The 56,285-nt window shown below is 65.8% G+C and carries 53 protein-coding genes (1 of these 53 running past the window's edge); 32 read left to right on the forward strand and 21 right to left on the reverse strand.

Translation table 11 applies throughout. The annotated features are described in order from the left end of the window. Together FFS27_RS00005 and psdR are read right to left on the reverse strand one after the other, a co-directional pair. On the reverse strand, positions 1 to 1,530 hold a 1,530-nt coding region (locus tag FFS27_RS00005; RefSeq protein WP_137951904.1), incomplete at its 3' end, for an ABC transporter substrate-binding protein. Between the two features lie 265 nt (positions 1,531 to 1,795). Beyond that, positions 1,796 to 2,359, reverse strand: a complete 564-nt coding sequence (psdR, locus tag FFS27_RS00010) for a transcriptional regulator PsdR (protein ID WP_003094433.1) — start codon at positions 2,357 to 2,359, stop codon at positions 1,796 to 1,798. A 168-nt stretch (positions 2,360 to 2,527) separates the two neighbouring features. On the opposite strand from psdR, the gene mdpA reads away from it, so the two are divergent. Beyond that, on the forward strand, positions 2,528 to 3,745 hold the full coding sequence (gene mdpA / locus FFS27_RS00015) for a metallopeptidase MdpA (RefSeq protein WP_003094429.1): 1,218 nt from the start codon (positions 2,528 to 2,530) through the stop codon (positions 3,743 to 3,745). Positions 3,746 to 3,812: 67 nt separating this feature from the next. Here mdpA and FFS27_RS00020 read toward each other — a convergent pair whose 3' ends face one another. The 3 genes from FFS27_RS00020 to FFS27_RS00030 form a co-directional block, all read right to left on the reverse strand. Continuing rightward, complete coding sequence (locus FFS27_RS00020; RefSeq protein ID WP_021264154.1) at positions 3,813 to 5,411, reverse strand: ABC transporter substrate-binding protein; 1,599 nt, start codon at positions 5,409 to 5,411, stop codon at positions 3,813 to 3,815. 93 nt (positions 5,412 to 5,504) lie between these two features. Further along, the gene (locus tag FFS27_RS00025) at positions 5,505 to 7,118 is read right to left on the reverse strand and encodes an ABC transporter substrate-binding protein (protein ID WP_003134835.1); all 1,614 of its coding nucleotides are present in this window, start codon (positions 7,116 to 7,118) and stop codon (positions 5,505 to 5,507) included. Positions 7,119 to 7,370: 252 nt separating this feature from the next. Continuing rightward, complete coding sequence (locus FFS27_RS00030) at positions 7,371 to 8,081, reverse strand: SIMPL domain-containing protein (protein WP_003094423.1); 711 nt, start codon at positions 8,079 to 8,081, stop codon at positions 7,371 to 7,373. A 276-nt stretch (positions 8,082 to 8,357) separates the two neighbouring features. On the opposite strand from FFS27_RS00030, the gene FFS27_RS00035 reads away from it, so the two are divergent. From FFS27_RS00035 to FFS27_RS00070, 8 genes are all read left to right on the forward strand, one after another. Then, positions 8,358 to 9,626, forward strand: a complete 1,269-nt coding sequence (locus tag FFS27_RS00035; RefSeq protein WP_003094421.1) for an ATP-binding protein — start codon at positions 8,358 to 8,360, stop codon at positions 9,624 to 9,626. Between the two features lie 25 nt (positions 9,627 to 9,651). Continuing rightward, positions 9,652 to 10,212: a response regulator transcription factor gene (locus FFS27_RS00040; RefSeq protein WP_003094419.1), complete on the forward strand. Its 561-nt coding sequence runs from the start codon at positions 9,652 to 9,654 to the stop codon at positions 10,210 to 10,212. 162 nt (positions 10,213 to 10,374) lie between these two features. After that, a complete protein-coding gene (locus tag FFS27_RS00045; protein WP_003094417.1) occupies positions 10,375 to 11,184 on the forward strand; it encodes a YfaP family protein in 810 nt (269 codons plus the stop codon). Between the two features lie 38 nt (positions 11,185 to 11,222). Then, on the forward strand, positions 11,223 to 12,992 hold the full coding sequence (locus FFS27_RS00050) for a DUF2138 domain-containing protein (protein WP_023101559.1): 1,770 nt from the start codon (positions 11,223 to 11,225) through the stop codon (positions 12,990 to 12,992). Beyond that, positions 12,989 to 13,627, forward strand: coding sequence for a DUF1175 domain-containing protein (locus FFS27_RS00055; RefSeq protein WP_021264155.1), 639 nt, complete (start codon positions 12,989 to 12,991; stop codon positions 13,625 to 13,627). Before FFS27_RS00050 ends, FFS27_RS00055 begins: the two co-directional genes overlap by 4 nt. A gap of 26 nt (positions 13,628 to 13,653) precedes the next feature. Next, positions 13,654 to 18,204, forward strand: coding sequence for an alpha-2-macroglobulin MagD (gene magD, locus FFS27_RS00060; protein WP_034014017.1), 4,551 nt, complete (start codon positions 13,654 to 13,656; stop codon positions 18,202 to 18,204). Then, the gene (locus FFS27_RS00065) at positions 18,201 to 19,850 is read left to right on the forward strand and encodes a YfaQ family protein (RefSeq protein ID WP_023101556.1); all 1,650 of its coding nucleotides are present in this window, start codon (positions 18,201 to 18,203) and stop codon (positions 19,848 to 19,850) included. Before magD ends, FFS27_RS00065 begins: the two co-directional genes overlap by 4 nt. 4 nt (positions 19,851 to 19,854) lie before the next feature. Beyond that, positions 19,855 to 20,646, forward strand: coding sequence for a YfaP family protein (locus tag FFS27_RS00070; protein WP_021264157.1), 792 nt, complete (start codon positions 19,855 to 19,857; stop codon positions 20,644 to 20,646). A 124-nt stretch (positions 20,647 to 20,770) separates the two neighbouring features. Here the strand turns inward: FFS27_RS00070 and FFS27_RS00075 are convergent, their stop codons facing one another. From FFS27_RS00075 to gatC, 5 genes are all read right to left on the reverse strand, one after another. Further along, positions 20,771 to 21,157: a carboxymuconolactone decarboxylase family protein gene (locus FFS27_RS00075; RefSeq protein ID WP_021264158.1), complete on the reverse strand. Its 387-nt coding sequence runs from the start codon at positions 21,155 to 21,157 to the stop codon at positions 20,771 to 20,773. 31 nt (positions 21,158 to 21,188) lie between these two features. Continuing rightward, a complete protein-coding gene (locus FFS27_RS00080) occupies positions 21,189 to 21,566 on the reverse strand; it encodes a septal ring lytic transglycosylase RlpA family protein (RefSeq protein ID WP_021264159.1) in 378 nt (125 codons plus the stop codon). Positions 21,567 to 21,625: 59 nt separating this feature from the next. Further along, positions 21,626 to 23,086 carry an Asp-tRNA(Asn)/Glu-tRNA(Gln) amidotransferase subunit GatB gene (gatB, locus tag FFS27_RS00085; protein ID WP_223699689.1) on the reverse strand — a complete coding sequence of 487 codons (1,461 nt, stop codon included), beginning with the start codon at positions 23,084 to 23,086 and terminating at the stop codon, positions 21,626 to 21,628. 91 nt (positions 23,087 to 23,177) lie between these two features. Next, positions 23,178 to 24,632, reverse strand: coding sequence for an Asp-tRNA(Asn)/Glu-tRNA(Gln) amidotransferase subunit GatA (gatA, locus tag FFS27_RS00090; RefSeq protein WP_009315920.1), 1,455 nt, complete (start codon positions 24,630 to 24,632; stop codon positions 23,178 to 23,180). Positions 24,633 to 24,647: 15 nt separating this feature from the next. Continuing rightward, on the reverse strand, positions 24,648 to 24,935 hold the full coding sequence (gene gatC / locus FFS27_RS00095) for an Asp-tRNA(Asn)/Glu-tRNA(Gln) amidotransferase subunit GatC (protein WP_003094397.1): 288 nt from the start codon (positions 24,933 to 24,935) through the stop codon (positions 24,648 to 24,650). Between the two features lie 239 nt (positions 24,936 to 25,174). Here gatC and mreB point away from each other — a divergent pair, with 239 nt between their 5' ends. From mreB to tldD, 8 genes are all read left to right on the forward strand, one after another. Continuing rightward, positions 25,175 to 26,212 (forward strand): rod shape-determining protein MreB, encoded by a 1,038-nt coding sequence (mreB, locus tag FFS27_RS00100; RefSeq protein WP_003094393.1) that lies wholly within the window; start codon positions 25,175 to 25,177, stop codon positions 26,210 to 26,212. A 31-nt stretch (positions 26,213 to 26,243) separates the two neighbouring features. Then, the gene (mreC, locus tag FFS27_RS00105; RefSeq protein WP_071533941.1) at positions 26,244 to 27,284 is read left to right on the forward strand and encodes a rod shape-determining protein MreC; all 1,041 of its coding nucleotides are present in this window, start codon (positions 26,244 to 26,246) and stop codon (positions 27,282 to 27,284) included. Next, entirely contained in the window at positions 27,284 to 27,778 is a 495-nt protein-coding gene (gene mreD, locus FFS27_RS00110; RefSeq protein ID WP_003094389.1) for a rod shape-determining protein MreD, read from the forward strand. The genes mreC and mreD overlap by 1 nt, the downstream gene beginning before the upstream one ends. An 89-nt stretch (positions 27,779 to 27,867) precedes the next feature. Further along, complete coding sequence (locus tag FFS27_RS00115; RefSeq protein ID WP_003110021.1) at positions 27,868 to 28,473, forward strand: Maf family protein; 606 nt, start codon at positions 27,868 to 27,870, stop codon at positions 28,471 to 28,473. Between the two features lie 33 nt (positions 28,474 to 28,506). Then, positions 28,507 to 29,964 (forward strand): ribonuclease G, encoded by a 1,458-nt coding sequence (gene rng, locus FFS27_RS00120; RefSeq protein WP_003094386.1) that lies wholly within the window; start codon positions 28,507 to 28,509, stop codon positions 29,962 to 29,964. Positions 29,965 to 29,978: 14 nt separating this feature from the next. Further along, the gene (locus FFS27_RS00125) at positions 29,979 to 33,809 is read left to right on the forward strand and encodes a YhdP family protein (RefSeq protein ID WP_023101554.1); all 3,831 of its coding nucleotides are present in this window, start codon (positions 29,979 to 29,981) and stop codon (positions 33,807 to 33,809) included. 48 nt (positions 33,810 to 33,857) lie between these two features. Further along, positions 33,858 to 34,706, forward strand: coding sequence for a carbon-nitrogen hydrolase family protein (locus FFS27_RS00130; protein ID WP_009315924.1), 849 nt, complete (start codon positions 33,858 to 33,860; stop codon positions 34,704 to 34,706). A gap of 2 nt (positions 34,707 to 34,708) precedes the next feature. Next, on the forward strand, positions 34,709 to 36,151 hold the full coding sequence (gene tldD / locus FFS27_RS00135) for a metalloprotease TldD (RefSeq protein ID WP_021264162.1): 1,443 nt from the start codon (positions 34,709 to 34,711) through the stop codon (positions 36,149 to 36,151). Between the two features lie 30 nt (positions 36,152 to 36,181). On the opposite strand, the gene yjgA is transcribed toward tldD, so the two are convergent. Then, positions 36,182 to 36,706 carry a ribosome biogenesis factor YjgA gene (gene yjgA / locus FFS27_RS00140; RefSeq protein WP_003094378.1) on the reverse strand — a complete coding sequence of 175 codons (525 nt, stop codon included), beginning with the start codon at positions 36,704 to 36,706 and terminating at the stop codon, positions 36,182 to 36,184. 98 nt (positions 36,707 to 36,804) lie between these two features. On the opposite strand from yjgA, the gene pmbA reads away from it, so the two are divergent. The 6 genes from pmbA to FFS27_RS00170 all read left to right on the forward strand — a co-directional run bounded on the left by pmbA (position 36,805) and on the right by FFS27_RS00170 (position 42,118). Next, on the forward strand, positions 36,805 to 38,154 hold the full coding sequence (gene pmbA / locus FFS27_RS00145) for a metalloprotease PmbA (protein WP_003110024.1): 1,350 nt from the start codon (positions 36,805 to 36,807) through the stop codon (positions 38,152 to 38,154). A gap of 147 nt (positions 38,155 to 38,301) precedes the next feature. Beyond that, complete coding sequence (locus FFS27_RS00150) at positions 38,302 to 38,697, forward strand: hypothetical protein (protein ID WP_003094374.1); 396 nt, start codon at positions 38,302 to 38,304, stop codon at positions 38,695 to 38,697. Next, entirely contained in the window at positions 38,690 to 40,066 is a 1,377-nt protein-coding gene (gene fumC, locus FFS27_RS00155) for a class II fumarate hydratase FumC (RefSeq protein ID WP_023101553.1), read from the forward strand. The genes FFS27_RS00150 and fumC overlap by 8 nt, the downstream gene beginning before the upstream one ends. Positions 40,067 to 40,093: 27 nt before the next feature. Beyond that, on the forward strand, positions 40,094 to 40,543 hold the full coding sequence (locus FFS27_RS00160) for a hypothetical protein (protein ID WP_003094369.1): 450 nt from the start codon (positions 40,094 to 40,096) through the stop codon (positions 40,541 to 40,543). A gap of 12 nt (positions 40,544 to 40,555) precedes the next feature. Further along, entirely contained in the window at positions 40,556 to 41,167 is a 612-nt protein-coding gene (locus FFS27_RS00165; RefSeq protein WP_003098862.1) for a superoxide dismutase, read from the forward strand. Positions 41,168 to 41,185: 18 nt separating this feature from the next. Further along, the gene (locus tag FFS27_RS00170; protein WP_003120918.1) at positions 41,186 to 42,118 is read left to right on the forward strand and encodes a ZIP family metal transporter; all 933 of its coding nucleotides are present in this window, start codon (positions 41,186 to 41,188) and stop codon (positions 42,116 to 42,118) included. A 96-nt stretch (positions 42,119 to 42,214) separates the two neighbouring features. On the opposite strand, the gene FFS27_RS00175 is transcribed toward FFS27_RS00170, so the two are convergent. The 10 genes from FFS27_RS00175 to kdsD form a co-directional block, all read right to left on the reverse strand. Further along, positions 42,215 to 42,487, reverse strand: coding sequence for an HPr family phosphocarrier protein (locus FFS27_RS00175; RefSeq protein WP_003094362.1), 273 nt, complete (start codon positions 42,485 to 42,487; stop codon positions 42,215 to 42,217). Between the two features lie 29 nt (positions 42,488 to 42,516). After that, positions 42,517 to 43,377: an RNase adapter RapZ gene (gene rapZ / locus FFS27_RS00180; RefSeq protein WP_003094361.1), complete on the reverse strand. Its 861-nt coding sequence runs from the start codon at positions 43,375 to 43,377 to the stop codon at positions 42,517 to 42,519. Between the two features lies 1 nt (position 43,378). Then, the gene (gene ptsN, locus FFS27_RS00185) at positions 43,379 to 43,843 is read right to left on the reverse strand and encodes a PTS IIA-like nitrogen regulatory protein PtsN (protein WP_003098853.1); all 465 of its coding nucleotides are present in this window, start codon (positions 43,841 to 43,843) and stop codon (positions 43,379 to 43,381) included. A 13-nt stretch (positions 43,844 to 43,856) separates the two neighbouring features. Next, the gene (hpf, locus tag FFS27_RS00190; protein WP_003094359.1) at positions 43,857 to 44,165 is read right to left on the reverse strand and encodes a ribosome hibernation-promoting factor, HPF/YfiA family; all 309 of its coding nucleotides are present in this window, start codon (positions 44,163 to 44,165) and stop codon (positions 43,857 to 43,859) included. A gap of 77 nt (positions 44,166 to 44,242) precedes the next feature. After that, complete coding sequence (locus FFS27_RS00195; protein WP_003094357.1) at positions 44,243 to 45,736, reverse strand: RNA polymerase factor sigma-54; 1,494 nt, start codon at positions 45,734 to 45,736, stop codon at positions 44,243 to 44,245. Between the two features lie 225 nt (positions 45,737 to 45,961). Beyond that, the gene (gene lptB / locus FFS27_RS00200) at positions 45,962 to 46,687 is read right to left on the reverse strand and encodes an LPS export ABC transporter ATP-binding protein (protein ID WP_003094355.1); all 726 of its coding nucleotides are present in this window, start codon (positions 46,685 to 46,687) and stop codon (positions 45,962 to 45,964) included. Further along, positions 46,687 to 47,214, reverse strand: a complete 528-nt coding sequence (gene lptA / locus FFS27_RS00205) for a lipopolysaccharide transport periplasmic protein LptA (protein ID WP_003120916.1) — start codon at positions 47,212 to 47,214, stop codon at positions 46,687 to 46,689. Before lptA ends, lptB begins: the two co-directional genes overlap by 1 nt. Further along, positions 47,201 to 47,773 carry an LPS export ABC transporter periplasmic protein LptC gene (lptC, locus tag FFS27_RS00210; protein WP_003094353.1) on the reverse strand — a complete coding sequence of 191 codons (573 nt, stop codon included), beginning with the start codon at positions 47,771 to 47,773 and terminating at the stop codon, positions 47,201 to 47,203. Before lptC ends, lptA begins: the two co-directional genes overlap by 14 nt. Positions 47,774 to 47,781: 8 nt before the next feature. Continuing rightward, complete coding sequence (locus FFS27_RS00215) at positions 47,782 to 48,321, reverse strand: KdsC family phosphatase (RefSeq protein ID WP_003094350.1); 540 nt, start codon at positions 48,319 to 48,321, stop codon at positions 47,782 to 47,784. Next, positions 48,321 to 49,301 (reverse strand): arabinose-5-phosphate isomerase KdsD, encoded by a 981-nt coding sequence (gene kdsD / locus FFS27_RS00220; protein ID WP_003094347.1) that lies wholly within the window; start codon positions 49,299 to 49,301, stop codon positions 48,321 to 48,323. Before kdsD ends, FFS27_RS00215 begins: the two co-directional genes overlap by 1 nt. Before the next feature lie 413 nt (positions 49,302 to 49,714). Here kdsD and FFS27_RS00225 point away from each other — a divergent pair, with 413 nt between their 5' ends. From FFS27_RS00225 to hisD, 9 genes are all read left to right on the forward strand, one after another. Continuing rightward, complete coding sequence (locus FFS27_RS00225) at positions 49,715 to 50,524, forward strand: ATP-binding cassette domain-containing protein (protein WP_003094343.1); 810 nt, start codon at positions 49,715 to 49,717, stop codon at positions 50,522 to 50,524. Beyond that, entirely contained in the window at positions 50,524 to 51,321 is a 798-nt protein-coding gene (gene mlaE / locus FFS27_RS00230) for a lipid asymmetry maintenance ABC transporter permease subunit MlaE (protein ID WP_003094341.1), read from the forward strand. Before FFS27_RS00225 ends, mlaE begins: the two co-directional genes overlap by 1 nt. Beyond that, a complete protein-coding gene (gene mlaD, locus FFS27_RS00235; protein ID WP_003094339.1) occupies positions 51,322 to 51,795 on the forward strand; it encodes an outer membrane lipid asymmetry maintenance protein MlaD in 474 nt (157 codons plus the stop codon). It abuts the gene before it with no gap. A gap of 11 nt (positions 51,796 to 51,806) precedes the next feature. After that, positions 51,807 to 52,454, forward strand: a complete 648-nt coding sequence (locus tag FFS27_RS00240; protein WP_003094337.1) for an MlaC/ttg2D family ABC transporter substrate-binding protein — start codon at positions 51,807 to 51,809, stop codon at positions 52,452 to 52,454. Continuing rightward, positions 52,451 to 52,759, forward strand: a complete 309-nt coding sequence (locus FFS27_RS00245) for an STAS domain-containing protein (protein ID WP_003094335.1) — start codon at positions 52,451 to 52,453, stop codon at positions 52,757 to 52,759. Before FFS27_RS00240 ends, FFS27_RS00245 begins: the two co-directional genes overlap by 4 nt. 116 nt (positions 52,760 to 52,875) lie before the next feature. Further along, complete coding sequence (locus tag FFS27_RS00250; protein WP_003094334.1) at positions 52,876 to 53,115, forward strand: BolA family protein; 240 nt, start codon at positions 52,876 to 52,878, stop codon at positions 53,113 to 53,115. A gap of 20 nt (positions 53,116 to 53,135) precedes the next feature. Beyond that, entirely contained in the window at positions 53,136 to 54,401 is a 1,266-nt protein-coding gene (gene murA, locus FFS27_RS00255; RefSeq protein WP_003094332.1) for a UDP-N-acetylglucosamine 1-carboxyvinyltransferase, read from the forward strand. Between the two features lie 17 nt (positions 54,402 to 54,418). Continuing rightward, complete coding sequence (gene hisG, locus FFS27_RS00260) at positions 54,419 to 55,054, forward strand: ATP phosphoribosyltransferase (RefSeq protein ID WP_003094331.1); 636 nt, start codon at positions 54,419 to 54,421, stop codon at positions 55,052 to 55,054. 125 nt (positions 55,055 to 55,179) lie between these two features. Next, positions 55,180 to 56,285, forward strand: partial view of a histidinol dehydrogenase gene (hisD, locus tag FFS27_RS00265; RefSeq protein WP_003110025.1) — the 5' portion only. The gene runs 217 nt beyond the window's last position; the window shows 1,106 of its 1,323 coding nt (coding positions 1-1,106); it begins with the start codon at positions 55,180 to 55,182; its stop codon lies off the right edge, out of view.

Consider the following 56,285-nt stretch of genomic DNA (forward strand, 5'->3'; position numbering starts at 1 on the left):
GTTCATCGGCTGGTACACGGTGGAGTGGGCGATCGGGGTGATCGGCACCTGCTCCTTGAGGATGTGCTGGGCCTGCTTGTACAGCTCGCTGCGCTTGTCCTGGTCGGAGACCCGCTTGGCAGCCTTGACCAGCTTGTCGTAGGCCGCGTCGCACCATTTCGATACGTTGTTGCCGTTGATCGAGTCGCAGCCGTAGAGGGTCGCCAGCCAGTTGTCCGGATCGCCGTTGTCGCCGGTCCAGCCGAACAGCATGGCGTCATGCTCGCCGGCATGGGCGCGCTTGATGTATTCGCCCCACTCGTAGCTGACGATCCTGGCCTTGATGCCGATCTTCGCCCAGTCGGCCTGGATCATCTCCGCCATCAGCTTGGCGTTGGGGTTGTAGGGACGCTGCACCGGCATCGCCCACAGGGTGATCTCGGTGCCCTCGGCGACGCCGGCCTTCTTCAGCAGCTCCCGGGCCTTGGCCGGATCGAACGGGGCGTCCTTGATGGTTTCGTCATAGGACCACTGGGTCGGCGGCATGCCGTTCACCGCCAGTTGCCCGGCACCCTGGTAGACGGCGTCGATGATGGCCTGCTTGTTCACCGCCATGTCCAGCGCCTGGCGTACTTCGAGCTGGTCGAACGGCTTGTGGGTGACGTTGTAGGCGATGTAGCCGAGGTTGAAGCCTGGCTGCGAGGGCACCTTCAGGTTCGCCGCTTCCTGCAGGGCCTTGAGATCGGCGGGGCGTGGGTTGAGGGTGATCTGGCACTCGCCGGCCTTGAGCTTCTGCGCGCGCACCGCGGCGTCGGTGTTGATCGAGAAGATCAGGTTGTCGATCTTCACGTCTTCGGGTTTCCAGTAGTCCTTGTTGCCCTTGAAGCGGATCTGCGCATCCTTCTGGTAGCGGCTCAGGATGAAAGGCCCGGTGCCGATCGGCTTCTGGTTGATCTGCTGTGGCTTGCCGGCCTCGAGCAACTGCCCGGCGTACTCGGCGGACTGGATCGAGGCGACGTCCATCGCCAGGTTCTGGATGAAGGCGGCGTCGACCTCGTTGAGGGTGAACTTCACCCTGTGCTCGTCGAGCTTCTCGACCCTGGCGATGTTCTTGTCCAGGCCCATGTCGGTGAAGTAGGGAAACTCGGTGGGGTAGGCCTTGCGGAACGGATGATCCTTGTCGAGCATGCGTTCGAAGGTGAACAGCACGTCGTCGGCATTGAATTCGCGGGTCGGCTTGAAGTAGTCGGTGCTATGGAACTTCACACCCTTGCGCAGGTGGAAGGTATAGGTCTTGCCGTCGTCGCCGATGTCCCAGCTTTCCGCCAGGGCCGGGATCGCCCGGGTGCCGCCGCGCTCGAACTGGACGAGGCGGTTGAACAGGGTGACCGAGGTCGCGTCGTAGTCGGTGCCGGTGGTGTACTGGGCAGGATCGAAGCCGGCCGGGCTGCCCTCCGAGCAGAACACCAGGTTGCTGGCGGCGTGGGAGAACGGGGAGCCGAGGATCAGACCGGCTGCCAGCCAGGCCCGAAGGGGAAGGATCTTACGCATGCAAACCTCATTTTTTCTTTTTCTAAGGGCATCGTCTGAGGATCGGCCTTATGGGCCATGGCAACTCTCGCCTTTCCATGGATGGCGGGTGACAGCCATGGACCCTGTGCGGCGACAGCGATCGTCCGTTTGTTGTTGGTCGACGATTCGCTGATGCCGAAATTAAGTCATGCTGAAATTGTGGTCAACGAAAATTAAGCACGACTAACATTTCTCTTGCGAAAACGTTTGCCTGACAGGATGGGAAGGTGCGCTGCGGACTGGCTCAGGGCGTCGGATGGTCGTCGAACAGGCCCATGGTGGTGATGGTCAGGACTTCCGCCACATCGCTGCCGACGTTGGCCAGGCAATGGGTCTTGGTCGCGTCGAAGTGCACCGAGTCGCCGGCGCCGAGGGGGTACTGGCGCCCCTCGATGGTGTAGACGATCTGCCCGGACAGGACGTAGGAGAACTCGGCGCCCTCATGGGAGATCAGCTCCGACTGGTAGCCCACCGGCATGTTCATCTTGACCGCATTGATCAGGTTGCCGGGGAAGGAGCTGGACAGGCGTTCGTAGGCCAGTGGCTGGCCCTCGATGGTGTAGCGTACCCGCTCGCCTTCGTGGGAGTCGGGCTGGGGTTGTGCCGGTTGGTCGAACAGGGCATTGAGCGGGATATTCAGCGACTTGGCGATGTTGGCCAGGGAAGAGATCGATACACCGGTGAGGTTGCGCTCCGCCTGGGAGAGGAAGCTCGCGGTGAGACCGGATTCGCTGGCGACTTGGTGCAGGGTCTTCTTGGCGGCGCGGCGATAGCGGCGCAGGCGTTCGCCGATGCGGTCTACGGTCATTGGGGAGACTCTTGTTGAAAGGCGCAGTATACCCAGCGCGGGGCGTCAATAAAGTCTGACAGATGAACTACCCGAACCCCTATTTTTTAAGTGTGACTGAAAATTTGTTTTGACCTGAATTTAAGCTCGACTTAAATTTCAGCCCGGTCCAGACGAGGAGAACAACAAATGACCGTGGGTGTTGGCGGGAGTACCCCTGCGCAGGCGCTGGAGCGTCTGCGGAACATGATGGACGGCGCGCAGCCGATCGGCCTGGCGTCTTACCGTGCGCGAATCGCCGCGGCCCAGGCGTGGATGGGCGAGCATGGCATCGCCGCGGCGTACCTGCATGCAGGCAGCAACCTGCGTTACTTTAGCGGCGTGCAATGGCACCCCAGTGAACGCCTGGTGGGTGCGCTGCTGCCCGCCGAGGGCGCTCTCGAATACCTTGCGCCGGCCTTCGAGGAAGGTACGGTGCGCGACTTCCAGGTGGTCGATGGCGCCATCCACACCTGGGAGGAACACCAGGATCCCTATCGCCTGCTGCTCGATCGCCTGGAGGCGCTCGGCGTGGGTGAGCGCAGCACGGTCGCACTGTGTCCGAGCCTGCCGTTCGGCATGTTCGAGCGCTTGCGCCAACTGGCGCCGGGCAGGAACTTCGTCAGCGCCGCGCCGCTGATCGACCAGGGACGGATGCGCAAGTCGGCCGAGGAGCTGGCGCTGATGCAGCGGGCCAAGGACATGACCCTGGAAGTGCAGAAGGCCGCGGCGAGCATTCTCCGTGAAGGCATCAGCACCACCGAAGTCGCCGAGTTCATCCACCAGGCGCACCGCAAGGTGGGCGCGCCCGGTTCGACCTTCTGCATCGTCCTGTTCGGTGCCGCCAGTGCCTTCCCCCATGGGGTGAAGCATGCGCAGGTGCTGAAGGATGGCGACATGGTGCTGATCGATACCGGCTGCCAGGTGCACGGCTACCAGTCGGATATCACCCGCAGCTATGTGTTCGGCACGCCCAGCGCACGCCAGCGCGAATTCTGGGGGATGGAGCGCGACGCCCAACTGGCGGCCTTCGAGGCCGCGCGTCTGGGCCAGCCCTGCGAGGCGGTGGACGCCGCCGCGCGGCGTTCGCTGGAGGCCAACGGCCTGGGGCCGGACTACCGCCTGCCTGGCCTGCCGCACCGCACCGGGCATGGCATCGGCATGGATGTCCACGAAGGCCCGTACCTGGTGCGTGGCGATCGCACGCCGCTGGATGTCGGCATGTGCTTCAGCAACGAACCGATGATCTGCGTGCCCGGCGAGTTCGGCATTCGCCTGGAGGATCACTTCTACATGACGGAGGAAGGACCGCGCTGGTTCACCCAACCGAGCCCGTCCATCGACGATCCCTTCGGCCTCGGCGGCTGAGCCGGCCGAACGATAACGCCGCACGCGGCAAGGCAAGGGCCAGGGCTTCCCGCGTGCGGCGCAGCGATCAGTCCAGCTTCACCCGCGAAAAGTCCCGCGCCGACATCGGGCTCATGCGGTAGCCGCTGACGTTCTTGCGTTGCGCGTCGAACATCAACGGATGCGCCAGCGGCAACCAGGGCATCTGCTCGTGGAAGATCCGCTGCGCTTCCTTGTACAACGCTACCCGTTGGCTCTCGTCGTTGCTCATGCGCGCCTTGCGGATGGCTTCGTCGAAGCCCTTGTCGCACCAGCGCGCGCGATTTTCCCCGGACTCCACCGAGGCGCAGCCGAGGTTGTGGGTGAGGAAGTTGTCCGGGTCGCCGTTATCGCCGATCCAGCTGTAGAGCATCATGTCGTGTTCGCCGGCCTTGGTGCGCTTGACCATCTCGCCCCACTCGAACTGGCGGATGTTCACCCGGATGCCGATGGCGGCCAGGTCGGACTGGATCAGTTGCGCCACTCGCGCCGGGTTGCCGCCGGGGCCGCTGCCGGTGCTGATGTAGAGGTTCAGGGGTGTGTCCGGGGCGACGCCGGCTTCCTTCAGCAGAGCCTTGGCCCGTTCGGGGTCGTAGGGCCAGTCGCGGATGCTGTCGTCGTAGCCGAGCAGCATCGGCGGGTAGGGGCCGATGGCCGGGCGGGCCTGGTCGCCGAAGACGATCTTCAGGTAGGACGACTTGTTGAAGCCCATGGCGATCGCCCGGCGCACGCGCGGGTCGTCGAACGGTTCGTGCCGGGTGTTGATCGCGGCGTGTGAGGTGATCATCGCCGCTTCTTCCAGCACCGTCAGTTGCGGGTCCTGGCGCAACGCGGCGACGTCTTCCGGCTTGGGCGTCAGGGCGATCTGGCATTCGTTGCGGCGCAGGCGCTGCACGCGCACGTTGGGATCGAGGGTGATCGCCAGCACCAGGTGGTCGATGGCCGGCTTGCCCTTCCAGTAGTCGGGGTTGGCCGCGTAGCGCACCTGGGCATCCTTGCGGTAGCGGGTGAAGACGAACGGGCCGGTGCCGATCGGCTTGCTGTTGAGTTCGTCGCCCTTGCCCCTGGCGATCAGTTGGCCGGCATATTCGGCGGAGAGGATCGAGCCGAACGGCATGGCCAGGTCGGCGAGGAACGGCGCCTCCGGGTGCTTGAGGACGAAGCGCACCTGGTGCTCGTCGATCTTCTCGATGCGCTCGATGATGTCGCGCAGTTGCATGGCGTCGGCGTAGGGGTAGCCGCTGGGCGAAAGGTCGTGGGCGGGGTGCTGCGGATCGAGCATGCGCTGGAAGCTGAACAGCACGTCGTCGGCGTTGAACTCGCGGCTTGGCTTGAAGTAGTCGGTGCTGTGGAATTTCACGCCCTGGCGCAGGCGGAAGGTGTAGACGAGGCCGTCAGCGGAGACGTCCCAGCTTTCCGCCAGGGCCGGGATCACCGTGGCGCTGCCCGGAGCGAACGCGGCCAGCGCGTTGTACAGCGGATGGGCTGAGGCGTCGAAGGTGTAGCCGGAGGTATAGCGGGCCGGATCGAACCCTTCCGGCGCCGCTTCGGTGCACACCGCCAGGGTCTTCGGCTGGGCCTGGATGGCGGCGCTGGCGGCGAAGGCGAGTATCAGCAGGCTGTAGCGCAGGGCAGAGCGTGGTCGCATGGATGACTCCTCTGGAGCGGGACGGCCGGGTCGGCCGCCCTGGGGAGAGGCGCCGCCTCGCTCGTGGCGGGGCGGCGCGGCTGGCAGGCGAAGCTACTTGCCGACGCTGACCTCGTAGAACGAGTTCAGGCCGAACGGGCTGATCCTGAAGTCGTGTACCGTCTTGCGCATCGGCTGGTACACGGTGGAGTGGGCGATCGGGGTGATCGGCACCTGTTCCTTGAGGATGTGCTGGGCCTGCTTGTACAGCTCGGTGCGCTTGCCCTGGTCGGTGGTGCGCTTGGCATCCTTGACCAGCTTGTCGTAGCCGGCGTCGCACCATTTGGAGAAGTTGTTGCCGTCCACCGCGTCGCAGCCGTAGAGGGTGCCGAGCCAGTTGTCCGGGTCGCCGTTGTCGCCGCTCCAGCCGATCAGCATGGCGTCATGCTCGCCGCCCTTGGCGCGCTTGATGTATTCGCCCCATTCGTAGGTGACGATCTTCGCCTTGATACCGATCTTCGCCCAATCGTTCTGCAGCATTTCCGCCATCAGCTTGGCGTTGGGGTTGTAGGGGCGTTGTACCGGCATGGCCCACAGGGTGATCTCGGTGCCTTCGGCGACCCCGGCCTTCTTCAGCAGCTCCCTGGCCTTGGCCGGATCGTAGGGCGCGTCCTTGATGGTCTCGTCGTAGGACCACTGGGTCGGCGGCATGCCGTTGCTCGCCAACTGGCCGGCGCCCTGGTAGACGGCGTCGATGATGGCCTTCTTGTTCACCGCCATGTCCAGCGCCTGGCGTACTTCCAGCTTGTCGAACGGCTTGTGGGTGACGTTGTAGGCGATGTAGCCGAGGTTGAAGCCGGCCTGCGACGGCAGGTTCAGGTTCGGGTCCTTCTTCAGCGCGTCGAGGTCGGCGGGGCGTGGGTTGAGGGTGATCTGGCACTCGCCGGCCTTGAGCTTCTGCGCGCGCACCGAGGCGTCGGTGTTGATGGCGAAGATCAGGTTGTCGACCTTCACTTCGTCCGGCTTCCAGTAGTCCTTGTTGCCCTTGAAACGGATCTGCGCATCCTTCTGGTAGCGGCTGAATACGAACGGGCCGGTGCCGATCGGCTTCTGGTTGATGTCGCTGGCCTTGCCCTGCTTGAGCAGTTGCGCGGCGTATTCGGCGGACTGGATCGATGGGAAGGGCATCGCCAGGTTCTGGATGAAGGCCGCGTCGACCTCGTTGAGGGTGAATTTCACCCTGTGCTCGTCGAGCTTCTCGATCCTGGCGATGTTCTTGTCCAGGCCCATGTCGGTGAAGTAGGGAAACTCGGTGGGGTAGGCCTTGCGGAACGGATGATCCTTGTCGAGCATGCGTTCGAAGGTGAACAGCACGTCGTCGGCATTGAATTCGCGGGTCGGCTTGAAGTAGTCGGTGCTGTGGAACTTCACGCCCTTGCGCAGGTGGAAGGTATAGGTCTTGCCGTCGTCGCTGACGTCCCAGCTTTCCGCAAGGCCGGGAAGGACCTTGGTGCCGCCGCGCTCGAACTGGGTCAGGCGGTTGAAGACGGTTTCCGCCGCGGCGTCGAAATCGGTACCGGTGGTGTACTGGGCGGGGTCGAAGCCGGCCGGGCTGCCTTCCGAGCAGAAGATCAGGTTGCTGGCGAAGGCCTGGGGAACGGCGGCGACCAGCGCTGCGCCGAGCAGCGAGGGCATGATCGCGGAGCGGATGACGGCGTTTCTACGCATGGAGTGACCTCTGGTTATTTTGATTGTCTGCGAGGGACAGCCTCGTGAGCTGTCTTGCGCGAAGCTATGCAGGGCGTGTGCCGGCCGCAAGCGTCGAGGTCGCTTCAGTGTAGATGTTGTTATCCGATTGAAAGGGAATGTCGCATTTTCGAATTTGCGCAAACGCGACGCAGGCCGCGTTTGCTGCGCGAGAGACAGTGGAAACGCAAGAGGCAGCCCGGAGGCTGCCTCTTGTGGTGCGCGCCGACCGGATCAGGGCATCTGCACCTCGATCACACCGTCGGCGTTGACCGTGACCTGGCTGGTCCCGGCCTCGATCTCCGGCGCCTGGGCGCCACCGAAGCTGGCGTCGGCCTTCATCGCCGCCATCCGCATCACCGGGTACGGGCGCGGTGCGCCGGCGCTGTTCACGCTCAGGCTGACCAGCTTGTAGCCCTTGCCGCCGAGCGCCTCGGTGAGCAACTGGGCGCGCTCCTTGAACGCGTCCACGGCGCCTTTCATCAATTGGTCCTCGTTCTTCTTGCGGGTCGCATCGGCGATGCTGAAGTCCATGCCGCCCATCTTCAGCTTGCCCAGCAGGTCGGCGGAAAGCTGGCCGAGGGCGGCGAAGTCGGAGCTTTCCAGGCGCAGCTCGGCGCGCTCGCGCCAGCCAGTGATCTTCTGGCCCTTGTCGTCGTAGACCGGATAGCTGTTGCGACTGCCCAGGCTGATGGTCACGCCCTTGACCTTGCGCGCGTCGGCGACGGCGGCGTTGAGGACGCTGGTGGTTTCGGCGGCGAGCTTGGCCGGATCGCTGCCCTGGTTTTCGCTGTAGAGGGTGACCTGCATCAGGTCGTGGGCCACCTGCTGGCTGACTTCGGCGTGCAGCGAGACCTGGTTGTAGCGCGGCGCTTCCTCGGCGACGGCCGAGAGGCTGGCGGCGCAGAGGGTGACGGCGGCGGCCAGGCGGGAAATCGCAGACATTGGGCAACTCCTTGTACTAAGGCTGAATTCACACTGTAGAGCATCGTTCCGGCAGGCGCGGCAAACACGCCTATACGCCAGTCTTGGACCATGAGACGAAGGCTTTTCCCGGAACGGGTTAGGCGATTTCGGAAAAAACGTGAAATTTACTGATCTGAGCCCTGACAGCGCTCGGCGAAACAGGGCAGGATGGCGACCTGCGAGGTTTCTGAGTCACTTTGCCGCAGAGTTGCCGACAGCGTCTTGGCTATACTCGCGCTTATTCCGGAAGAAAACATGCGCGCACCGGTTTTCCTGCTCTCCGCCAGTCGCCAGAACCTTGGCCGTCTGCTCCTCATCCGTATTCTCGTGCTGGCCGCGCAGGCCGGCTCGGTGGGTTTCGCCTGGCTCTCCGACCTGTTGCCGCTGCCGTGGCTGGCGCTCGGCCTGACCCTTGGCCTGTCCGCCTGCCTGATTCTGTTCACCGCGCTGCGCCTGCGCGCGCCGTGGCCGGTGACCGACCAGGAGTACGCGGTACAACTGGCCTGCGACCTGATCATCCACAGCACCTTGCTGTATTACTCGGGCGGCTCGACCAACCCCTTCGTTTCCTATTACCTGGTACCGCTGACTATCGCCGCTGCGACCCTGCCCTGGATCTACTCCATGGTGCTCTCCGGCCTGGCCCTGACCGGCTACACCCTGCTGCTGATCTGGTACCACCCGCTGCACCTGCAGGCGGTTCAGCACGAGGCGATGCTGATCAACCTGCACCTGTTCGGCATGTGGCTGAACTTCGCCCTGTCGGCGGCCTTCATCACCTTCTTCGTGGTGAAGATGTCCGAGGCCCTGCGCTGGCAGGCGCACATGCAGGCCGAGCGGCGCGAGGAAAGCATGCGCGACCAGCAGTTGCTCGCGGTGGCCACCCAGGCGGCCGGTGCTGCGCACGAACTGGGTACGCCGCTGGCGACCATGAGCGTGCTGCTCAACGAGTTGCGCCAGGAGCGCCCGCAGGACCCGACCCTGCAGGAAGACCTGGCATTGCTCCAGGAACAGGTCAAGCAGTGCAAGCACACCCTCCAGCAACTGGTACGGGCGGCCGAGGCCGACCGTCGCCAGGCGATCGAAGAGCAAAGCGCCGCGGAATGGCTGGAATCGGTGCTGCGCCGCTGGCACCTGATGCGTCCGGAGGCCTCCTACCGCTACCAGTGCCTGGGCCTCGGCTCCGCGCCGCGCCTGACCCCGCCGACCGACCTCAGCCAGGCTCTGCTGAACCTGCTGAACAATGCGGCGGACGCCTGTCCCGACGACCTCGACATCCGCCTGGACTGGGACAGCAGCAGTATCTGCCTGAGTATCCGCGACCACGGCGTCGGGGTGCCCCTGGCGATCGCCGAACAGATCGGCAAACCGTTCTTCACCACCAAGGGCAAGGGCTTCGGCCTCGGCCTGTTTCTCAGTCAGGCCAGCGTGACCCGCGCTGGTGGAACGGTGAAGTTGTATAACCACGAAGATGGCGGCACTCTGACCGAACTGCGCTTGCCGCGCAGCTACGGAATGGCTTGAGTGATCCGTCTGAGAGGCCCTGCCTATGTCTGAAGAGCTGCTCTTCGAAGGGGAAGAACATCCCCACCTCCTGCTGGTGGACGACGATCCCACCTTTACCCGGGTCCTGGCCCGGGCCATGAGCCGTCGCGGCCTGCGGGTCAGCACCGCCGGCTCCGCCGAGGAAGGCCTGGCGCTGGCCCAGCAGGATACGCCGGACTACGCCGTGCTCGACCTGAAGATGGAAGGCGACTCCGGCCTGGTGCTGCTGCCGAAGCTGCTGGAGCTGCACGCGGACATGCGGGTGGTGATCCTCACCGGCTATTCCAGCATCGCCACCGCGGTGGAGGCGATCAAGCGCGGCGCCTGCAACTACCTGTGCAAGCCGGCGGATGCCGATGACGTGCTGGCCGCGCTGCTCTCCGAGCACGCCGACCTGGACACCCTGGTGCCGGAAAACCCGATGTCGGTGGATCGCCTGCAATGGGAGCACATCCAGCGCGTGCTCGCCGAGCACGAGGGCAACATCTCCGCCACCGCCCGTGCCCTGGGCATGCATCGACGGACCTTGCAGCGCAAGCTGCAGAAGCGGCCGGTACGGCGCTGAAGCGTAAATGACAACGGGGGCGCCGCATGGCGCCCCCTGTGCTTTCCGTTTTCCGTCGAATCGCGGTGGATTTCGCAGATTCCGCCGGTCGCCGGGGATATCCAGCGGACAGCGCAATCGTTAAGATGCAGCTTTCATGAATCGCACGACCAGGGATTGATCATGCGTATCTTCGGTTCGAGTGCCGGCTGCCTGTCGGTGCTGTTCGGACTGGCCTTCGGGCTGCCTGCACTAGCCGAGCCTTCGGTGGACCTGGATGGTCCGACGGCAGGCTGGCGCTATTCCGGCCTGCTCGAACAGCCCGATGCCCCGCGTGTCGCCTATCCGACTCCGCCCATCGATCGCGGCGGCCAGCGCGGCCGCAGCCTGATCGAAGGACACCTGCGCGAACTGGTCGGCACCGAGCGCGCCCAGCGCCTGGTGGTCAACGGCAATCCTCTCCCTCTCTATACCGACGGCGCCGGGCGCTTCGTCCGCCCCTATGCGTTCGGCCACGGCTCCAACGGCGTCCAGGTCGGCAGCGCCGATGGCAAGATCCTCAAGCGCGTACAGTTCTACGAGGCCAATCGCTCCCAACTGCCGCCGCGCGTGCGCGTGGTGCTGGGTTGGGACGATCCGAAGGCCGAGCTTGACCTGCATATCGTCACCCCCGATGGCCAGCACGCCTACTGGGCGCATCCGCGCCTGAGCAACAGCGGCGGCCTCGATCCGGACGGCGTCGACGGGCCCGGCCCGGAGATGTTCACCATGGGCGCGCCGCTGCACGGCACCTACCTGATCTACGTGAACTACTGGGGCAACCTCAACAACCAGGGCTACAACTTCCAGGCCGGCAGCAACGTACAGGACGTGATCACCGCGCAGGTCAACCTGGTGTTCAACGAAAACAGCGTCGACGAGAAGCACGAGACCTTCGTCGTGCCCCTGCGCACCATCGGCGACCTGGTGCTGGTCAAGACCTTTACCTACTGAAGCATCCCCTCGTACGGATGACACGGGATTAGCGAACCATGAGCGAGAACAACACCCCCAGCCCTGCCAACGGAACCCCTGCGCCCGCCGCTGCGCGCCCCCGAAGCGCCCTGTGGCCGGTGCTGGGGATCGTCGCCGCGCTGGCCGCCGGCGGTGTGCTGGCCTGGCAGATGGGCTGGCTGGAGCGGCTCGGCGGAGGGCACCCGGCCGAAGAGGACCTCGGCCAGCCGATCGGCGCCCAGGCACCCGCGGACGCCGACGCGCCGCGTGCCTACCGTGACCTGCGCAAGCCCGACGCGCTGATCGAGAGCGTGTCGCTGAGCCGCCTGCCGAAGGAAATCCTCAAGGTGCCGTTGCTGCGCGATACCCTGACCGAGGACTTCGTTTTCTATTACGAGAACAATGGCGACCGCCTTGGCCTGACCGGTACGTTGCGGCGGATCATCTACGAGCACGACCTGACCCTGAAGGACAGCCTGGTCGAGGAACTGCTCGACCAACCGGCCCAGGTCGCCCTCTGGCGCGGCGCCGACGGCCGCCTGCGCGACTTCGTGGTGGTGCTCAAGCGCGGCGGCCTGGCGCGAGTGCTCGAGCCGCTGGCCCATATCGCCACCGACGACCAGCAGTTGCGCAAGGTCGGCGAGCTGGCGGGAACCTCGGTCTATCGCCTGCGCTACGGCAACGACAAGGCGATGCTGTTCCTGTCCAAGGGCGACCGGCTGTTGTTGCTGTCGAACCCACGGATGCTCTTCGACGATGGTGGCGAAAGCGACGACAGCCCGCTGAACGCTCCGGCCAGCGAAGACCTGGAGGCACTGCTCGACGGCGACGAACTGTTCCCCGAGCGCTTCGGCCTGCCGGGCCGCGGCGAGCTGCGCCAGCGCATCACCCTCAATGCCAGCGTCCTGGCCATGGGCTACCAGCGCTTCATCCCGAGCTTCGCCGGGGTGCGCTTCGAGAAGGGCGAGCAGGGCTGGAGCAGCTACCTGGCGCTGAACGAGGTGGAACGTCAGCCGCCGCTGGACTTCGCCCCGGTCTGGCAGGCCATGCCGATGGGCGCCAGCGCCTGCGTGGCGCTGCCGGTCACCCCCGGCCTGTACGGGGTGATGCTGGAGCGCCTGGGGGCCGAGCAGAAGATGGCCCAGGCCTTCTCCGAGCATCTCAGCGGCGCCGCCGGTCTCTGCTGGTACGCCAGTTCGCGGCTGCATTCGCCGCTGCTGGTGGGCCAGTTGAGCGCGCCGGCCAGTGCCGAACTCGACGACGAGCTGGGCAAGCTGTTCGGCCGTGTGATCGGCGCGAAGGAAGCCAAGGTCGAGGGTGGCAGCTTCCCGGTGGAAGACCGGATGGATGGCCAGACCCGCCGCTGGACCCGCCAGGTCAGCTCGAACTTCGGCGCCTATCCGGCCAGCCAGGCGGACAACCCGGACAGCATCAGCGGCCGCGCGTTCTTCCGCATCGGCATGGCGCGCCATGGCCAGACCCTGCTGTTCTCCCTCGACGACCAGTTGCTCGGCAAGGCCCTGGACACCCTCGACAAACGCTATCCGCCGCTCGCCGAGGTGTTGCCGAAGGATGCGCTGGTACCGGCCTACCTGGCGCCGCAGCCGCTCTCCGAACTGCTGCAACGGGAAACCCTCGACAGCCTGCCGCAGGACATGGAGCCGGTATTCCGCAATGCCGCCGACACCTACCTGATGCCGCGCCTGAAAACCCTCGCCGGCAAGGGCAGCTACGCCCTCGGGCTGCCTGCCGGAAGCCAGGCCAACGCACCGTGGCAATGGCTGCCGCTGGAATGGCGGTCGCTGTGAGACGTCTGACTGCCTTCGGCCTGGCGCTGCTCCTGCTGGCCAGCGGCGGTGCCCGCGGCGAGCCCGCGGTAACGCTCGACCCGCAGCAATCGCAGGTATTCCGCGCCTGGTTCGTGCGCATCGCCCAGGAACAGTTGCGCCAAGGGCCGAGTCCGCGCTGGCACCAGCAGGACTGCGCCGGCCTGGTGCGCTTCGCCGCCAACGAGGCGCTGAAAGTCCACGATGGCAAGTGGCTGCGCGCCAACGGCCTGTCCAACCGCTACCTGCCCCCGGAGCTGGCGCTCAGTGCCGAGCAACGGCGCCTGGCGCAGAACTGGCAGCAGGGTGGCGGCCAGGTCGGGCCCTACGTGAATGCGATCAAGCTGGTGCAGTTCAACAGTCGGCTGGTCGGCCGCGACCTCAACCAGGCGCGCCCCGGCGACCTGATGTTCTACGACCAGGGCGACGACCAGCACCTGATGATCTGGATGGGCCGCTCCATCGCCTATCACACCGGCAGCAGCACCCCGACCGACAACGGCATGCGCTCGGTCAGCCTGCAACAACTCATGACATGGAAGGACACCCGATGGATCCCCGACGAATCCAACCCCAACTTTATCGGCATCTATCGGCTGGCTTTCCTCTCTCAATGAATCGCGTCCCAGTGAAGACCACAGCAATGAGCAACCTGCGCCGTTTCAGCCGTAGCCTGGCGGTCGCCGCCCTGATCCTGCTGCCGTTCGCCGCCGTCCAGGCGGAAGACACGGTGGAGCCGAGCGGCTACACGCCGATGGCCGGCGAATCCTTCTTCCTGCTCGCCGACAGCAGCTTCGCCACCGACGAGGAAGCGCGGGTCCGTCTCGAAGCGCCCGGCCGCGACTACCGGCGCTACCGCATGGAGCCCTATGGCGGGGTCGACGTGCGCCTGTACCGGATCGAACAGCCGCTGGAGTTCCTCAAGCGGCAGAAGAACCTGCACCGGGTCCTGGCAGAGGGGCAGTTCAAGGGCGAAGGCCTGTCGAACACCCTGGCCTATCTCTGGGACAACTGGTATCGCAAGTCGCGCCGGGTGATGCAGCGCGCCTTCTCCTACGAGTCGCGGCAACAGGTCACCGAGGCGGTGCCCGAGCTGAAGATGGGCAACGCCATGACCGCGCCGACGCCCTACGACGCGCAGCCGCAATACGCGCCGATTCCCGGCCTGCCGCTGGTCAGCCAGTTCCGCTATCCGCTGTGGGACGCCAAGCCCATCGAGCCGCCGCAGGACGTCAAGCTGGCCGGTTCCTCCAGCGAGTTCATCAACGTCGTGCCGGGCAATGTCTACATCCCGCTGGGCAAGCTGAAGCCGGGCCTGTACCTGGTCGAGGCGCTGGTCGGCAAGTACCGCGCCACCACCGTGGTGTTCGTCTCCAACAGCGTGGCGGTGAGCAAGGTCGCCGGCGACGAGCTGCTGGTCTGGACCGCACGCAAGCACGAAGGCACCCCGGTGCCCGACACCAAGGTGCTGTGGACCGACGGCCTGGGCGTGATGAGCAGCGGCAATACCGACGCCGACGGCCTGCTGCGGCTCAAGCACGCCAGTCCGGAGCGCTCCTACGTGATCGGCGAGGACCGCGAGGGCGGGGTCTTCGTCTCCGAGAACTTCTATTACGACAGCGAGATCTACGACACCAAGATCTACGCCTTCACCGACCGCCCGCTGTACCGGCCGGGCGACTGGGTCTCGTTGAAGATGGTCGGCCGCGAGTTCAAGGACGCCCGGCAATCCCAGGCCGCCGCCAGCGCGCCGGTGCGCCTGAGCGTGATCGACGCCAGCGGCACGGTATTGCAAAGCCTGGACCTCCGCTTCGACGCGAAGAGCGGCGCCAATGGCCGCTTCCAACTGCCGGAGAACGCCGTCGCCGGCGGCTACGAGTTGCGCTTCGACTACCGCGGGCAGACCTACAGCAGCGCCTTCCGCGTCGCCGAATACATCAAGCCGCACTTCGAAGTCTCCCTCGATCTGGCCAAGCCGGACTTCAAGACCGCCGAGCCGGTGAGGGGCGAGATCGTCCTGCTCTATCCGGACGGCAAGCCGGTGGCCAACGCGCGCCTGCAACTGAGCCTGCGCGCCCAGCAGTTGTCGATGGTGGACAACGAACTGCAGTATCTCGGCCAGTTCCCGGTGGAACTGAGCAGCACCGAACTGACCACCGACGGCAAGGGCCGCGCCGCCATCGAATTGCCGCCGGCCGAGAAACCCAGTCGCTACATGCTGACCATCTTCGCCAGCGACGGCGCCGCCTACCGGGTCAAGACCAGCAAGGAGATCCTCATCGAGCGCGGTGCCGCGCGCTACCGCCTGAGCGCGCCGCAGCGCTTCAGCGCCGCCGGCGAGAAGGTCGAGTTCAGCTATGCCAGCGAACAGCCGACCCCGCTCAAGCCGAGCAGCTACCAGTGGATCCGCCTGGAGGACCGCGCCACCGACAGCGGTCCGGTCGCCGACGGCCGCTTCGCGCTGGCCTTCGAGCGTCCCGGTACCTATTCCGTGGAGCTGCGCGACGACAAGGGCCAGCTCCTTGGCGCCACCGGCCACTCGGTGAGCGGCGAGGGCGTGAAGTCGGTGCCTGGCACCGTCGAGGTGGTGTTCGACAAGCCCGAGTACCGCACCGGCGAGGAAGCCTCCGCACTGATCACCTTCCCCGAGCCGGTGGAGGATGCACTGTTGTCCCTGGAGCGCGACAAGGTCGAGGCCACCGCCCTGCTGTCCAAGGGCGCCGACTGGCTGCGCCTGGAAAAGCTCAATCCGACCCAGTACCGCGTGCGGATCCCGGTGCGCGAGGAGTTCTCGCCGAACCTGACCTTCTCGGTGCTCTACACCAAGGGCGGCGACTACAGCTTCCAGAACGCCGGGATCAAGGTCGGCATGCCCCAGGTGGAGATCGACATCGCCACCGACAAGGAGCGCTACGAACCGGGCGAGACGGTGACCGTGACCCTGGCCACGCGCTTCGCCGGCAAACCGGTTTCCAGCCACCTGACCGTCAGCGTGGTGGATGAGATGGTCTATGCCCTGCAGGCGGAGATCGCCCCCGGCATCGACCAGTTCTTCTACCATCCGCGGCGCAACAACGTGCGCACCAGCGCCAGCCTGGCCTTCATCAGCTACGACGTGGCGTTGCCCGGCAGCACCAGTGCACCCGGACGGGCGAATCGCAGCGAGCGCGGCGTCAAGGTACTGGAGCGGCCGCGCCGCGAGGACGTCGACACCGCCGCCTGGCAGCCGGAGCTGGTCACCGACGCCCAGGGCAAGGCCAGCTTCAGCTTCCGCATGCCCGACTCGCTGACCCGCTGGCGGATCACCGCACGGGCCATCGACGACAACGGCCAGGTCGGCCAGAAGAAGCAGTTCCTTCGCTCGGAGAAGCCGCTGTACCTGAAATGGAGCGGGCCGACCCGCTTCCGCCAGGGTGACCAGCCCGACCTCGGCCTGTTCGTCTTCAACCAGGGCGAACAGCCGGTCAAGGCCGAGCTGCTCAGCGGGCCGCCTGGCAGCCAGCGCAGCCAGCCCCTGGAGCTGGCCAAGGGAGTCAACTACATACCGCTGGCGCAACAGCCGCTCAGCGATGGCGACTGGAGCGCCGAGCTGCGCCAGGACGGGCAGGTCCGCGACCGCCTGGCGGTGCGCTTCAACCTGCTGGCCGACGGCTGGCAGGTGGAGCAGGCGCAGAACCTCAGCCTGGCGGCGGCGAGCAACCCGCTGCAACTGCCGGCGGACGCCCGCGACGTACGCCTGCGCCTGGCCGATGGCCCGGCCGCGGCCTACCTGGGCAATCTCGATGATCTGCTGGAGTATCCCTACGGCGGCGTCGAGCAGACCGCCAGCCAACTGCTGCCGCTGAGCATCGCCTATCCGGCGCTGGCCGGCGGCGAGCCGCGGATTCGCGACCGCCTGCGCCTGATCATGCAGAACAGTCGCCTGCGCCTGGTGCAGATGGCCGGCCCGGACGCCTGGTTCGCCTGGTGGGGCGGCGACGTCGATGGCGACGCTTTCCTCACCGCCTACGCCTACTACGCCGATTGGTACGCCAGCCGCGCACTGGAGATCCAACTGCCGGCCGAACACTGGCAGCGCATCCTCGAGCCCTACGCCAAGCAGGCGACGCAGACCCCGCTGCTGCAGCGCGCGCTGATCCTGGCTTTCGCCCGCGACATGCAGTTGCCGGTGAACACCCTGCTCGGCGGCCTGCTCAACGATCTGGCCAACGCCGGCGAAGGGCAGGCGCGCGCGGAGCCGCTGGAGGCCGACGACGGCCTGGTGCTGGGCGACCCGGACTCGGCCGTCGGCCTGGCCGCGGCGCGAGTGCTGGCGGTGGACCTGGCACGGCAACTGCGGGTTGCGGTGCCCGCGCCGCTGGCCGCCCAGGCCGAGACGGCGACGCAGCGCCTGCGTGAGGCCGGCTTGCCGTTCACCGATGCCTTGCTGGCCTCTCGCTCGGCCGTGGACGGCCAGCAGGCCAGCGCTCTGCTGCAACGCCTGGCGCCGGCGCAATCGACCCTGGAACGCGCCCTGGCCCTGACCTGGCTGCAGGGCGCCCTGGCCCAGGCGCCGCAGGGCAAGCTGCCGCAGCCGCCGAAGGACTGGCAGGCGCAGCGCGGCGCCACCGGCGAAACCTACTGGCAATGGCGCGGCCGCGGCATTCCGAGCTGGATCGACCTGGACGAGGCGCCGGCCCGGCCGTTGCCGGTTGCGCTCAGCTACCGCAGCGCCCAGGCGCCGAGCGGGCAACTGCCGGTGCAGATCAGCCGTCGCCTGCTGCGCCTGGTGCCCGGCGAGGGGGCGTTCGAGTTCAAGGTCGAGGAGGTCGGCGACAAGCCGCTTTCCAGCGACGAACTGTATCTCGACGAAGTGACCCTGACCGTTCCGGAAGACACCGCTCTACGCTACGGCATGCTGGAACTGCCGCTGCCGCCCGGTGCGGATGTCGAGCGCACCACCTGGGGCATCAAGATCAGCGGCCTGGCCGGCGACGAGGCGACCACCCTGGAGCGCGCGCGCAACGAACCGGGTGAGCTGTTCTACGGAGTGCCGATGGACAGCCTGAGTGGCGAGCAGCGTTTCCGTCACCTGGTGCGTTTCTCCCAGAAAGGCAGCTTCAACCTGCCACCGGCCCGCTACCTGCGTCTCTACGCGCCGGAACAGCAGGCCCTGGAAGCCAAGCCGGCGCTGGCCAAGGTCAAGGTCGAGTGATTGCGTTGCGCGCCTGGCTGGTCCTGCTGTGCGCCGTGCCGTTGCTGCTTCGCGCAGCGGAGGCGCCGGTCCAGCTGGCCTGGCGCACGACCCAGGGCTACGAACTGGTGAGCCTGGATCGCCAGCGGGCGCTCGAGCGCCGGCCGTTGCCGGCCGATTTGCAGGCTCCGCTGGGCAGCCTGTGGAAACTGTTCGTCTTCGCCTGGCTGAGCGACACCGGCCAGGCCGAGTCGCCCTATGCCTGCCAGGGGCGCAGCCGCGAGGAGGTCTACTGCTGCGAGAATGGCCAGACGATCGGTCGTGACCGCGCCCTGGTGCGCTCCTGCGGGCTGTATTTCGAGCCGCAGCGCCTCGCCTTGCGGCCGGAGGCCTGGCGCGACTACTGGCAGGCGCGCCGGGCACCGGCCTGGTTGCTCGATCTGGAACGGCTGCAACCGCAGACGCGGGTGCCGGTTAAGGAGCTTCTGGAGCAGTTGCAGCAACTGCCGGCCCAGGGCGAGGCGCGGCGGGTACTGCTCGACGTGGCGTTGCAGGCCGGCGACGGCCATGCCGTGGCCAGCCTTGGCGGCCGCCTGCGGGTGAAGACCTGGAGCTGGCTCGACGACCATGACCCGCAGGCACGCCAGGGCGGTTTCGCTGGCTGGCTGGTCGATGGAACGCCGCTCTGGCTCGGCGGCCCGGGAACCAGCAAGGTGATCCTGGACCGCTACGCCGAGGTGCTCGGGCGCTTCCTGCCGAGTCCGTGGCCGGCCGATCCGGGCCGTTGCGTGGAAGTGAACCTGTTCAGCCGCTATCCACTGCGCTCGGTCAGCGATCCTGCCGGCCACCCGGCCGCCGAAGGCCTGCTGCATGGTCCGCAGCAAGTGCTCTTCACCAACGGCAATCGCCTGGATATCGCCAGCGCCGGCGACCTGTTCCTGCAGCGGGTGGATGGCGTGCCGCGCCTGGTCGCGCGGGTTTCGCGCGAAGAGTACGTGGCGCGGGTGCTGGAGCGCGAAGCCTCGGCGCAGCCGAAGGAAGCCGCTCGCGCGCTGGCGGTGACCATTCGCACCTATCTGTTGCAAAACGCCGCGCCGCGCGGCGAATGCCTGGCCATCGATGACAGCAGCCAGCGCCAGCGCGTGGCGCCGCGCCCGGCCAGCGCGCAGACGCGGCGGATCGCCGCCTGGAGCGCCGACCTGGTGCTGGCCGGGGCGACCGTCAACTATCACTCCGACCAGCCTGGCCCGGCGCGTCTGTCCTGGAAGCACGCGGTGGAGCAAGCCGGGCAGGGACTGGGCTACGACAGCATCCTCGCCCAGGCTTTCCCGCGCAGCAGCCTGAGCCGCTGGGACAACCCGGTGGCCGCCTGCCAGCCGTTGCCGGCCGCCGAAGACTGGCTGCGCAAGCAGCGCCGGCAGTGGCGCGAGCGCCTCGACCGCGAGCCCGGCTACGAGGAGATTCCGAGTTTTTCCGTGTGCCGCCTGGCTTCCGGGCGGCCCTATGTCGATCGCGAGCGCGAACGCATCTTCGTCCGCGGCCTGTATTCCCTACAGGAACGCCTGGACCTCACCCACGAATACCTGCACCTGGCCTTCCGCGCCCATCCCAGCGGCCAGGACGAAAACTATGTCGAAAGCCTGGCCCGGCGCCTGCTACTGGAATGACTCCATGAACCGAATGTCCCTTGCCGCCCTGCTCAGTTGCCTTCCCCTCGTCGCCTGGGCGGACAACCCCGTGAAACTGGATACGCCGGTCTCCGGCTGGCGTGCCGGCGACGGTTCCGCCGCCAATTACCGGCAGGTGGTGAACTACCCGGCGTCCTCGGTCAACGTCGCCGCCGACCAGGCGACCACCGCGCGCATTCGCGGCGCGATCGAGAGCCAGCCCAAGGACCGCCCGGCGACGCTGGTGGTGAACGGTGTGAGCATGCCGCTGAAGGTGGACACCGATGGCAGCTTCGACCGCCCGTTCGCCTTCCCGTCCGGCAGCAACAGCGTCGAGGTGCGCAACGCCGCCGGGCAGTCGCGACGGGTCCAGTTCTATCACGGTGGCGGCGGCGGGGAAGTGCCGGCCAAGCTGCGCGTGCTGCTGTCCTGGGACAGCGACAACACCGACCTCGACCTGCACCTGGTGACCCCGGACGGCGACCATGTCTGGTATGGCAATCGTTCGCTGGCCAACGGCGCGACCCTGGATGTCGACGTCACCACCGGCTACGGCCCGGAGATCATCGCCACGCCGACGCCACAGAAGGGGCCCTACCTGGTCTACGTCAACTACTTCGGCGGTGGCTACGGCAGCAGCGAGGATGGCGCCGAACAGGCCGCCCAGGACCTGACCACGGCGCGCATCACCCTGGTCACCGAAGAGGGCACGCCGAACGAGAAACAGGAAACCTTCCTGGTGCCGATGCGCAAGCCTGGCGAACTGACGCTGGTGAAGCGCTTCAGTTATCCGTAGGCGCCTGCGCTCGGTCCCATAGGGCGGATAACGCCCCTGGCGTTATTCGCCGTCGCTCAGGCATCGGTGTTATCAACCCGTGGCCTGACGGCGGCGCTCATGCCGCTGCGAATGGCTCCTGGGCTCAGGCGGGCTGTTCGCCCTGCCAGGTATCGATCGCTTCCTGCGCCGCACGGAACGCATCGATCGCCGCCGGCACCCCGGCATAGACCGCGCAGTGCAGCAGTGCCTCGCAGATTTCCTCCACCGTGCAGCCGTTGTTCAGCGCACCGCGCACGTGCCCCTTGAGTTCCTGCGGGCATTTCAGGGCGGTCAGGGCGGCCAGGGTGATCAGGCTGCGGGTCTTGCGCGGCAGCGCCTCGCGGGCCCAGACCGAGCCCCAGGCATGCTCGTTGACGAAGTCCTGCAATGGCTGGGTGAAGGCGGTGGCGTTGCCCATGGCGCGCTCGACGAAGGCGTCGCCCATGACTTCACGTCGGATCTCCAGGCCGGTCTTGCCTTGTTCGCTCATCGGAAGGTTCCTGTCGTGGGTAGAAGGTGGCTCAATCCAGCGACTCTATCCGAACCGGCGCCACGCCGCTGCGGATCATACCCAGGCCTTCGGCGGCCTTGCGCGATACATCGATGATCCGCCCGCGGCGGAACGGCCCGCGATCGTTGATCCGCACCACCACGCTGCGGCGGTTGTCGAGGTTGGTTACCCGCACGCGGGTACCGAACGGCAACGTGCGGTGGGCAGCGGTCATTGCGTTGGGGTTGTAGCGCTCGCCGCTGGCAGTACGCAGGCCTGCGTGGCGGCTGCCATAGTAGGAGGCTTCGCCGGTATCCGCGGAACCGCTGCCGGCGAGGCTGGAGCAGCCGGCGAGGAACAGGGGCAGGACGGCGAGGGCGAGGCGCCCGGCGGCGGATGGGGTGGGCATGGACAACAGGCTCCTGGCGGACAAGAAGACGCCGGGCGAACCCGGCGTCTGGCTTTGACTCACGCTTCGAGCTTTTTCTTCAGCAACTCGTTCACCTGCTGCGGGTTGGCCTTGCCTTTCGAGGCCTTCATCGCCTGGCCGACGAAGAAGCCGAACATCTTGCCGCGCTTGGCCTCGTCGGCGGCGCGGTACTGCTCGACCTGCTCGGCGTTGGCCGCCAGCACCTCGTCGAGCATCTTCTCGATGGCGCCACTGTCGGTGACCTGCTTCAGGCCCTTGGCCTCGATGATCTGGTCGGCGGAACCCTCGCCGTTGGCCATGGCTTCGAAGACCATCTTGGCGAGCTTGCCGGAGATGGTGTTGTCCTTGATGCGCAGGATCATGCCGCCCAGTTGCTCGGCGGACACCGGGGACTGCTCGATCTCCAGGCCGTCCTTGTTGAGCAGGCTGCCCAGCTCGACCATCACCCAGTTGGCCGCCAGCTTGGCGTCGCCGCAGATGCCCTGGACCTTCTCGAAGTAGTCGGCCATCTCGCGGCTGGCGGACAGCACGCTGGCATCGTAGGCGGACAGGCCGTACTGGCTCTCGAAGCGTTCGCGCTTCTGCACCGGCAGTTCCGGCAGTTGCTCGCGCAGCTTCGCCAGGTACTCGGGCTCGATGACCACCGGCAGCAGGTCGGGACAGGGGAAGTAACGGTAGTCGTTGGCTTCTTCCTTGCCGCGCATGGAGCGGGTCTCGTCCTTGTTCGGGTCGTACAGGCGGGTTTCCTGGACTACCTTGCCGCCGTCCTCGATCAGCTCGATCTGGCGCTGGATCTCGTGGTTGATCGCCTTCTCGATGAAGCGGAAGGAGTTGACGTTCTTGATCTCGGCGCGGGTGCCGAATTCGGCCTGGCCCTTCGGTCGTACCGAGACGTTGCAGTCGCAGCGCAGCGAGCCCTCGGCCATGTTGCCGTCGCAGATGCCCAGGTAGCGCACCAGGGCGTGGATCGCCTTGACGTAGGCCACGGCTTCCTTGGCGCTGCGGATGTCCGGCTCGGAAACGATCTCCAGCAACGGCGTGCCGGCGCGGTTCAGGTCGATGCCGCTCATGCCCTGGAAGTCTTCGTGCAGGCTCTTGCCGGCGTCCTCCTCCAGGTGCGCGCGGGTGATGCCGATGCGCTTGGTGGTGCCGTCTTCCAGGGTGATGTCGAGATGGCCCTTGCCGACGATGGGATGGTCCATCTGGCTGGTCTGGTAGCCCTTCGGCAGGTCGGGGTAGAAGTAGTTCTTGCGGGCGAACACGTTCTGCCGGTCGATCCGTGCGTCGATCGCCAGGCCGAACAGGCAGGCCATGCGTACGGCCTCCTCGTTGAGCACCGGCAGGGTGCCCGGCATGGCCAGGTCGACCAGGCTGGCTTGGGTATTCGGCGCGGCGCCGAAGGCGGTCGAGCTGCCGGAGAAGATCTTCGATTGGGTGGCGAGCTGTGCGTGGATTTCCAGCCCGATCACGGTTTCCCATTGCATGTGGTGTTCCTCAATCCTTCTGTGCCTGCGCAGTCCCGCTGCCGACCCTGCGGGTCGCCCTCTCCGCGCCGGGAGAGGGGAGGGGACTGCGTGGCGTTGCCATGGCTTAGAAGCCGGCCGGGGTGCGGGTGTGCCAGTCGCTGACCTGCTGGTACTGGTGCGCGACGTTGAGCAGGCGGCCTTCCTGGAAGTAGGGCGCGAGCAACTGGACACCCACCGGCAGGCCGTCGACGAAGCCGGCGGGCATGGACAGCCCCGGCAGGCCGGCGAGGTTGGCGGTGATGGTGTAGATGTCTTCCAGGTACTGGGAAACCGGGTCGTCGTTCTTCTCGCCGATCTTCCAGGCCGGGTTCGGCGTGGTCGGGCCGAGGATCACGTCCACTTCGGCAAAGGCGCTGACGAAGTCGTTCTTGATCAGCCGGCGAATCTTCTGAGCCTGCAGGTAATAGGCATCGTAGTAGCCGGCCGACAGTGCGTAGGTGCCGACCATGATGCGGTTCTTCACTTCGCTGCCGAAGCCTTCCGCGCGCGAGCGCTTGTACAGGTCTTCCAGGTTCTGCGGGGCGTCGCAACGATAGCCATAGCGCACGCCGTCGAAGCGCGACAGGTTGGAGGACGCCTCGGCCGGCGCGATCACGTAGTAGGCCGGGATGGCGTGCTGCATGTTCGGCAGGGAAATGTCCTTCACCGTGGCGCCGAGCGTCTTCAGCTCCTCGACCACGGCCAGCACCGCGTCGGCGATGCGGCTGTCGAGGCCGGCGCCGAAGTATTCCCGCGGCAGGCCGATGCGCAGGCCGCTCAGCGGCTTCTGCAGGGCGGCCAGGTAGTCGTCCACCGGCTGTTCGACGCTGGTCGAGTCCTTCGGATCGAATCCGGCCATCACCCCCAGCATCAGCGCGCAGTCCTCGGCGGTGCGCGCCAGCGGGCCGCCCTGGTCGAGGCTGGAGGCGTAGGCGATCATGCCCCAGCGGGAAACCCGGCCGTAGGTTGGCTTGATCCCGGTGAGGTTGGTCAGCGCCGCCGGTTGGCGGATCGAGCCGCCGGTATCGGTGCCGGTGGCGGCCGGCAGCAGGCGCGCGGCGACTGCCGCGGCGGAACCGCCGGAGGAGCCGCCCGGCACGCGGTCGAGGCTCCAGGGGTTGTTCACCGCGCCGTAGTGGCTGGACTGGTTCGACGAGCCCATGGCGAATTCATCCATGTTCAGCTTGCCGAGGGTAACGGCGCCGGCGGCGGTGAGCTTCTCGACCACGGTGGCGTCGTAGGGCGAGACGAAGTTGTCGAGCATCTTCGAACCGCAGCTGGTGCGTACGCCCTGGGTGCAGAACAGGTCCTTGTGGGCGATCGGCGCGCCGAGCAGGGCGCCGTTCTCGCCGTTGGCGCGCCGTTCGTCGGCTGCCTTGGCCTGGGCGATGGCCAGGTCGTCGGTGATGCTGATGAAGCTGTTGAGCTGGGGATCCAGCTGCCGGATGCGACCGAGCAGGGTGCGGGTCAGCTCTTCGGCGGAAAATTGCTTGTCGGCGAGGGCGCGGGCGATCTCGGCGAGGGTCAATTGATGCAGCATGTGTCCGCGTCCTTATTACTCGATGACTTTCGGAACCAGGTACAGACCTTCTTCCACGGCGGGGGCGATGGTCTGGTAGGCGTCGCGGTGATCGGTCTCGGTGACCGCGTCCGGACGCAGGCGCTGGGTGGCTTCCAGCGGGTGGGCGAGCGGTTCGACGCCGCTGGTGTCGACCGCCTGCATCTGGTCGATCAGGCCGAGGATGTTGTTCAGGGTCTCGGTGGTGCGCGGAAGATCGGCCTCGCTCAGGCCCAGGCGGGCGAGATGGGCGATTTTTTCCACGTCGGAGCGTTCAAGCGCCATCGGGAGTCTCCAGCAAAAGCGGCCTTGGAAGGGCGGCGGGGCGCCATGCGTTATATAAGGCAGGGAACGGATGCCGCGGTCGGCGGTCTAATTCCGCCTGGACGGGCCTTGTGGGGCCGGGAAAAGCCTGCAATTTAGCATATTGCCCGCCTTGCCCAAAATCCCCGTCGTTGTTAGAGTTTGCCGCACTTTTTTACCCGCGTATTTTTCACCCACGCTTCGCCTAGGGTTTCTTTCCCATGTTCAAAAAATTGCGTGGCATGTTTTCCAGCGATCTGTCGATCGACCTGGGTACTGCCAATACCCTTATTTATGTGCGCGAGCGCGGCATCGTCCTGAACGAACCGTCCGTGGTCGCCATTCGCAGCCATGGCAGCCAGAAGAGCGTCGTCGCCGTGGGCACCGAGGCCAAGCGCATGCTCGGCCGTACCCCGGGCAACATCGCCGCCATCCGTCCGATGAAAGACGGCGTGATCGCGGATTTCAGCGTCTGCGAGAAGATGCTGCAGTACTTCATCAACAAGGTCCACGAAAACAGCTTCCTGCAGCCCAGCCCGCGCGTGCTGATCTGCGTACCGTGCAAGTCCACCCAGGTCGAGCGCCGGGCCATCCGCGAATCCGCCCTGGGCGCCGGCGCCCGCGAGGTGTTCCTGATCGAAGAGCCGATGGCTGCCGCCATCGGCGCCGGCCTGCCGGTCGAGGAGGCCCGCGGCTCGATGGTCGTAGACATCGGCGGCGGCACTACCGAGATCGCCCTGATTTCCCTCAACGGCGTGGTCTACGCCGAATCCGTCCGCGTCGGCGGCGACCGCTTTGACGAAGCCATCGTCACCTACGTGCGCCGCAACTACGGCAGCCTGATCGGCGAATCCACCGCCGAGCGCATCAAGCAGGAGATCGGCACCGCCTTCCCGGGCGGCGACGTTCGCGAAGTCGACGTCCGCGGCCGCAACCTGGCCGAAGGCGTACCGCGCAGCTTCACCCTGAACTCCAACGAGGTCCTCGAGGCCCTGCAGGAGTCCCTGGCGACCATCGTCCAGGCGGTCAAGAGCGCCCTCGAGCAATCGCCGCCGGAGCTGGCCTCGGATATCGCCGAGCGCGGCCTGGTGCTGACCGGCGGTGGCGCGCTGCTGCGCGACCTGGACAAGCTGCTGGCACAGGAAACCGGCCTGCCGGTGATCGTCGCCGAGGAGCCGCTGACCTGCGTGGCTCGCGGCGGTGGCCGTGCGCTGGAGATGATGGACCGCCACTCCATGGACCTGCTCTCCACCGAGTAAGGTGGCGAGCATCGTCGCCTAGGAGCGGATCATCAAACCGCTATTCTCCAAAGGCCCGTCGCTGGGCGTTCGCCTGTTGGTGCTGGCCGTGCTGTCGGTCAGCCTGATGGTGGTGGACGCCCGGTTCGACTATCTGGAGCCCGTCCGCAGCAAGCTGGGGATGGTGCTCACGCCTTTCTACGGCCTGGCGGAAATGCCGGTGCGCGCCTGGGAAGGCGTGCGCGACCAGTTCAGCAGCCGTAGCGAGCTGATCGCCGAGAACGAACGCCTCAAGGCCGAGTCCCTGCTGATGCAGCGCCGGGTGCAGAAACTCGCCGCGCTCACCGAGCAGAACGTGCGCCTGCGCGAGCTGCTCAATTCCGCCGCGCTGGTCGACGACAAGGTACTGGTCAGCGAGCTGATCGGCGTCGATCCGAACCCCTTCACCCAACGCATCATGATCGACAAGGGCGAGAACGACGGCGTCTTCGTCGGCCAGCCGGTGCTCGATGCCAGCGGCCTGATGGGCCAGGTGGTCGAGGTGATGCCCTATACCGCGCGGGTCCTGCTGCTCACCGACACCACCCACAGTATCCCGGTGCAGGTCAATCGCAACGGCCTGCGCGCCATCGCCGTCGGCACCGGCAATCCCGAGCGCCTGGAATTGCGCTACGTCGCCGACACCGCCGACATCAAGGAAGGCGACCTACTGGTCAGCTCCGGCCTGGGGCAACGCTTCCCCGCCGGCTATCCGGTGGCCACGGTCAAGGAAGTGATCCACGATTCCGGCCAGCCGTTCGCCGTGGTGCGCGCGGTGCCGACCGCGAAGATGAACCGTAGCCGCTACGTGCTGCTGGTGTTCAGCGACAGCCGCACCCCGGAACAGCGCGCCAACGACGCCGCCGAGGCCCAGGAAGAGGCGGACAAGAAAGCCGCCGCCGGCGCCCAGGCGCCCCAGCCTGCCGCGCAACCGGCCGCCGCGCCGTCGCCGGCCACCCCGGCAGCCCAGGGCGCTGCGCAGCAGCCCGCCGCCGCGCCCGCGCCAGCTCCCACGCAGCCTGCCGCTCCGGCGGCCAACGGGGGGCGCCGCTGATGGCTCGCGCGACTCAAGGTTCGAACAATGTCTGGGTGATCTGGCTGAGCCTGCTGGTCGGGCTGGTGCTGGCCGTAGCGCCGATGCCTACCTTCACCGAGATCGGCCGCCCGCTGTGGCTGGCGATGCTGCTGACCTACTGGGTGTTGCTGCTGCCCGAGCGCGTCGGGATGGTCACCGCCTGGCTGCTCGGCCTGGCCCAGGACGTGCTCTACGGCAACCTGCTCGGGCAGAACGCGCTGATCCTCGGCCTGATCACCTTCCTCGTGCTGTCCCTGCACCAGCGCCTGCGCATGTTCCCGGCCTGGCAGCAGTGCCTGGTGCTGGTGGTGGTCTACGGCCTGGCGCAGCTGCTCCAGCTCTGGCTCAACGCCCTGACCGGCAATCGTCCGCCGACCCTGACCTTCCTGCTCCCGGCCCTGGTCAGCGCGCTGCTCTGGCCCTGGGTGTACGCCCTGCTGCAGTTCGTCCGCCTGCGTCTCAACGTGAGGTAGGTCCGCTTCGCAGCTATGCTGCGGCGGATATCGTCATTCTTCGAAACGGGTGATCGGCGCATCGCCCGACGCGTTTCCCGGGAGCCTCCATGCCGTCGCTGTATCTCGCCTCCGCCTCGCCCCGTCGCCGTGAATTGCTGACCCAGATCGGCGTGCCGCTGTCCGTGCTCGCCACCGCTATCGACGAGTCCCCCTTGCCGAACGAAGCGCCCGCCGCCTACGTCGAGCGCCTGGCGCGCTGCAAGGCGGCCGCCGGGCTGGCTATGCTGGAAGGGCGCGGCGAGGACGGTTGTGTCCTGGGCGCGGATACCTCGGTGGTGATCGACGGGCGAATTCTCGGCAAGCCCGTGGACCAGGCCGACGGGCTGGCCATGCTGGCTGCGCTGTCCGGGCGCGAACACCAGGTTCTCACCGCCGTGGCCCTGGCCGCCGCTGGCGGCGTCGAGGCGCGGGTGGTGGAGTGCCGGGTGCGCTTCCGCCAGGTCGCTCCGGAAGAAGCGCTGCGCTACTGGCAGAGCGGCGAGCCGGCGGACAAGGCAGGCGGATATGCGATCCAGGGCCTCGGGGCGATATTCGTCAGTCGCATCGAAGGCAGTTACAGTGCGGTGGTCGGGCTGCCTTTGTGTGAAACTGCGGAACTGTTGAGGGAATTCGGCATCCCTTGCTGGCAGCCCGTGGGTGGCAACCCGCCGTAACGCCTAACGCGCCGAAATAAGGACAGTGGACGCATGAGCGAAGAGATCCTGATCAATATCACGCCGATGGAGTCGCGCGTGGCGGTGGTGGAAAACGGCGTCCTGCAGGAAGTGCATGTCGAACGCACCCAGCGGCGCGGCATCGTCGGCAATATCTACAAGGGGCGGGTGGTACGGGTACTGCCGGGGATGCAGGCGGCGTTCGTCGACATCGGCCTGGAACGTGCGGCGTTCATCCATGCCGCCGAGATATCCAATCGCGAAGGCAGCGCCGTGGAAAGCATCAGTGCCCTGGTCCATGAGGGGCAGGCGCTGGTGGTGCAGGTGACCAAGGATCCGATCGGCACCAAGGGCGCACGGCTGACCACCCACCTGTCGATTCCTTCGCGCTATCTGGTGTACATGCCGCGCACCAGCCATGTCGGGATATCCCTGCGGATCGAGGACGAAGTCGAGCGCGAGCGCCTGAAGAAGGTGGTGGCCGACTGCGTGGCGGCGGAAGGCATCGAGGGGCAGGGCGGCTTCATTCTGCGCACCGCTGCGGAAGGTGCGGGCGAGGACGAGATTCTCGCCGACATCCGCTACCTTCGCCGGCTATGGGACCAGATTGCCGCGCAGATCCAGACCGTCGGCGCGCCTTCGGTGATCTACGAAGACCTGTCCCTGGCGATCCGTACCCTGCGCGACCTGGTGAACCCGCGGATCGAGAAGATCCGCATCGACTCGCGAGAGAACTTCCAGAAGATCACTTCCTTCGTCGAAGAATTGATGCCGGAGATTTCCGATCGCCTCGAACATTACCCGGGCGAGCGACCGATCTTCGATCTCTACGGCGTCGAGGACGAAATCCAGAAAGCCCTGGAGCGCAAGGTACTGCTGAAGTCCGGCGGCTACCTGATCGTCGATCCGACCGAGGCGATGACCACCATCGACGTGAACACCGGCGCCTTCGTCGGCCATCGCAACCTCGAGGAAACCATCTTCAAGACCAACCTCGAGGCGGCCACCGCGATCGCCCGCCAACTGCGCCTGCGCAACCTGGGCGGGATCATCATCATCGACTTCATCGACATGGAGGACGAGGAGCATCGCCGGCAGGTCCTGCGCACCCTGGAGAAGCAACTGGAGCGCGACCACGCGAAGACCAACATCATCGGCATCACCGAGTTGGGCCTGGTGCAGATGACCCGCAAGCGCACCCGCGAAAGCCTGGTGCAGATCCTCTGCGAGCCGTGCCCCTGCTGCCAGGGACGCGGCATGCTGAAGACTGCGGAAACCACCTGCTACGAGATTTTCCGCGAGATTCTCCGCGAGGCGCGTGCCTACCAGGCCGACTCCTACCTGGTGCTGGCCAACCAGAAGGTGGTGGACCGGCTGCTCGACGAGGAGTCGGGTAACGTCGCCGATCTCGAGGCGTTCATCGGCCGCACCATCAAGTTCCAGGTCGAGGCGATGTACTCGCAGGAGCAATATGACGTGGTCCTGCTCTGAGGCGTATGGCTGAAATGGCGGATGTGGGAAGCCTCGGAACGCGACTGCTACGGATCGTCCTGGGTCTGTGCGCCCTGGTACTGGTGCTGCTGGCGCTGTACGTCAGCCTTGGCCGGCAACTGGTGCCGCTGGTGGCCGAATACCGCCAGCAGCTGGAGGGCGAAGCTGGCAAGCAACTCGGCATGCCGGTGCGGATTGCCGAGCTGACGGGCTCCTGGCGCGGCTTCGAGCCTCTGGTGGTAGCGCGCGACATCCAGGTCGGCGACGGCGAACAGAGTCTGCGCCTGGCGCGGGTGCGGCTGGCGCCGGACCTGCTCGGCAGCCTGCTGGCGCGCCAGGTGCGGATCGGCAGCCTGGAGCTGGAGGGACTCAAGCTGACCCTGCGCGAAGGCGAGGATGGCCAGTGGAGCCTGGATGGCCTGCCGCACAGTGACAAGCCCAGCGATCCCCGGAAGCTCCTGCAATTCCTGCTGCAGACCCAACGCATCTCGCTGCTGGACAGTCAACTGGAGGTGGCGCCGCGGGGAAGCGCAGCGTTGTCGCTCAGCGCGGTCGGCGCGACCCTGCGCAGTTCATCGGTCGGTGGGCAGAGTCTCGATGCCCGCCTGCAACTGCCGGATGGCCAACCTCTGGCGCTGCACGCCGAAGGGCGGATCGACAGCGGGGACTGGCCGCGCAGCAGCGCCAGGTTCTATCTCAGCCTGCCGCAGAGCGACTGGGCGCAATGGTTGCCGGCCGGTCTGACCCAGGAATGGAAGATCGTCCGGGCCAAGGCCGGCGGAGACTTCTGGTTCGACTGGCGCGACGGCAAGGCGCAACGGCTGGTGGCACGGCTGCTGGCGCCGCAGTTGAAGGCCTCGTATGCCGCGCGCAAGCCGGTGGAAATCAACGACCTGGGCATGAACCTGTTTTTCGATCGCGAAGCGCAGGGCTGGAAGGTTCGGGTCGGCGACCTGGCGGCGAATTTCGGCGAGCAGCGCTGGGGCGAGGTGGAGTTGCTGTTGCGTCGCGACCAGCAGAACAACGAGCCACACTGGAAGCTGCAGGCCGACCGCGTCGACCTGACGCCCCTGGTGCCGGCGATAGAAGCGCTGGCGCCGCTGCCGGACGCGGCGGCGGAGTGGGTGGCGGGCCTGAAGCCGAAGGGCATCCTGCACAACCTGAACGCCGATTTCTGGCCGCAGCGGGAGGTGCCCGAGCGGGTCAGCTACGCGACCAACCTGGAAAAGGTCGGTATCTCGGCGTTCCATGAGGTCCCGGCGGTGGAAAACGTCAGCGGCACCTTGACCGGCACCCTGGCCGGAGGCCAGCTCGACGCGTCGGCGCAGGATTTCATGCTGCACCTGGCCAAGGTGTTTCCCGAGCCGTGGCGCTACCGCGAGGCCCGCACGCGGATGTTCTGGAGCCTGGACGACCGTGCCTTCACCCTCGGCAGCCATCTGATGCGGGTCGAGGGCGAGGAGGGCCGCCTGGCCGGCGACATGCTGATCCGCCTGATGCGCGATCCCGGCGCTGAAGACTACATGGACCTCCAGGTCGGCCTCAGCGACGGCGACGCGCGCTTCACCGCCAAGTACCTGCCGACCCAGTTGCCGGGAATGAACAAAAGCCTGGCGAACTGGTTGAAGACGGCGATCCGCAGTGGCCATGTCGAGCAGGGCTACTTCCAGTGGCAGGGCTCGCTGAACCGTGGCGCGGCGGCCGAAGCCCACGTCATGAACCTCTACTTTAAGGTCCGCGACGGCGAGCTGGCCTACCAGCCCGGTTGGCCCGCCTTGAGCAAAACGGTCGGCGAGGTGTTCGTCGAGGATTCCGGAGTCCGCGTGCTGGCCTCCAGCGGGAATCTGCTGAATTCCCGGGTCAGCGACGTAAAGGTCGACATACCTCTCGGCCGGCCGGGACAGACGCCGCACCTGTATGTGGATGGCGCCGTCGACAGTAACCTGAAGGACGGCATCAAGCTGCTCCAGGAAGCGCCGATCCCGACCCGCAAGATCTTCGCCGGCTGGGAGGGCGACGGGCCCTTGCAGGGCCACCTGAAGCTGGATATTCCACTGGACCACGACGAGGCCGGCAAGACCGGGGTGGTCGTGGATTTCTCCACCGTGGGCGCGACCCTGAAGATGCCCAGTCCGAAGCTGGATATGAGCGAAGTGAAGGGCGACTTCCGTTTCGACCTGGCCAAGGGCCTGAGCGCCCCGGCGGTGCAGGCCCGGGTGCTGGGCAGCGAGGTACGCGGGCGGATCGTCGCCGAGGGGCGCGGCGATGCGCGCACGCGCTTGCTGCTCAACGGCCAGGTGGCGGTCAAGTCGCTGAGCGACTGGCTCGGCGCTGGCCAGCGTCCGTTGCCGGTCTCGGGACGCCTGCCGTTCCAGCTCAACCTGCTGCTGGATGGCAAGGACAGCCAGTTGCAGATCGATTCGGATCTCAAGGGCGCCGTCGTCGACCTGCCGGCGCCGTTCGGCAAGACGGCCGCCCAGGCGCGGCCGACCCAGTGGCGGATGACCCTGGATGGCGCCGAACGGCGTTACTGGGCGCGTTACGACGGCCTCGCCAGCCTGGCCTATGCGGCCCCGGCGGACAAGCCGCTGAACGGACGCGGCGCCCTGCGCCTGGGTGGTGACCCGGCGCTGCTGCCCTCGGCACAGGGGCTGCGGGTGCGCGGGCGTCTGGCGGAACTGGACTGGGACGCCTGGCAGGCCACCCTGAAGCGCTACGGCAATGGCGACCAGGCTGCCAGTAGCGCTGCGGGCCTGCTGCGCGGCGCCGACCTGCGCATCGACAGCTTCAAGGGCTTCGGCCAGGAGCTGAAGAACCTGACCGTCGACCTGGCCCGCCAGGAGCGGGCCTGGCAACTGGTGCTGGTCAGCGACCTCGCATCGGGGCGTCTGGTCCTGCCGGATGCCAGGGGCGCGCCGATCGTGGTCGATCTGGACCGCCTGAACCTGCCGAAGTCGACCCTTCCCGACGAGAACAAGGTGGAGGACTCGGACCCGCTGGCCGCCGTCGATCCGCGCAGCCTGCCGGCGGTAGACGTGAAGATCGGCCAGGTCGCCCTTGGCGGCCAGCCGCTGGGCGCCTGGAGCCTGAAGGTACGGCCGGGCAGCAACGGCGTGGCGTTCAACGACCTGGACCTCGACCTGCGTGGCCTGCACGTCAATGGCAGCCTGCGCTGGGACGGCAGTCCGGGCAATACCCGCAGCACCTACCAGGGACGGATCGAGGGCAAGAACCTGGCGGATGTGCTCAAGGCCTGGAATTTCGCGCCGAGCGCCACCAGCGAACGTTTCCGCATGGATATCAACGGCCAGTGGCCGGGATCGCCGGCCTACATGGCCCTGAAGCGCTTCAGCGGCAGCATGGATGCATCGCTGCGCAAGGGGCAGTTCGTCGAGGTCGAAGGCAGCGCCCAGGCGCTGCGAGTGTTCGGCCTGCTCAATTTCAACGCGATCAACCGCCGGCTGCGCCTGGACTTCTCGGACATCCTCGGCAAGGGACTGAGCTATGACCGGGTGAAGGGGGGTCTCTCCGCCACCGACGGCGTCTACATCACCCGCGAGCCGCTGAAGCTGGAAGGGCCGTCGAGCAACCTGGAGTTGAACGGTACCCTGGACCTGGCTCACGATCGGATCGACGCCAAGCTGCTGGTGACCTTGCCATTGACCAACAACCTGACCCTGGCGGCACTGATAGTCGGCGGTCCGGCGGTCGGCGGCGCGGTCTTCGTCGTCGACAAGCTGCTCGGCGACCGGGTCTCGCGCTTCGCCAGCGTGCAATACAGCGTCAAGGGCCCCTGGCAGGATCCGAAGATCAGCTTCGACAAGCCATTCGAGAAGCCCCGCTGAGCGGCGCCCGGGCCGCGACGCGGCGCTTTCGTCCGCGAGGAGGAAACCATGTCCATTGCCGTGATCCAGATGGTCAGCCAGGACGACGTGACGGCCAACCTGGCCGCCGCCCGTCGCCTGCTGGAACAGGCCGCCGAGGGCGGGGCGCGGCTCGCCGTGCTGCCGGAAAACTTCGCCGCCATGGGCCGGCGCGACCTGGCCGAGCTGGGGCGCGCCGAGGCGCGGGGGAACGGGCCTATCCTGCCGTGGTTGAATTCCGCCGCTCGCGACCTCAGGTTGTGGATAGTCGCCGGAACGCTGCCGCTGCCGCCGGAGGGGCAACCCGAGGCGAAGGCGAATGCCTGTTCGCTGCTGATCGACGAGCACGGAGAGCGGGTCGCCCGCTACGACAAGCTGCACCTGTTCGATGTGGACGTAGCCGATGCGCGGGGCCGCTATCGTGAATCCGACGACTATGCTTTCGGTCAGAAGATCGTGGTGGCGGATACGCCGGTCGGTCGCCTTGGCCTGACGGTCTGCTACGACCTGCGTTTTCCGGAACTCTATACCGCGCTGCGCGAGGCCGGCGCAGAGCTGATCACAGCGCCGTCGGCGTTCACCGCGGTGACCGGAGCGGCGCACTGGCAGGTGCTGGTCCGCGCCCGCGCCATCGAGACCCAGTGCTACCTGCTGGCGGCCGGACAGGGTGGCGTCCACCCACGGGGCCGGGAGACGTTCGGCCATTCGGCCATCGTCGATCCCTGGGGCCGGGTCCTGGCCGAGCGGCCGCAGGGCGAAGCGGTGCTGCTGGCGGCGCGCGACGCCGCAGAACAGGCGGATATCCGCCGGCGCATGCCGGTGGTGGCGCACAGACGATTTTTCCCGCCTGCCGAACCGCGGCCGGCGCGTACGGAGTGAATATGAGCGAGTTGTTGTCATCCGTCAGCCAGCAATTGCTGGCCCCCGGTGGTCTGGAACTGGACAGCCTGCCCGGCATTCTTCATGAACTGAACGGCCCGGGCATCGATGCCGCCGACCTGTATTTCCAGAGCCAGGTCTCCGAGTCGTGGATGCTCGAGGACGGCATCGTCAAGGAAGGCAGCTTCAATCTCGACCAGGGTGTCGGGGTACGCGCGCAGTCGGGCGAGAAGACCGGCTTCGCCTATAGCAATGCGATCACCGCCGAGGCGTTGAAACAGGCTGCGGTGGCGGCCCGTTCGATTTCCCGTGCGGGACAGAACGGCAGCGTGCAGGCGTTCAAGGCCGTGGCGCCGGCTCGCCTGTACGCCGGCGAGAACCCGCTGGACGTGCTCAGCCGCGCCGAGAAGGTCGAGTTGCTGAAGCAGATCGACGCCGCTACCCGTGCGCTCGATCCCCGCATCCAGCAGGTCACGGTGAGCATGGCCGGCGTCTGGGAGCAGATCCTGGTAGCGGCCAGCGACGGTTCGCTGGCCGCCGACATTCGTCCGCTGGTGCGTTTCAACGTCAGCGTGATCGTCGAACAGAATGGCCGACGCGAACGCGGCGGCCACGGCGGCGGCGGTCGCACCGACTATCGCTATTTCCTCCAGGAGGATCGCGCCATGGGCTACGCCCGCGAGGCCCTGCGCCAGGCACTGGTCAACCTCGAGGCGATTCCCGCGCCGGCCGGCACCCTGCCGGTGGTGATGGGCGCGGGTTGGTCCGGGGTCCTGCTCCACGAAGCGGTCGGCCACGGCCTGGAGGGCGACTTCAACCGCAAGGGCAGCTCCGCCTACAGCGGCCGGATCGGCGAAAAGGTCGCCTCGAGCCTGTGCACCATCGTCGACGACGGCACCCTGGCCGGGCGTCGCGGCTCGCTGAGCGTGGATGACGAAGGCACGCCGAGCAACTGCAACGTGCTGATCGAGAACGGCGTGCTCAAGGGCTACATGCAGGACAAGCTCAACGCCCGCCTGATGGGCGTGGCGCGCACCGGTAACGGCCGCCGCGAGTCCTACGCGCACCTGCCGATGCCACGCATGACCAACACCTACATGCTGGCCGGCGAGAGCGATCCGCAGGAAATCATCGCCTCGGTGGAGAAGGGTATCTACTGTGCCAACCTCGGCGGTGGCCAGGTCGATATCACCAGCGGCAAGTTCGTGTTCTCCACCAGCGAGGCCTACCTGATCGAGAACGGCAGGATCACCACCCCGGTGAAAGGCGCCACCCTGATCGGCAACGGTCCGGAAGCGATGAGCCGGGTATCCATGGTCGGCAACGACCTGGCCCTGGACAGTGGCGTGGGAACCTGCGGGAAGGACGGTCAGTCGGTGCCGGTCGGCGTCGGCCAGCCGACCCTGAAGATCGATGCGATCACCGTCGGCGGCACCGGCGCCTGAGGCATGGCCCGGGCGCCGGCGCGACGAAACCTAGCGCAGGCCGCGCTTGGTTTCGTCCAGTTCGCGGATGTACTTGAACACTTTGCGTGCGGCGGCCGGCGGTTTGTTGTGCGCGGCCTCGTGCTGGGCGTGGCGGACCAGGCCGCGCAGGTGCTGGCGATCGCACTCGGGGAACTCCCCGACGAAGGCGTCGAGCGCTGCGTCGCCGCCGGCGATCAACTGGTCGCGCCAACGTTCGAGGGCATGGAAACGTTCGTTGTACTGGCGGGTGGAGGAGTCCACCTGGTCGATGAGGGCGACGATGGCGTCCACGTCCTGGTCGCGCATCAGTTTGCCGATGTACTGGATATGCCGTTTGCGGGCGATGTGCGCCTTGTGCTTCGGCGCCTCGAGCAGCGCCTTGCGTAGCGGGTCGGTGAGCGGCAGGCGCTCCAGCAACTGCGGTTGCAGGGTGGTCAGGCGCTCGCCGAGGTCCTGCAGGGCATGCAGCTCGCGTTTGATCTGCGACTTGCTCTTCTCTTCGAATTGCGAGTCGTCGTCGTGAAATTCAGCCATGGTGGTGGTCCAGTGGAAAACGCCGCCATGATAACGAGTCAGGGGCCGCTTGTCCGGCCCGGCCGCGTGGGCGGCCACGTCAACAGGAGAGTCAACAGATGAGTCTACATGCCGCGGCAGTCGGTCCCTCCGTGCTTCCGGACCTTCGCGAGCAGGTCGAGCAGATCATCGCCGAGGCCCGCCGCCAGGGCGCCAGTGCCTGCGAAGTGGCGGTGTCGCTGGAGCAGGGCCTGTCCACCAGCGTGCGCCAGGGCGAGGTGGAAACCGTCGAGTTCAACCGTGACCAAGGTTTCGGCATCACCCTCTACGCAGGCCAGCGCAAGGGTTCGGCGAGCACCTCGGCGACCGGCGAGGCGGCCATCCGCGAGACGGTGGCGGCGGCGCTGGCGATCGCCCGCCATACCTCCGAGGACGAATGCGCCGGTCTCGCCGATGCCGCGTTGATGGCCCGCGAGTTGCCCGAGCTGGACCTCTATCATCCATGGAGTCTGAGTCCCGAGCAGGCCGTGGAACGTGCCCTGGCTTGCGAGGCAGCGGCGTTCGCCGCCGACAAGCGGGTGACCAAGGCCGACGGCACCACCCTGAATACCCACCAGGGCTGCCGGGTATACGGTAACAGCCACGGTTTCATCGGTGGTTACGCCAGCACCCGGCACAGCCTCAGCTGCGTGATGATCGCCGAGGGCGAAGGACAGATGCAGCGTGACTATTGGTATGACGTCAACCGCCGTGGCGAGGCCTTGGCCAGCGCCGAGTCGATCGGCCGGCGCGCCGCCGAGCGCGCCGCCAGCCGACTGGGCGCGCGGCCGGTGCAGACCGCCGAAGTGCCGGTGCTGTTCGCTCCGGAAATCGCTGTTGGCCTGTTCGGCCATTTCCTCGGGGCGATCTCAGGCGGCAGCCTGTATCGCAAGTCATCCTTCCTCGAAGGCGCGCTGGGCCAGCGCCTGTTTCCCGAGTGGCTGAGCATCGACGAGCGGCCGCACCTGGTCGGCGCGCTCGGCAGCGCCAGCTTCGATAGCGACGGCCTGGCCACCTACGCCAAGCCATTCGTCGAGAACGGCGAGCTGGTGTCCTATGTCCTGGGCACCTATTCCGGGCGCAAGCTCGGCCTGCCGAGCACGGCCAACGCCGGCGGCGTGCATAACCTGTTCGTCAGCCATGGCGACGAGGACCAGGCCGCTCTCATACGCCGGATGGGGCGTGGCCTGCTGGTCACCGAGTTGATGGGGCAGGGCGTCAACCTGGTGACCGGCGATTATTCCCGCGGCGCCGCCGGCTACTGGGTTGAGAACGGCGAGATCCAGTTCCCGGTCCAGGAAGTCACCATCGCCGCCAACCTGCGCGACCTGTTCCGCCGTATCGTCGCGGTCGGCAAGGACATCGAACGGCGCGGCAACCTGCATACCGGTTCTGTACTGGTCGAGTCGATGATGGTGGCCGGGCGCTGAGGCCGGGTTTCCCTCTGTAGAACGCCAGCGCTCGTCGCTGGCGTTTTCGTTTCCGCCTGTTCGATTGTCCGCCTCTATGGGGACCATGCTTGTCTTTTGCTAAGAAGAAAACAATAATCAATCTCATTATCGTCTGGTGAGGTTGCCATGTCCTTCGAGGCGCACGACCCGCAAGCATTGGATCACTGGTACTGGCTGGGCACGCAGATCCGCTGCGCGCTCGATCCCGACGAACCGCGCCTGCTCGACCAGTACCTCGGCGAGGCGCGCTATCTCGCCGGTTGGGAAGGTGTGGCCGCCTGGCCGCTGTTCGAGAAAGCCTACAACCTCCTGCTCGATACCGGTCGCGATCCGATATTGCCCTGGCACTGGCGCAGCCTCTGCCTCGACTACGCCTACCGGCCCCTCTGCGAACTTCAGCGATTGACCACCAACGGCAGCCAGCGGCGACGGCTGCGCCAGCTCTCCGTACGAATGGCCAGGCAGGACCTGGCGCCGTCGATGAGCTTCGATCACCCGCAACAAGGAAACCAAGATGACTGACACCCGCATCGAACGCGACAGCATGGGCGAGCTGGCGGTCCCGGCCACCGCCCTCTATGGCGCCCAGACCCAGCGCGCGGTGAACAACTTCCCGGTCAGCGGCCAGCGCATGCCCCAGGCCTTCGTCCGCGCCCTGCTGCTGGCCAAGGCCGCGGCGGCGCGGGCGAACGTCTCCCTGCAGCAACTGGATGCACCGATGGGCGAGGCGATCGCCGAGACCTGCCTGCAGTTGCTGCAAGAGGATTTCATGCAGCATTTCCCGGTGGATGTGTTCCAGACCGGCTCCGGCACCAGTTCCAACATGAACGCCAACGAAGTGGTGGCGACCCTGGCCAGTCGCCGCCTGGGCGGCAAGGTCAATCCGAACGACCATGTGAACTGCGGGCAGAGCAGCAACGACATCATCCCCTCGACCATCCACATCAGTGCCGCCCTCGAGATCAGCGAACGCCTGCTGCCGGCGCTGCGCCACCTGGAGCAGACTATCCAGAGCAAGGCCGGCGAAGTGCATGCCTATGTGAAGACCGGCCGCACCCACCTGATGGATGCGATGCCGGTACGCATGAGCCAGGTGCTCGGTGGCTGGGCGCAGCAGGTGCGACAGGCTGGCGTGCACATCGAGAGCGTACTTCCTGCCTTGCAGCAGTTGGCACAGGGCGGCACCGCGGTGGGCACCGGGATCAACGCCCATCCGCGGTTCGCCGAACGTTTCAGCCAGGAGCTGAACGACCTGACCGGGTTGGCGTTCCGCCCCGGCGACGACTTCTTCGCCCTGATCGGTTCGCAGGACACGGCGGTCGCTGCGTCCGGCCAGTTGAAGACCCTGGCCGTGACCCTGATGAAGCTGGCCAACGACCTGCGCTGGATGAACTCCGGGCCGCTTGCCGGGCTCGGCGAGATCGAGCTGGAAGCGCTGCAACCAGGCTCCTCGATCATGCCCGGCAAGGTCAACCCGGTGATCCCGGAGGCCAGCGCGATGGTCGCCGCCCAGGTGATCGGCAATGACGCCGCCATTGCCGTCGCCGGCCAATCGGGCAACTTCGAACTGAACGTGATGCTGCCGCTGGTGGCGGACAACCTGTTGCACAGCATCCAGTTGCTGGCCAACGTCAGCCGGCTGCTGGCGGACAAGGCCATCGCCAGCTTCAAGGTCAACCAGGGCAAGCTCAGCGAGGCGTTGGCGCGCAACCCGATCCTGGTCACTGCGCTGAACCCGATCATCGGCTACCAGAAGGCTGCGGAAATCGCCAAGCAGGCCTATCGCGAGGGACGGCCGATCATCGATGTGGCGCTGGAAAACACCGATCTGGACCGTGCGCGCCTGGAGGTGTTGCTGGATCCGGAAAAACTCACGGCTGGCGGCCTCTGAGGCCGCCCCACCACTGGAGGTACCGCCATGCGTCATTGGCAACGAACGATCGAACAGGGCAACCGCTGTTTCGTCACCGGCGCATTGATCGATGCGCGTGAGCACTACCTCCATGCCCTGGCCCTGGCCCAGGTGCTGCTGGAACGCTGGGGCGACGCCGACGAGGCGGTGATGGCGTTCGTCATTTCCCATCACAACCTGGCCGACTTGCACCTGCAACTGGAGCAACCGGAGGAGACCGCCGAATACCTCTGCGCCTGCCACGAGCGCCTGTTGCGTGTCAGCGCCGACCAGAAGCTGCCGCTGGCCCTGCGCCAGGCGGCCCAGCATCACAGCCGGCGCACCTATGTCGAACTGCTGTCGTTCATCGGCGAACACGGTGCCTATCCGCGCACCGAGCGCCTACTCAAGGGACCGCCGAACGCGGAGGTCCGACCCGAGTTCCTCGCTCCGCCCCCCTCACTTCGCTATCACTGACGGAGAGTTTCCATGCCCCACGCCTTGCCGCCCTTGCCCTACGCCTACGATGCCCTGGAACCGCACATCGATGCGCTGACCATGGAGATCCACCACAGCAAGCACCACCAGACCTACGTGAACAACCTGAACGCCGCGCTGGAAGGCACGCCCTATGCCGAGCAGCCGGTGGAAAGCCTGCTGCGGCAACTGGCTGGTCTGCCGGAGAAGCTGCGCACCCCGGTTGTCAACAATGGCGGTGGGCATGCCAACCACTCGCTGTTCTGGACCGTGATGTCGCCCCAGGGCGGTGGCCGTCCCGATGGCGACCTGGGGCGGGCCATCGATGAGCAGCTCGGGGGCTTCGAGGCGTTCAAGGATGCGTTCACCAAGGCTGCGCTGACCCGCTTCGGCAGCGGCTGGGCTTGGCTCAGCGTGACTCCCCAGGGCAGCTTGCTGGTGGAGAGCAGCGGTAACCAGGACAGCCCGCTGATGAACGGCAATACGCCGATCCTCGGCCTGGACGTATGGGAGCACGCCTATTACCTGAAGTACCAGAACCGCCGCCCGGAATACATCGGCGCTTTCTACAACGTGATCGACTGGCGGGAGGTCGCGCGTCGCTATGCGCAAGCCCTGGCCTAGTGTTACCCGTGATGCGAGATGGCTGGCCGGCAGCCTGGCGGTGCAGCGATGAAGGCGTTGCTCCATGGCATCGCCGAAGGTAACGGGCGGACGCTGCGCAACCTGCTGGGCCTGCTGATCTTCATCGGCGGCGGCTACCTGCTCGGCCGCCACGCGCTGTTGCTGGCCGAGCTCAACCTGCCGGCGCCCATCGTGCTGGCGTTGAAAGGCGGCCTGCTCTGCGCCTTCGGTACCGCTCTCGGGGCGATGCCGGTGCTGGTGGTGAAGACCATGCCGGCGCGCCTGTCGGATGCGCTGCTGGGCTTCGGTGCCGGCGTGATGCTCTCGGCGACGGCCTTCTCGCTGATCATGCCGGCGCTATCCGCGGCCGGCGACCTCGGCTACTCGAAGTTCGGCGCGGGGTTCCTGGTCAGTTTCGGCCTGGCGGTCGGCGTGATGGGGCTGTTCATCCTCGGCCGGCTGATGCCGGACGTCCATCCCGGTTGCGAGGGCGCGCCACTGTCCGGTGGCATTCCCCCGCGCATCCTGCTATTCGTCACGGCCATCGTCCTGCACAACATCCCCGAAGGCATGGCGGTTGGCGTGTCGGCCGGTGCCGGCCTGGACGAGGCCAACGGCCTCGCCCTGGGCATCGCTCTGCAGGATGTGCCGGAAGGGCTGGTGGTGGCGCTGGTGCTGGCCGGAGTCGGTATGTCGCGTTTCAAGGCGATGCTGGTCGGTGCCGCGTCGGGCCTGGTCGAGCCGCTGTTCGCGGTGCTCTGCGCCTGGCTGGTCGGCCTCTCCGCGCTGCTCCTGCCCTGGGGGCTGGCCGCCGCGGCGGGAGCGATGCTCTTCGTGGTCACCCACGAGATCATTCCCGAGTCCCACCGCCAGGGACATGCCGCCGAGGCTACGCTGGGCCTGGTGTTCGGCTTCTGCCTGATGATGGTGCTGGATACCGCGCTGGGCTAGGGGACTCATCCGACCCGCGCTGAATTGACGCCGGCCGCAATCGCCGGAAAGGAAAAGCCGCCAGTTGGCGGCTTTTTCGTTGTCGCTGGGAAGAGGCTACTCGCCTTCGTCGAAACGGTTGTTGATCAGTTCGACCAGCGCGTTCAACGCCTCGTCTTCCTGTTCGCCTTCGGTATGCAGGTGCAGGTTGGTGCCCTTGCCGGCAGCCAGCATCATCACGGCCATGATGCTCTTGCCGTCGACGCAGCTTTCAGGATTGCGGCCGACCCGGACCTGGCAAGGGTAGCGCCCCGCGACGCCGACGAACTTGGCCGCCGCGCGGGCGTGCAGGCCGAGCTTGTTGATGATGGTGATCTCGAGGGCTGGCATCTTGGGGAGTCTGTCCTTCTTGTTATGGGCTAGCTGCTGAGATCGCGGTGGCGAATCTGCACGTTCTTCAGGGAATCCCTGAGTGCAGCGCCAATCCGCTCGGCGAGGTAGACCGAACGATGGTGCCCGCCGGTACAGCCTATCGCAACTGTTACATATGAGCGGTTACTGGCGGCGAAGCGCGGCAACCATTTGTTCAGGTAGCCGACGATGTCCTGGTACATTTCCTCGACGTCCGGCTGGGCGGCCAGATACTCGCGGACTTCCGGCTCCAGCCCCGAATGATCGCGCAACTCGGGCTTCCAGTAGGGGTTCGGCAGGCAGCGCACATCGAACACCAGGTCGGCGTCGACTGGCATGCCGCGCTTGAAGCCAAAGGATTCGACGAGGAACGCGGTGCCGGGTTCCGGCTTGTTCAACAGGCGCAGTTTGATGGTGTCGCGCAACTGATAGAGGTTGAGGCTGGTGGTGTCCAGCTTCAGGTCGGCGAGGTCGGCGATCGGTCCGAGCAATTGGCTCTCGTCGCCAATCGCCTCCGCCAGCGAACGGGTGTCGGTGGTCAGCGGGTGGCGCCGGCGGGTTTCCGAGAATCGTTTGAGCAGCGTCTCGTCGTCGGCGTCGAGATACAGCACATCGCAGTTGATGTGGTTGTCCCGCACTTCCTGCAACAGTTCGGGGAAGCGCTGCAACTGGCTGGGCAGGTTGCGGGCGTCGATCGACACCGCCACCTGTGGCTGCAGTAGCTCCGTGTGCAACAGGGCGCGCTGCGCCAGGTCGGGAAGCAGGCTGGCGGGAAGGTTGTCGATGCAATAGAAGCCGTTGTCTTCGAGGACGTTCAGGGCGGTGCTCTTGCCCGAGCCCGAGCGGCCGCTGACGATGATCAGGCGCATGTCATTGCCCGTTCTGTACGTCTACCACGATCTGATAAAGCGCTTCGGCAGTGGGAGCGCTGCGCAGGCGGTCGCGTACGTCGGCACGGTCGAGCATGGCGGCGATCTGCCGGAGCAGTTCGAGATGTTCTTCGGTCGCGGCCTCCGGTACCAGCAAGACGAAGAGCAGGTCGACCGGCGCGCCGTCCAGCGCGTCGAAGTCCACGGGAGCATCCAGGTGCAGCACGGCGCTGATGGGGCTCTGGCAGCCAGACAGGCGGCAGTGCGGAATGGCGATGCCATTGCCGAAGCCGGTGGAGCCGAGTTTTTCCCGGGCCACCAGGTTTTCGAAGATGGTCTGGGCGTCGAACTCCGGCAGCTCCCTGGCTACCAGGTTGGCGATTTGTTCGAGTACGCGTTTCTTGCTGCCGCCCGGCACGTTCACGAGGGAACGGCCGGGGGTCAGGATTTGCTCAAGTCGGATCATAGGGGAGGGGAGATCAGCGGGCGCCTACGCCTTGCTGCCGTTCGAGATACTTCTCTTTGTGTTTGATCAGTTGACGGTCGAGTTTGTCGATCAGCAGGTCGATGGCCGCGTACATGTCCTCATGTTCCGCATTGGCTACGATCTCGCCACCGGCGATGCGCAGGGTGGCTTCGATCTTCTGCTTCAGTTTCTCGACCTCCATGATCACCTGAACATTGGTGATCTTGTCGAAATGGCGCTCCAGACGGCTCAGTTTCTCGCCGACATAGTCGCGCAGGGCGTCGGTCACATCCAGTTGATGGCCACTGATGTTGACTTGCATACCGCGTTCTCCTTGTTGCCCGTGTGTAAGTGGCAGGTTAGCAACCTGCCTCCGGAACACCTTGGCGTGGATCAACGTCACACCAGTCGCTTGCGCTCGCTCGAAGGGGCTATGCCCAGGGATTCGCGGTATTTGGCGACGGTGCGGCGAGCCACTTGAATGCCCTGTGCCTCCAGTAAACCAGCGATCTTGCTGTCGCTCAATGGCTTTTTCGCATTTTCCGCGGCCACCAGTTTCTTGATGATCGCGCGGATCGCGGTGGACGAGCATTCCCCGCCTTCAGCGGTACTGACGTGACTTGAAAAGAAATATTTCAGCTCGAAAATGCCGCGCGGCGTATGCATGTATTTCTGCGTGGTGACCCGCGAAATGGTCGATTCGTGCATGCCCACCGCTTCGGCGATGTCGTGCAGGACCAGCGGCTTCATGGCTTCTTCGCCGTAGTCGAGGAAACCGCGCTGGTGCTCGACGATCTGGGTGGCGACCTTCATCAGCGTTTCGTTGCGGCTCTGCAGGCTCTTGATGAACCAGCGGGCTTCCTGCAACTGGTTGCGCATGAAGGTATTGTCGGCGCTGCTGTCGGCGCGGCGGACCATGCCGGCGTAGGTGGCGTTGACGCGCAGGCGCGGCATCGCCTCCTGGTTCAGCTCGACCAGCCAGCGCTCGTTGTCCTTGCGCACGATGACGTCGGGGACGATGTATTCGGCTTCGCTCGATTCGATCTGCGAACCGGGCCGGGGATGCAGGCACTGGATCAGCTCGATGACCTGGCGCAGTTCGTCTTCCTTGAGCTTCATGCGCCGCATCAATTGGCTGTAGTCGCGGCCGCCGAGCAGGTCGAGGTAGTCGGATACCAGGCGCAGCGCTTCGTTCAGCCAGGGCGTGGTGGACGGCAACTGGCGCAGTTGCAGCAGCAGGCACTCGCGCAGGTTGCGGGCGCCGATGCCAGCAGGTTCCAGTTGCTGGATGCGGCGCAGCACGACTTCCACTTCGTCGAGTTCGACGTCCAGTTCCGGATCGATGGCGGCGAGGATTTCTTCGAGGGACTCTTCGAGATAGCCATCGTTGTTGATGCTATCGATGATGGTCACCGCGATCATCCGATCGGTGTCCGACATCGGTGCCAGGTTGACCTGCCAGAGCAGGTGGCTGTGCAGGCTCTCGCCGCTGCTGGTGCGCGCGGTGAAGTCCCATTCGTCATCGTCGTTGCTGGGCAGGCTGCTGGCGCTGGTCTGGTAGATGTCTTCCCAGGCGGTATCCACCGGCAACTCGCTGGGTATGCGTTCGCTCCACTGGTCGTCGTCGAGGCTTTCGACGCTGGGCGTGGCGCTTTCCTGGAGAGGGCTCTCCTGGGGCGCGCTGGCCGCCTGTTCGGCGCCATCGGCGAGAGGGTCGCTGTTGTCGAAATCGTCGCCGTCTTCCTGGCGTTCGAGCATGGGATTGGATTCCAGCGCTTCCTGGATTTCCTGCTGGAGGTCCAGGGTGGATAGCTGGAGGAGGCGTATGGCCTGTTGCAGCTGCGGCGTCATCGTCAGCTGCTGGCCCATCTTGAGGACTAGCGATGGTTTCATGGCTGAGGGCTTAGTACCTTATTCGCTGGTACCGGATGGCACCATCCACTACTACGGGTGCCGAGGTGGCGGCACCGCCAGGAAGCAAATTATATGCCTGAATTTTCGTACTTTGCCTAGGGTTGCTCTGAATAAATCATCCGCTCCAGGCGGCACTCGTGGTTGCGAAACCGCGGGCGAGCGGAACCGCTCCGGCGAGGCCGGAGGGCGCGCTAGGAGATTTCTTCAGAGGCGGAACTCGTGCCCCAGGTAGACTTCCTTGACCAGGTCGTTGGCGAGGATGCTCTCGGCATCCCCCTCCGCGATCAACTGCCCATCATTGACGATATACGCCGTTTCACAGATGTCCAGGGTCTCGCGGACGTTGTGGTCGGTGATGAGGATGCCGATACCCTTCGCCTTGAGGTGATGGATGATCTGCTTGATGTCGCCGACCGAGATCGGGTCCACGCCGGCGAAGGGCTCGTCGAGGAGGATGAATTTCGGCGCGCTGGCCAGGGCGCGGGCGATTTCCACCCGGCGTCGTTCGCCGCCGGACAGGCTCATGCCGAGGTTGTCGCGGATGTGGTGGATGTGGAATTCCTGCAGCAGGCCTTCCAGGGCTTCCTTGCGACCGTTGCGATCGAGGTCGCTGCGGGTCTCGAGGATCGCCATGATGTTGTCGGATACCGACAGCTTGCGGAAGATCGAGGCTTCCTGCGGCAGGTAGCCGATGCCGGCCCGGGCGCGCCCGTGCATCGGCAGGTGGGTGACGTTCTGCTCGTCGATGCGGACCACGCCCTGGTCGGCCTGGACCAGGCCGACGATCATGTAGAAGCAGGTGGTCTTGCCGGCACCGTTCGGACCGAGCAGGCCGACGATCTGCCCGCTATCGATGGACATGCTGACGTCGCGGACGACTTGCCGGCCTTTATAGCTTTTGGCCAGGTGCTGGGCTTTGAGCGTTGCCATTACTGGGCCTTTTTCTTCGGCTGGATGACCATGTCGATGCGCGGGCGCGGGCTGGTCACCTGGGAGCCGGTGGCACGACCCGCGTTGACGATCTGGCGCTGGGTGTCATAGACGATCTTCTCGCCTTCGAAGGTGTTGCCTTCCTGGATCACCTTGGCCTGGTCGATCAGCACGACCCGGTTCTGCGTGACGAAGTACTGGATGGTCAGGCCATAGGCCTTGGTCACGTCCTTGTCCGGAGCGGGTTTCTGCTCGTAGTAGGCAGGCTTGCCGACCGAGGTCACGACCTCGATGTCGCCGTTCTTGTCCTGTTTCAGGGTCACGGTGTTGCCGGTCAGCTTGGTGCTGCCCTGGGTCACCACGACGTCGCCGCGGTAGACCGCGACGCCCTGCTTGTCGTCCAGTTCGGCGCTGTCGGCCTGGACGCGGATCGGTTGTTCGCGGTCCGAAGGCAGGGCCAAGGCCATGGAGCTGCCGAGGGCGGCAGTCAGACCGAAAATAAGGGGGAGGGTATTAACGAACCTCATGCTGACCTCTTACGTTGGACAGCAGGTGCATCCGGCTGTCTTTCAGATACGCTTTCATTCCAACAGCCGTCGTCACTCCATTGGCCGCGTCGATTTTAACGGCTTGCTCGGTCTGTGCATAATTCTTGTCGGGGAATACGGTCAGCCGAGTGGTGGTCAGGATGCTTGGTTGGCCCTTGGCATCGGTACGTGCGACGCGCACGTCGTCGATGAGTTCGACCTCCTTGCCTTTCGGTCCGACTTCGGCGCGGGCGCTCTGGATGTGCCAGGGTTGCACGTTGCCACGGAAGAGCAGCAGGTCGGGGGTGGTGACGAAAGTGATGTCCGTGGCTTTCTGGTGCTCCAGCTTCACCGCGGTCATCTCGTAGTCGAGGCTGCCGTCCTCCTGGTACTGGAGGCTATGGGCATTCTCGGCATAGTAGTCGATGGTGTTGTCCTGGCCGGGGCGGGTCGGCTGTTCGTTGAACAGCTCGAGCCCGACGTTCCAGTAGTAGCCCGCGACGATCAGCAACAGGGCGATCAGGGCGAGCAGCAGTTTCTGGCGTAGTGTCTTCGGCATGGTCGGCTCTACAGATAGGCGCCCTGGGCGGCTTCGAGCGTACCCTGGGCGCGCATGATCAGTTCGCAGAACTCGCGGGCGGCGCCTTCGCCGCCGCGGGCCGCGGTGACGCCATGGGCATGCTGGCGCACGAACGGGTCGGCACTGGCTACCGCCATGCCCAGGCCGACGCGGCGGATCACCGGCAGATCGGGCAGGTCGTCGCCAAGGTAGGCGACTTGCTCATAGCCTAGTCCGAGTTCGCCGAGAAGTTCGTCGAGGACGGCGAGCTTGTCTTCCCGGCCCTGATAGAGGTGCTGGATGCCCAGGTTGCGCGCGCGCCGTTCGACCACCGGAGTGTCGCGGCCGGTGATGATGGCGGTGCGCACGCCGGAGGCGATGAGCATCTTGATGCCATGTCCGTCCAGGGTGTTGAAGGTCTTGAACTCGCTGCCGTCGACGAGGAAATACAGCTTGCCGTCGGTCAGCACGCCGTCGACGTCGAAGATCGCCAGGCGTATCCGGCGGGCCCGGACCGGGAGTTCCGCGGCCGAATGGGTATCGCTCATTACATCACTCCTGCGCGCAACAGGTCGTGCATGTTCAGGGCGCCGACCGGACGGTCGTCCGCGTCGACCACCACCAGTGCGCCGATCTTGTTGTCTTCCATGATCTTCAGGGCTTCCGCGGCGAGAATCTCGGCGCGGACGGTTTTGCCGTGGACGGTCATCACCTGGTCGATGGTGACCTGGCGGACGTCGATGCCCCGATCCAGGGCGCGACGCAGGTCGCCATCGGTGAAAATGCCGGCAAGCTTGCCATGTTCGTCGAGCACTACGGTCATGCCCAGGCCCTTGCGGGTCATTTCCATCAGCGCGCCGGTCAGCGAGGTGCCGAGCAGCACCTGCGGCAGCCCTTCGCCGACGTGCATGACGTCTTCCACCTTCAGCAGCAGTCGGCGGCCCAGCGCACCGCCCGGGTGCGAGAAGGCGAAGTCTTCCGCGGTAAAGCCGCGGGCTTCGAGCAGGGCGATCGCCAGGGCGTCGCCGAGGACCAGGGTTACGGTGGTGGAGGAGGTCGGGGCCAGGTTCAGTGGACAGGCTTCCTGGCCGACACTGGCGTCCAGGTTCACTTCCGCAGCCTTGGCCAGGGGCGACTCGGGGTTGCCGGTCATGCTGATCAGGGTGATGCCCAGGCGCTTGATCAGAGGCAACAGGGTGACGATTTCGGCAGTCGAGCCGGAGTTGGACAGGGCGAGGACCACGTCGTCCTTGGTGATCATGCCCATGTCGCCGTGGCTGGCCTCGGCCGGATGCACGAAGAAGGAGGGGGTGCCGGTGCTGGCCAGGGTAGCGGCGATCTTCTTGCCGATGTGACCGGACTTGCCCATGCCGACGACGACGACCCGGCCCTTGCCGGCCAGCAGCAGTTCGCAGGCCTTGACGAAATCGTCGCCAATCCGCGCCAGCAGGCTGTCTACCGCGTCGCGCTCGAGGCCGATGGTGCGCTGGGCGGAATGGATGAAATCGAGGTTCTGGCTCATGTTCAACGAATGTGGCGCCTGGATTAAAGGCGGGATTATAACGGGAAAGCGTGTCCCGCTTACACCAGCCATGCTGTGAAGTCGGTCCGCATCCCCCGCGGCGCAATGTTGTATGGACTGCAATGCTCTGTTACGCCGCCGTTATCTGCACTCCGCGCTATGACTGCATAAATGTCGATATATTCGACGTCGACGCGATTTTTTTCTGTCCGTAGTGAACCTGAAGTGTGCGATATGTCCTAAAGGGCTGAGAGAACGCTCCGAACAAGCTGAATCCAAGCTGAACGGCACGGTGCCAGGCCTTGGGCCAGAACCCGCCGCAGTGCTATAGTCCGCGCCCATTCGACCCCTCCGGGATGCGTGCCTTTGCAACGGGGCAAGGCGTCCAGCATGGACGGGTCGCATCGCAAGGAGTCCTGATGAGCACCGATAGTGCCTACGCGGTCGAGTTGAAGGGCCTGACCTTCAAGCGCGGATCGCGGGCGATTTTCGACAACATCGATGTGCGTATCCCGCGCGGAAAGGTGACCGGCATCATGGGCCCGTCCGGTTGCGGCAAGACCACGTTGCTGCGGCTGATCGCCTCCCAGTTGCGTCCTTCGAAGGGGGAGGTCTGGGTCAACGGGCAGAACCTGCCGCAGCTTTCGCGCGGCGACCTGTTCGACATGCGCAAGCAGTTCGGCGTGCTGTTCCAGAGCGGGGCGCTGTTCACCGATCTCGACGTCTTCGAGAACGTCGCGTTTCCGCTGCGCGTGCATACCCAGCTGCCGGAAGAGATGATCCGCGACATCGTCCTGATGAAGCTTCAGGCCGTCGGCCTGCGCGGCGCCGTGGAACTGATGCCGGACGAGCTTTCCGGCGGCATGAAGCGCCGCGTCGCCCTGGCCCGGGCGATCGCCCTGGACCCGCAGATCCTGCTCTACGACGAGCCGTTCGTGGGGCAGGATCCGATCGCCATGGGCGTCCTGGTGCGCCTGATCCGCCTGCTCAACGATGCCCTCGGCATCACCAGCATCGTGGTTTCCCATGACCTGGCCGAGACCGCCAGCATCGCCGACTACATCTATATCGTCGGCGACGGCCGGGTACTTGGCCACGGGACGCCGGACGTCCTCAAGGAAACCGACGATCCTCGTATCCGCCAGTTCGTCAAGGGAATCCCGGATGGTCCCGTTCCGTTCCATTATCCGGCCCGCGACTACCGGGCCGACCTGCTGGGAGAGCGCTGATGCGTAGAGTCTCTCCCCTCGAACGTATCCGCCTGTTCGGCCGCGCCGGCCTGGACGTGGTCGCCGCGCTCGGCCGCTCGACCCTGTTCCTCGGTCACGCCCTGCTCGGCCGGCGCACGCCAGGCACCGGTTTGCACCTGCTGGTGAAGCAACTCTACTCGGTAGGCGTGCTGTCGCTGGCGATCATCGTCGTCTCGGGCCTGTTCATTGGCATGGTGCTGGCCCTGCAGGGCTACAACATCCTGATTTCCTATGGTTCCGAGCAGGCGGTCGGGCAGATGGTGGCCCTGACCCTGCTGCGCGAACTGGGGCCGGTGGTGACCGGCCTGCTGTTCGCCGGCCGTGCCGGCTCTGCGCTTACCGCGGAAATCGGCAACATGAAGGCCACCGAACAGCTTTCCAGCCTGGAAATGATCGGTGTCGACCCGCTCAAGTACATCGTCGCGCCGCGCCTGTGGGCCGGTTTCATCTCCATGCCGCTGCTCGCCGCGATCTTCAGCGTGGTCGGCATCTGGGGCGGGGCGATGGTCGCGGTCGACTGGCTGGGCGTATACGAGGGGTCGTTCTGGGCGAACATGCAGAACAGCGTGCAGTTCACCGAGGATGTGCTCAACGGCGTGATCAAAAGTATCGTATTCGCCTTCGTGGTGACCTGGATCGCGGTCTACCAAGGCTACGACTGCGAGCCGACCTCGGAAGGAATCAGCCGGGCGACGACTCGGACCGTGGTCTATGCCTCCCTGGCGGTGCTGGGGCTCGACTTCATTCTGACTGCTTTGATGTTTGGAGATTTCTGAATGCAAACCCGCACCCTGGAAATCGGTGTCGGCCTGTTCCTCCTGGCCGGCCTGCTGGCCCTGTTGCTGCTGGCCCTGCGGGTCAGCGGCCTGAGCGTGGGCAACGCCGGCGATACCTACAAGGTCTACGCCTACTTCGACAACATCGCCGGTGTTACCGTGCGCGGCAAGGTCACCCTGGCCGGCGTGACGATCGGCAAGGTGACGGCGGTCGACCTGGATCGCGACAGCTACACTGGTCGCGTGACCATGGAGATCAACCAGAACGTGAACAACCTGCCGGTCGATTCCACGGCGTCGATCCTGACCGCCGGCCTGCTGGGCGAGAAATACATCGGCATCAGCGTCGGCGGCGACGAGGACGTTCTGAAGGACGGCAGCACCATCCACGACACCCAGTCGGCGCTGGTGCTGGAAGACCTGATCGGCAAGTTCCTGCTGAACTCGGTTAACAAAGACGAAGCCAAAAAGTGAGGTTTTCTTCCATGCTGACTCTTCTGCGTCGCGGCCTGCTGGTGTTCCTGGCGGCTTTCCCGCTGCTTTCCATGGCGGCGCCGACCCCGCAACAGGTGGTGCAGGGCACGGTCGACGAACTGCTTTCTGACATCAAGGCCAACAAGGCCGCCTACAAGGCCGATCCGCAAAAGCTCTACGCCACTCTCGACCGTATCCTCGGGCCGGTGGTCGATGCCGAGGGCATCGCCAAGAGCGTGATGACCGTCAAGTATTCGCGCCAGGCCTCACCCGAGCAGATCAAGCGCTTCGAGGAAGTGTTCAAGAACAGCCTGATGCAGTTCTACGGCAACGCGCTGCTCGAATACGACAACCAGGACATCCGCGTGCTGCCTAGCTCGGCCAAGCCGAGCGACGATCGCGCCAGCGTCAACATGGAAATCCGTGACAGCAAGGGCACGGTTTACCCGGTCTCCTACACCATGACCAACCTGGCCGGTGGCTGGAAGGTCCGCAACGTGATCATCAACGGCATCAACATCGGCAAGCTGTTCCGCGACCAGTTCGCCGACACCATGCAGAAGAACCGCAACGACCTCGAGAAGACCATCGCCGGCTGGGGTGAGGTGGTCGCCAAGGCCAAGGAAACCGCGAAAGCGGAAGAGGCCGGGGCGAAATGAGCCAGGCCAGCCTGCGCGAAGGCGCGGCCGGCGAACTGCAGCTCGCCGGCGTGCTCGACTACAGCAGCGGGCCGGCGTTGCGCGAGCAGGGCGGTCGGCTGATCCGCGCCAGCCAGGCGGCGGAACTGGTCGTCGACTGCTCGGCGGTGGAGCGCTCCAGCAGCGTGGGCATTTCCCTGTTGCTGGCCTTCATGCGCGACGCACGCAAGGCCGGCAAGGTCCTGAGCGTCAGGGCCTTGCCGGACGACATGCGGGAGATTGCCAAGGTCAGCAGCCTTCTGGAGATCCTGCCTCTGCAGGAATGACCGGCCGGCGGAACGAGCGGCCCTCCGTCTGCGCGTCCCTTCCTGGGGTTCGCAGGCGGAGGGCTTTTTTGTATGATGGCCGACCGTGCGCGTAGGGCGCCCGATTGAGGTTGAGCATGCAGGCCGAAGACGTTAAGAGCCTTCTCCAGGAAAAACTCCCCGGCACCCAGGTGGAAGTCGAGGGCGAAGGGTGCAATTTCCAACTGAATCTGATCAGCGACGAACTGGCCGGCCAGAGCCCGGTCAAGCGTCAGCAGCAGGTCTACGCCCATTTGAACGCCTGGATCGCCGATGGCAGCATCCATGCCGTCACCATGAAATTCTTCAGCCGCGCCGCCTGGGCCGAGCGTTCCTGAGCCCACGGGGGATCATTGCAATGGATAAACTGATTATTACCGGCGGTAACCGCCTCGATGGCGAAATCCGCATTTCCGGCGCGAAGAACTCGGCGTTGCCGATCCTGGCCGCGACCCTGCTGGCCGATACTCCGGTCACCGTCTGCAACCTGCCGCACCTGCACGACATTACCACCATGATCGAACTGTTCGGCCGCATGGGCGTGCAGCCGATCATCGACGAGAAGCTCAACGTCGAAGTCGATGCCAGCAGCATCAAGACCCTGGTCGCGCCGTATGAACTGGTGAAGACCATGCGTGCCTCGATCCTGGTGCTGGGCCCGATGCTAGCGCGCTTCGGCGAGGCCGAAGTGGCCCTGCCGGGCGGTTGCGCGATCGGTTCGCGTCCGGTCGACCTGCATATCCGCGGTCTCGAGGCCATGGGCGCGCAGATCGAGGTCGAAGGCGGCTACATCAAGGCCAAGGCGCCGGCCGGCGGCCTGCGTGGCGGTCACTTCTTCTTCGATACCGTCAGCGTGACCGGCACCGAGAACCTGATGATGGCCGCCGCGCTGGCCAACGGCCGCACCGTGCTGCAGAACGCCGCTCGCGAGCCGGAGGTGGTCGACCTGGCCAACTGCCTGAACGCCATGGGCGCCAACGTCCAGGGCGCTGGCTCCGATACCATCGTCATCGAAGGTGTGAAGCGCCTCGGCGGCGCTCGCTACGACGTACTGCCCGACCGTATCGAGACCGGCACCTACCTGGTGGCCGCGGCCGCGACCGGCGGCCGGGTGAAGTTGAAGGATACCGATCCGACCATCCTCGAGGCGGTCCTGCAGAAGCTGGAAGAGGCCGGTGCTCACATCAGCACCGGCAGCAACTGGATCGAGCTGGACATGAAGGGCAACCGGCCGAAGGCGGTCAACGTGCGTACCGCGCCGTACCCGGCGTTCCCCACCGACATGCAGGCCCAGTTCATCTCCATGAACGCGGTTGCCGAAGGCACCGGCGCGGTCATCGAGACGGTCTTCGAGAACCGCTTCATGCATGTTTACGAAATGAACCGCATGGGTGCGCAGATCCTCGTCGAAGGCAACACCGCCATCGTCACCGGCGTACCCAAGCTCAAGGGCGCTCCGGTCATGGCGACCGACCTGCGCGCATCCGCGAGCCTGGTGATCGCCGGCCTGGTGGCCGAGGGCGACACCCTGATCGATCGCATCTACCACATCGACCGTGGCTACGAGTGCATCGAAGAGAAACTCCAGCTGCTCGGCGCCAAGATCCGCCGCGTACCGGGCTAGCGGAGGCTGTCGCGCAAATGCTGACCATCGCCTTGTCCAAGGGCCGGATTCTCGACGATACCCTGCCGCTGCTCGCAGCGGCGGGCATCGTGCCGTCGGAGAACCCGGACAAGAGCCGCAAGCTGATCATCCCGACGTCCCTGCCCGATGTGCGCCTGCTCATCGTGCGCGCCACCGACGTGCCGACCTATGTCGAGCATGGCGCCGCCGATCTCGGCGTGGCCGGCAAGGACGTGCTGATGGAGTACGGCGGCCAGGGACTCTACGAACCGCTGGACCTGCGTATCGCCAACTGCAAGCTGATGACCGCCGGCGCCATTGGCGCGCCTGAACCCAAGGGACGCCTGCGGGTGGCCACCAAGTTCGTCAATGTCGCCAAGCGCTACTACGCCGAGCAGGGCCGCCAGGTCGACGTGATCAAGCTGTACGGCTCGATGGAGCTGGCGCCGCTGGTCGGTCTCGCCGACAAGATCATCGACGTCGTGGATACCGGCAACACCCTGCGCGCCAACGGCCTGGAGCCCCAGGAGCTGATCGCCACGATCAGCTCGCGCCTGGTGGTCAACAAGGCCTCGATGAAGATGCAGCACGGTCGCATCCAGTCGCTGATCGATACCCTGCGCGACGCCGTCGAGGCGCGACACCGTCACTGATACCCGTGCGGCTCCGCGCCGCACCTGCCTATCCGTGTCATAGCCAAATTTTCTCGGGTGCCCGCACGGTGGGCTTGGTAGTCTAGCGGCGCCCGAGACAACGCCATCCATAAAAGAGGCTCGCTATGACCGCTCCCTTCGCTATCCGTCGACTCAATGCCGCTGATCCGGACTTCGGGCGTCATCTGGATCATCTGCTGAGCTGGGAAAGTGTCTCCGACGATTCGGTCAACCAGCGCGTCCTCGACATCATCGCCGCCGTACGCAGCCGTGGCGACGCCGCCGTGGTCGAGTTCACCCAGCGCTTCGACGGTCTCCAGGCCGCCTCGATGGCCGACCTGATCCTGCCGCGCGAGCGCCTGGAGCTAGCTCTCACCCGTATCACCGTAGCCCAGCGCGAAGCCCTGGAAGTCGCCGCCGAGCGCGTGCGCAGCTACCACGAGAAGCAGAAGCAGGGTTCCTGGCGCTACACCGAGACCGACGGCACGGTGCTCGGCCAGCAGGTCACCCCGCTGGACCGCGCCGGGCTCTATGTGCCGGGCGGCAAGGCGTCCTACCCGTCCTCGGTGCTGATGAACGCGATCCCGGCCAAGGTCGCCGGGGTGTCCGAAGTGGTCATGGTCGTACCGACCCCGCGCGGCGAGATCAACGAGATCGTCCTCGCCGCCGCCTGCATCGCCGGTGTCGACCGTGTCTTCACCATCGGCGGGGCACAGGCCGTGGCCGCGTTGGCCTACGGCACCGAAAGCGTGCCGCGGGTGGACAAGATCGTCGGCCCCGGCAACATCTACGTGGCCACCGCCAAGCGTCACGTGTTCGGCCAGGTCGGCATCGACATGATCGCCGGTCCCTCGGAAATCCTCGTGGTCTGCGATGGCCAGACCGATCCCGACTGGATCGCCATGGACCTGTTCTCCCAGGCCGAACACGACGAAGACGCCCAGTCGATCCTGGTCAGTCCGGACGCGGCGTTCCTGGACCGCGTCGCGGACAGCATCGCTCGCCTGCTGCCGACCATGGAGCGCGCCGAGATCATCCGCACCTCCCTGGAGGGGCGCGGCGCGCTGATCCAGGTCGCCGACCAGGCCCAGGCCTGTGCGGTGGCCAACCGCATCGCCCCGGAACACCTGGAGCTGTCGGTGGCCGATCCGGAAAGCTGGCTGCCGGAGATCCGCCATGCCGGCGCGATCTTCATGGGCCGCTACACTGCCGAGGCCCTGGGCGACTACTG

This window comes from Pseudomonas sp. 2VD, assembly GCF_005503585.1.
GTDB classification, from domain to species: domain Bacteria; phylum Pseudomonadota; class Gammaproteobacteria; order Pseudomonadales; family Pseudomonadaceae; genus Pseudomonas; species Pseudomonas aeruginosa.

Coding starts and splice junctions, on each gene's coding strand:
- psdR (WP_003094433.1), bottom strand. CDS start 2,359: ATGACCGTAGACCGCATCGGCGAACGCCTGCGCCGCTATCGCCGCGCC.
- mdpA (WP_003094429.1), top strand. CDS start 2,528: ATGACCGTGGGTGTTGGCGGGAGTACCCCTGCGCAGGCGCTGGAGCGT.
- FFS27_RS00020 (WP_021264154.1), bottom strand. CDS start 5,411: ATGCGACCACGCTCTGCCCTGCGCTACAGCCTGCTGATACTCGCCTTC.
- FFS27_RS00025 (WP_003134835.1), bottom strand. CDS start 7,118: ATGCGTAGAAACGCCGTCATCCGCTCCGCGATCATGCCCTCGCTGCTC.
- FFS27_RS00030 (WP_003094423.1), bottom strand. CDS start 8,081: ATGTCTGCGATTTCCCGCCTGGCCGCCGCCGTCACCCTCTGCGCCGCC.
- FFS27_RS00035 (WP_003094421.1), top strand. CDS start 8,358: ATGCGCGCACCGGTTTTCCTGCTCTCCGCCAGTCGCCAGAACCTTGGC.
- FFS27_RS00040 (WP_003094419.1), top strand. CDS start 9,652: ATGTCTGAAGAGCTGCTCTTCGAAGGGGAAGAACATCCCCACCTCCTG.
- FFS27_RS00045 (WP_003094417.1), top strand. CDS start 10,375: ATGCGTATCTTCGGTTCGAGTGCCGGCTGCCTGTCGGTGCTGTTCGGA.
- FFS27_RS00050 (WP_023101559.1), top strand. CDS start 11,223: ATGAGCGAGAACAACACCCCCAGCCCTGCCAACGGAACCCCTGCGCCC.
- magD (WP_034014017.1), top strand. CDS start 13,654: ATGAGCAACCTGCGCCGTTTCAGCCGTAGCCTGGCGGTCGCCGCCCTG.
- FFS27_RS00070 (WP_021264157.1), top strand. CDS start 19,855: ATGAACCGAATGTCCCTTGCCGCCCTGCTCAGTTGCCTTCCCCTCGTC.
- FFS27_RS00075 (WP_021264158.1), bottom strand. CDS start 21,157: ATGAGCGAACAAGGCAAGACCGGCCTGGAGATCCGACGTGAAGTCATG.
- FFS27_RS00080 (WP_021264159.1), bottom strand. CDS start 21,566: ATGCCCACCCCATCCGCCGCCGGGCGCCTCGCCCTCGCCGTCCTGCCC.
- gatA (WP_009315920.1), bottom strand. CDS start 24,632: ATGCTGCATCAATTGACCCTCGCCGAGATCGCCCGCGCCCTCGCCGAC.
- gatC (WP_003094397.1), bottom strand. CDS start 24,935: ATGGCGCTTGAACGCTCCGACGTGGAAAAAATCGCCCATCTCGCCCGC.
- mreB (WP_003094393.1), top strand. CDS start 25,175: ATGTTCAAAAAATTGCGTGGCATGTTTTCCAGCGATCTGTCGATCGAC.
- mreD (WP_003094389.1), top strand. CDS start 27,284: ATGGCTCGCGCGACTCAAGGTTCGAACAATGTCTGGGTGATCTGGCTG.
- FFS27_RS00115 (WP_003110021.1), top strand. CDS start 27,868: ATGCCGTCGCTGTATCTCGCCTCCGCCTCGCCCCGTCGCCGTGAATTG.
- rng (WP_003094386.1), top strand. CDS start 28,507: ATGAGCGAAGAGATCCTGATCAATATCACGCCGATGGAGTCGCGCGTG.
- FFS27_RS00125 (WP_023101554.1), top strand. CDS start 29,979: ATGGCGGATGTGGGAAGCCTCGGAACGCGACTGCTACGGATCGTCCTG.
- FFS27_RS00130 (WP_009315924.1), top strand. CDS start 33,858: ATGTCCATTGCCGTGATCCAGATGGTCAGCCAGGACGACGTGACGGCC.
- tldD (WP_021264162.1), top strand. CDS start 34,709: ATGAGCGAGTTGTTGTCATCCGTCAGCCAGCAATTGCTGGCCCCCGGT.
- yjgA (WP_003094378.1), bottom strand. CDS start 36,706: ATGGCTGAATTTCACGACGACGACTCGCAATTCGAAGAGAAGAGCAAG.
- pmbA (WP_003110024.1), top strand. CDS start 36,805: ATGAGTCTACATGCCGCGGCAGTCGGTCCCTCCGTGCTTCCGGACCTT.
- FFS27_RS00150 (WP_003094374.1), top strand. CDS start 38,302: ATGTCCTTCGAGGCGCACGACCCGCAAGCATTGGATCACTGGTACTGG.
- fumC (WP_023101553.1), top strand. CDS start 38,690: ATGACTGACACCCGCATCGAACGCGACAGCATGGGCGAGCTGGCGGTC.
- FFS27_RS00160 (WP_003094369.1), top strand. CDS start 40,094: ATGCGTCATTGGCAACGAACGATCGAACAGGGCAACCGCTGTTTCGTC.
- FFS27_RS00165 (WP_003098862.1), top strand. CDS start 40,556: ATGCCCCACGCCTTGCCGCCCTTGCCCTACGCCTACGATGCCCTGGAA.
- FFS27_RS00170 (WP_003120918.1), top strand. CDS start 41,186: ATGGCTGGCCGGCAGCCTGGCGGTGCAGCGATGAAGGCGTTGCTCCAT.
- FFS27_RS00175 (WP_003094362.1), bottom strand. CDS start 42,487: ATGCCAGCCCTCGAGATCACCATCATCAACAAGCTCGGCCTGCACGCC.
- rapZ (WP_003094361.1), bottom strand. CDS start 43,377: ATGCGCCTGATCATCGTCAGCGGCCGCTCGGGCTCGGGCAAGAGCACC.
- ptsN (WP_003098853.1), bottom strand. CDS start 43,843: ATGATCCGACTTGAGCAAATCCTGACCCCCGGCCGTTCCCTCGTGAAC.
- hpf (WP_003094359.1), bottom strand. CDS start 44,165: ATGCAAGTCAACATCAGTGGCCATCAACTGGATGTGACCGACGCCCTG.
- FFS27_RS00195 (WP_003094357.1), bottom strand. CDS start 45,736: ATGAAACCATCGCTAGTCCTCAAGATGGGCCAGCAGCTGACGATGACG.
- lptB (WP_003094355.1), bottom strand. CDS start 46,687: ATGGCAACGCTCAAAGCCCAGCACCTGGCCAAAAGCTATAAAGGCCGG.
- lptA (WP_003120916.1), bottom strand. CDS start 47,214: ATGAGGTTCGTTAATACCCTCCCCCTTATTTTCGGTCTGACTGCCGCC.
- lptC (WP_003094353.1), bottom strand. CDS start 47,773: ATGCCGAAGACACTACGCCAGAAACTGCTGCTCGCCCTGATCGCCCTG.
- FFS27_RS00215 (WP_003094350.1), bottom strand. CDS start 48,321: ATGAGCGATACCCATTCGGCCGCGGAACTCCCGGTCCGGGCCCGCCGG.
- FFS27_RS00225 (WP_003094343.1), top strand. CDS start 49,715: ATGAGCACCGATAGTGCCTACGCGGTCGAGTTGAAGGGCCTGACCTTC.
- mlaE (WP_003094341.1), top strand. CDS start 50,524: ATGCGTAGAGTCTCTCCCCTCGAACGTATCCGCCTGTTCGGCCGCGCC.
- mlaD (WP_003094339.1), top strand. CDS start 51,322: ATGCAAACCCGCACCCTGGAAATCGGTGTCGGCCTGTTCCTCCTGGCC.
- FFS27_RS00240 (WP_003094337.1), top strand. CDS start 51,807: ATGCTGACTCTTCTGCGTCGCGGCCTGCTGGTGTTCCTGGCGGCTTTC.
- FFS27_RS00245 (WP_003094335.1), top strand. CDS start 52,451: ATGAGCCAGGCCAGCCTGCGCGAAGGCGCGGCCGGCGAACTGCAGCTC.
- FFS27_RS00250 (WP_003094334.1), top strand. CDS start 52,876: ATGCAGGCCGAAGACGTTAAGAGCCTTCTCCAGGAAAAACTCCCCGGC.
- murA (WP_003094332.1), top strand. CDS start 53,136: ATGGATAAACTGATTATTACCGGCGGTAACCGCCTCGATGGCGAAATC.
- hisG (WP_003094331.1), top strand. CDS start 54,419: ATGCTGACCATCGCCTTGTCCAAGGGCCGGATTCTCGACGATACCCTG.